We start from the raw sequence: 55,425 nt of genomic DNA, 5'->3' as shown, positions 1-55,425 counted from the left end.
TGGCCAAGATCCTGGTGCCGCCTGCCGCCGAAGAGCAGGACCATCATCAGGACGTGGTGATCCCGCGCGCCACCAACGTGATTGAAGCAGCCGCCGATGGCGCCATGTCCGGCCTCAACATCGCGGTTGCCGTGGGGGCCACCCTGCTGGCGTTCGTCGGGGTGATCGCCATGCTCAACGGCCTGCTGGGCTGGGCCGGCGACCTGGTGGGGCTGGAGCTGAGCTTCCAGATCATCCTGGGCTGGCTGTTTGCTCCCGTCTCCTGGCTGATCGGTATCCCCTGGGAACAGGCTCAGGCTGCCGGCGCCCTGATCGGGACCAAGATAGTGGTGAACGAGTTCGTCGCCTTCATCGCCCTGGTGCAGGATCAGACTCTGAGCGAGTCGAGCAAGGCCATCGTCACCTTTGCCCTGTGTGGTTTCGCCAACATCTCCTCCATGGCGATCCTGATCGGTGGCCTGGGCGCCATGGTGCCGGAGCGCAAATCCTTCATCGCCCGTTACGGCATGCGCGCCATCCTGGCGGGGGTGCTGGCGAACCTGATGAGTGCCTCGCTGGCAGGCTTGTTCCTCGCCCTCTGATTGACCCTGGAGCTAGCACCTTCCGGTCAGAGCCCGCTTCGGCGGGCTTTTTTGTGGTCGCTTGCCGGCAAAAAAAAGCGCCTCAGGGAGGCGCGGGGAAAAAGACAGATTGGAAGCGTCACATGGGTGCCACTTGAATGAGGGATGAGCCATGCCATCCAAGTGTGAAGCCATGATGCCTGATGCTGTCTGAAGCCCTTCTGAGGCGATTCTTCATACTATGTTCATTTTGCTAAACGCAATGGGACTGACTGGTTATAGGGTCAGGGGGCCAGTGCAAAGTTGTCGTCGGTCTGTTGTTCCAGCGCCAGCAACCAGCGTTTGATGGGGATGCCGCCGGCATAACCGGTCAGCTCGCCGCTGCGGCCGATCACCCGGTGACAGGGCACTATGATGCTGAGCGGATTGCGCCCGTTGGCCGCCCCCACCGCGCGAACCGCCTTGGGATTGCCGATGGCCTGGGCTATCTCGAGGTAGCTGACGGTCTCGCCATAGGGAATGTCGCCCAGGGCGCGCCACACCGATTGCTGAAAAGGGGTGCCCCGGGCGGCCAGCGGCAGATCGAAGCGGCGCAGGCGACCGGCGAAGTAGGCCGCGAACTGTTCGACGAAGGGGGCCAGCGCCTGATCGTCGCGCTGCCATTCGTCGGTCGGGGTCACCGGCTGCTCGCCTAGCACGAACTCCACATAGCGCAGCCCGTCCCGGTCGATGGCGATGAGCAGGGGGCCGTGGGCGCTGTCGCAAAAACTGAATTTCATTCTGTCATCCTCGGGCGTTGGGCAAGGGCCCGGCTAGTCCACTACCGGCTTGCCGCGGGTCGATTTTATCTCCCCCTTGCGCTTCTTGGCATCGACCCGCTTGCGCTGGGAGCTGCGGGTCGGCTTGGTGGCGTGGCGGACCTTGGGGCGCCAGGCCGCTTTCTTCAGCAGCTCCACCAGACGGTTCATCGCCTCCTTGCGGTTCATGTCCTGGCTGCGGTGGGTCTCGACCCGGATCATGATGAAGCCGTCGTGAACTCGGCTGTCGCTCAGCTTGTCGAGCCCCTCCTTGTAAAGTGGGGTGAGGCTGGGGGAGTTGCGGTAATCGAAGCGCAACCAGACGGCGGAGTCGGTCTTGTTGACGTGCTGGCCACCGTTGCCCTGTGCCCGCATGGTCTGGAATTGCAGTTCATGCCAGGGCAGGGTAACGCTGTTGGAGATGACTAACATACTGCGGTGCTCTTGTTTGGTGCATCGGCTGTGGCTGGCTCAGCTTGGTGCCTCATAATGGGGCGAGATGCGCTCCCTTGGTGATGCCGGGAGAGTCCTGCTCCAGGCCTAAATGCTATCTTTTTGAAATTAAACAATAAAAAGACTTGGCACAAGAATTGATTCCCCATTCATGACATACCATGGATTGGGAGCAACCAGATGAAGCTGATTACTGCGATTATCAAACCCTTCAAGTTAGACGACGTGCGCGAGGCCATCGCCAACCTGGGGGTCGAGGGTCTGACCGTGTCCGAGGTCAAAGGGTTTGGCCGCCAGAAGGGGCACACCGAATTATACCGGGGAGCCGAGTATCAGGTCGACTTCCTGCCCAAGGTAAAGCTGGAGATAGCGACGGCCGACGACAACGTCGAAGGGGTGATCGAGGCGATCTGCAAGGCTGCCTATACCGGCAAGATCGGTGACGGCAAGATCTTCGTCTACGACCTGCTGCAGGCCGTGCGCATTCGGACCGGTGAGAGCGACGACGAGGCGCTCTGATCGCGCTGGATGGGGCGAATGATCGGTACGTTGTCGCTGATTGACTCCATGGTGGGGCCGGATAGGATTCTATCCGGCCCCTTTGTTTGAACAGGGTTTAAATATGTGATCCCGCCACATCAGGATTTCTTGATCCGGCTGTCGAGCTCAATGCAAAATGCAAACAGCAATGGTTCTCACTCGATATAGCAACTCAAGGAATGGATGATGAAAATGAAGATGTTGGCACTGGCTTTCTCTGCGTTGGCGGCTCAGTCGGCATTGGCGGCAGGGGAGGTGAATGTCTACTCCAACCGGCAGGATGAGCTGATCAAGCCCATCATCCAGCAGTTCGAGAAAGAATCGGGCATCAAGGTCAACGTGGTGTTCGCCAAAGAGGGGCTGAACGAGCGTCTGGAGCGGGAAGGCAAGCTCTCCCCGGCGGATCTGATGCTGACCGTCGACATCAGCCGGCTGACCGATCTGGTGGACAAGGGGCTGGTGCAGCCGGTGGACAGCAAGATCCTGCAGGAGAACATCCCCGCCATCTATCGCGATCCGGACAACCGCTGGTTCGCGCTAACCACCCGGGTGCGCGCCATCTATTCCAGCAAGGATCGTCTCGGCAAGCTCGATACCATCAGCTACGAAGATCTGGCCAAGCCTGAATTCAAAGGAAAAATCTGCACCCGCAGCGGCAAGCATGAGTACAATGTGGCGCTGGTCTCCTCCATGATCGCTCATCACGGCATGACCGAGACCAAGAGCTGGCTGGAAGGGGTCAAGGCCAACCTGGCGCGCAAGCCGCAGGGCAACGACCGGGATCAGGTCAAAGCGATCAAGGATGGTATCTGTGACCTGTCGCTCGGCAATAGCTACTACCTGGGTGCCATGTTGAAGGATCCGGCGCAGAAGGCTTGGGCCGATGCCGTCTACATCAACTTCCCGAACCAGGCTGACCGCGGCGCCCACGTCAACGTGAGCGGCGTGGCCATGACCAAGTACGCCAAGAACAAGGTTGAGGCCCAGAAGCTGATGGAGTTCCTGGCCGGCGACACCGCCCAGCACATGTATGCGGACGTGAACGCCGAATATCCGGTCAAGGCCGGGGTCGAGCCTTCCGCTATGGTCAAGTCCTGGGGCAGCTTCAAGTCTGACGCGCTACCGGTCAGCGATTACGCCAAGCACCGCAAGGACGCCTTGCAGCTGCTGGATGAAGTGAAATTCGACTTGTAATTCAGATGGGGCCAAGGGCCCCATCAACCTCTGTGGTCTCATGAAAAATTTTGGATGGATTACCGGCAGCTGGGCCAGCGCCCTGCTGCTGGCTTTGCCGGTGCTTGCTCTGGTCTTCTCCGCCTTGTCGGCCGACGGAGATCTGTTTGGCCACCTCGCCGATACCGTGCTGTTCGACTATCTGGCCAATACCCTGGGGCTGGTGGTCGGCGTCGTGCTGCTCAGCCTGCTGTTCGGGGTGCCGACCGCCTGGCTGGTGGCCATGTGCCAGGTGCCGGGGCGGCGGGCCCTGCAGTGGGCGCTGATGCTGCCGATGGCCATGCCCTCCTATATCGTCGCCTATGTCTACACCGACCTGCTCGACTACTCGGGCCCGCTGCAGGCGGGGTTGCGGCAGCTGTTTGGCTGGGGCGGGCCGGCCGACTACTGGTTCCCGGCCATCCGCTCCCTCGGCGGCGCCGCCTGGGTGCTGGCACTGGTGCTGTTCCCCTACGTCTATCTGCTGACCCGCGCCTCCTTTCTGGAACAGTCGGTCAGCCTCATTCACTCCAGCCGCCTGCTCGGTTGCTCCCCCTGGCAGAGCTTTCGCCGCCTCAGCCTGCCGCTGGCACGCCCGGCCATCATGGTCGCTGTGTCGCTGGTGGCGATGGAGACGTTGGCCGATTTTGCCACCGTCCACTTCTTTGCCATCAATACCCTGACCACGGCGGTCTACGACACCTGGCTCGGCTATGGCAGTCTGGCTACCGCTGCCAAACTCTCCTGCCTGATGCTGCTGGCGGTGGTGCTGCTGATCGCGCTGGAGCGCCGCTCGCGCAGCCGGCAGCAGGTGTTCCAGAAGTCGATGGGTCATGAGCAGCCGCTGCGCTACCCGCTCAAGGGGATTCGCCGCGCTCTGGCCGGGCTCTGGTGCTGGGGGCTGGTGCTGGCCGGCTTCGGTCTGCCGTTCGTCATTTTGCTGGATTACGGCGTGCGCTACTTCGAATTGTCGTGGACGCCGGAGTTCGTCCGCTTTGCCGGCAACAGCTTGGCTATCTCGGCGCTGACCGCCCTGCTGGCCATGGGCATCGCCCTGTTGCTTGGCTTCTGTCGTCGTCTCGATGGCGGAGTCAAGAGCCTGCTGCCGCTGCGCATCGCCGCCATGGGTTACGCCATGCCGGGTACCGTGCTCGCCATCGGCGTGCTGGTACCGCTCACCGCCCTCGACTTTGCCATCAACGATCTGGCCGAGTTGCTGGGGCGTCAGGGGCCGGGGCTGCTGCTGACCGGTACCATCACCGCCATCGTGTTCGGCTATCTGGTGCGCTTCGTGGCCATCGCCATCGGCTCGGTGGAGAGCAGCATGGGCAAGATCTCCCCCAGCCTCGATATGGCGGCTCGCTCTCTGGGGCAGGGGGATGGCGCCATGCTGCGGCGGGTGCACCTGCCTCTGGTACGGCGCGGCCTGTTTGCCGGTGCCATGCTGGTGTTCATCGAATCCATGAAGGAGCTGCCTGCCGCCCTGCTGCTGCGGCCGTTCAACTTCGATACCCTGGCGACCCACGTCTACCAGTTCGTGTCGGACGAGATGCTGGAGCGCGGCGCGCTCGGCGCCATCGTCATCGTGCTGGTGGGGCTGTTGCCGCTGATCTGGGTCAACCGCAACCTGGATGGGGCGGGGCACTGAGCCCGCCAACCTTGAAATGTTGTCCGGCCGTCGGTCGGTCTGGTTCAAAAGAATATGAGGAAGTCAGCCTTGTCCTGTTTGCAGGTTGAAAATGTCAGTTGCCGTTACAACGGCCGCAATGTGCTGGAGCAGCTCTCCCTGACGGTGGCTGACAACGAGATCGTCTGCCTGCTGGGAGCGAGCGGCTGCGGCAAGACCACGCTGCTCAAGGCCATCGCTGGCCTGCTGCCGCTGGCGGAGGGCACGATCCGCCTCGGCGATACCCTGCTCGACGGGCCCGGTGCCAGCGTGCCGCCCGAGGCGCGCAACATCGGCATGATCTTTCAGGATTACGCCCTTTTTCCCCACCTGACGGTGGCCGACAACGTCGGCTTCGGTCTGACCAAATTCGATCGCCGTGCCCGTCAGCAGCAGGTGGACGAGGCGCTGGCGCTGGTCAATCTGCAGGGGCTGGGGGATCGCTATCCCCATCAACTCTCCGGTGGCCAGCAGCAGCGGGTGGCGATTGCCCGGGCGCTGGTGTGCAAGCCGCGGCTGATGCTGCTGGACGAACCCTTCTCCAACATCGACACCCAGGTACGGATGAAGTTGATCCTGGAGATCCGCGCCCTGCTCAAGCAGCAAGGGATCGGCGCCATCTTCGTCAGCCACAGCAAGGAGGAGGCCTTTGCCTTCGCCGATCGACTGGCGCTGTTTCGCGCGGGTCACATCGAGCAGGTGGGCCAGCCGGAGCAGCTCTATCGCCGCCCCCAGAACCGCTTCGTGGCGGAGTTTCTCGGCGGGGTCAATTACCTGGCGGCCGAGGTGGTGGACAGCCACTGCGTGCGCACGGCGCTCGGGGTCATCTGCGGCAGCGAGCCCCATGGCCGGGCCGTGGGTGAGCTGCTGCAACTGATGCTCAGGCCACAGCAACTGTTGCTGGAGAGCGCCGCAGATGGCGAGCTCAAGGTGGTGGAGCAGCAGTTCCTCGGCCATCACTGCCGGGTGCTGTTCGAGAGCGGCGAGCTGCGGCTGGAGGCGAGCATCGGCGAGCCGCTGGAGGGAGCGCGGGCGCGGGTCAGGGTGACGCCCCACGCGCTGGTGTTGTTTGACCCTTTACCCTGAACGCGTGATATCGTCGTGAAATCAATGAACTGGAACCGCGCTGGTTTATAATCGCGCAACGCTAATCGCCCATATCGCCAATGTCTGTTCAGGGGAGAGATATATGAAAGCCCAAGCCGGGATCTGTGCCGAGCCCAATCTGCACGCCCTCTATCTGATGTTCAACCGCACCGGTGACGCCGCCGAGCTGGTGGCCCGTCTGGCCAGGTTGCCGGCCCTGTGGGAGGCGGTAGCCGCCGATTTCCCCGCTGCCGGCTTCAGCGGTCTGGTCGCCGTCGGTGCCGATGCCTGGGATGGCCTCTATCCTGCCGCCCGTCCGCCCCAGTTCCGCGGCTTCATGGCACAATCCGCCAACGGCCAGGAGGCCCCCAACACCCCGTTCGATCTGTTCGTGCAACTGCGCGCCGATCGGGTCGATGTGCTGCATCACGCCGGTCAGCGCGTCATGGCCCTGCTGGCCGGGCTGGTGGAGCTAGCAGAAGAGGTGCGCGGTTTTCGCAACCTCGACTGCCGCGATCTGACCGGTTTCGTCGATGGCACCGAGAACCCGCAGGATGAGCACCGCGCCGAAGTGGCGCTGCTGGACGGCGGCGAGTTTGCCGGCGGCTCCTACATCCACGTGCAGCGCTGGGTCCATGCCATGAGCGACTGGGAGAAGCTGGCACTGAAGGAGCAGGAAGACATTATCGGTCGCACCAAGGTCGACAACATCGAGTACGAGTCGGCCGACAAGCCGCTGACCGCCCACATCAAGCGGGTCAACCTCAAGACGCCAAAGGGTGAGTCCATGGAGATACTGCGCCAGAGCATGCCCTGGGGCACCATGACAGAGCAGGGGCTCTACTTCATCTCCTGCTGCCGCACCCCGCAGCACTTCAACGCCATGCTGGCCAGCATGTACAAGGGGGAGGGCAGTCACTTCGATCACCTGCTGCGCTTCACCAGGGCGGTGACCGGCGCAGCCTTCTTCGCCCCTTCAGAAGATTTTCTGGTGGCACAGGGCAAATAAGGCTCGCCCACCCGCAGATAACAAAAATCCCGGCCTTGGCCGGGATTTTGCGTTTTGGCGGGACCGCGATGACGCGGCGGCAACCATTACGGCGTCTGTTCGAACAGCTCGAGGGCGGAGAGGTAGAGCTCTTCGATGTCGGTGTCGCTGGTCGGGGTGATGAAGATGGTGTCGTCACCAGCGATGGTGCCGAGGATCCCTTCGGCCTTGCCGAGGGAGTCGAGCAGGCGGGCGATCAGCTGGGCCGCACCCGGGCTGGTGTGGATCACCACCAGGGCACCGTTGTGGTCGACATCCAGCACCAGGTTCTTGAGCGGGCTGGAGGTGGTGGGCACGCCCAGTTCCACCGGCAGGCAGTAGACCATCTCCATCTTGGCATTGCGGGTGCGAACGGCGCCGAAGCGGCTCAGCATGCGCGATACCTTGGACTGGTTGATGTTTTCGAAGCCCATCTCTTGCAGGGCAGTCACTATCTCTGCCTGGGAGCCAAATCGTTCTTCTTTCAGCAAGGCTTTAAAGGCCTTGGCCAGTTTTTCTTGCTTGTCGTTATGCTTCATCTTGGACTCACGAATGAGGAGGTTTGGCTGCCTGTCACGCTCAGGCGGCAGATATGAACAGCGTGCCCATTTTGCATTCATATGCCTATTTTTGCAAGGAAGCGGCGCTTGTTCTGCATATTGATTCAAATATAGCTTGCATCCACCCATGCCAGCGTTAGAATCAGGACGAAATTTTGAAAACTTATTCAATTGGGCTGTATGGGTATTGAATTAATCGGTATCGAAAAATCCTGGCACAAGGTGCCGGTACTGCAACAGGTCAGCTTTCGGACCGCTCCCGGTGAGACCTTGGTGCTGCTGGGCCCGAGCGGTGCCGGCAAGAGTTCTCTGCTGCGCATGATGAACCTGCTGGACACCCCGGATGCCGGTATTCTGCGCATCGGTGAAAGTGAATTTTCTTTCCCGTCCAGCCTCTCCACCGCCGAGTTCAACCGCCAGACCCAGGCGCTGCGGCGCAAGGTGGGCATGGTGTTCCAGCAGTACAATCTGTGGCCCCATCTCACCGTGATGGAGAACCTCATCGAGGCCCCCGTCAAGCTGCTCGGCATGAGCAAGGCGGCGGCCATGGAGAAGGGGGGCTATCTGCTGGCCCAGCTGCAACTGGCCGACAAGCGCGACGCCTGGCCGGCGCGGCTGTCTGGCGGTCAGCAGCAGCGGGTGGCCATCGCCCGTACCCTGATGATGGACCCCCAGGTGCTGTTGTTTGACGAGCCGACGGCGGCCCTCGACCCCGAGATCACCAAGGAAGTGGCGGAGATCATCCGCAACCTGGGCCAGACCGGCATCACCCAGGTGGTGGTGACCCACGAGGTGGAGTTCGCCCGCAAGGTGGCCAGCCAGGTGATCTATCTGGAGAAGGGGCGGATCATCGAAGCCGGCTCCGCCGCCATTTTCCAAGCCCCGCAAACCAGCCGGTTTGCCGAATTCTTGATGCATTGATATTCAAATCGATAAGGAAGCTGTCATGAAAAAGAGTCTGTTGCTGGTCGCCGCCATGGGCCTGCTGAGCACCTCGGTGCTGGCCAAGGAGATCAAGTTCGCCACCGAGGCCACCTACGCGCCGTTCGAATACCTGGACGACAAGAACGAGTTCCAGGGTTTTGACATCGATCTTGCCCGCGCCATCTGTGAACAGGCCAAGCTGGAGTGCAGCTTCCACAACCAGGCTTTCGACAGCCTGATCCCCAGCCTGAAATTCCGTCGTTATGACGCCGCCATCGCCGCCATGGACGTGACCCCGGAGCGGGCCGCCCAGGTTGATTTCTCCGACATCTATTACCAGAACTCCGCCGTGTTCGTGACCAAGAAGGGCGCCTTCAAGGGGCCGGAAGAGCTGGTGGACAAGACCGTCGGCGTGCAGAACGGCACTTCCCATCAGTCCTATCTGGTGGACAACTGGGTGAGCAAGGGTCTGCTGACCGTGCCCTACGCCAGCTACCAGAGCGCCTTCCTCGACATGATGAACGGCCGCACCGACGGCGTGTTTGCCGATACCGCGGTCGCCGCCGACTGGCTCAAGCAGCACAAGGAGTATGCCGTGATCGGCACGCCGGTGACTGACGCCAAGTACTTCGGTACCGGCTTTGGCATCGCGGTGGCCAAGGGTAATCAGGAGCTGCTGACTCAGCTGAACAAGGGGCTGGCCGACATCAAGGCCAACGGCACCTATCAGAAGATCTACGACAAATATTTCGCGCACTAAGCCATGTTGAGCCTGTTGTTGGATGCAGCCTGGATGACCCTCGGGCTGGCCTTGGCATCCCTGGTCGGGGGCATGGTGCTGGCGCTGGCGTTCAGCGCCGCCGAACTGAGCAAGCAGCGCGCTCTGGTGTGGCCGGTGGCCACACTCACCACACTCATTCGTGGCCTGCCCGAGCTGCTGGTGGTGCTGTTCATCTACTTCGGCTCGACCCAGGTGCTGTTCCTCATCACCGGCGAGTACGTGGAGTTCAGCCCGTTCGCCTGCGGCGTGCTGGCGCTCTCCCTGCTGTTCGCCAGCTACGCCACCCAGACCCTGCGGGCTGCCCTCAATGCGGTGCCCGCCGGGCAGCGGTTGGCGGCGCTGGCGCTCGGTCTTGGCAAGGGGCACATCTTCTTTCGCATCGTGCTGCCCCAGGCGTGGCGGCACGCCCTGCCGGGGCTCGGCAATCAGTGGTTGGTGCTGCTCAAGGACACCGCACTGGTCTCCCTCATCGGGGTGAACGAGATGATGCGCCAGGCCCAGATGGCCTCGGCCAGCACCTATCAACCCTTCACCTGGTATGCCGCGGCGGCCCTCATCTACCTGGCCATCAGCCTGGTGAGTGAGTTTGGCTTGAAGCAGGCGTCCCGTTACACCCGTCGTTACGGAGGCTGATCATGCAGGATTACCTGATGACCCTGCTGGGTGGCCTGGCGATTACCCTGCAACTCACGGCATTCAGCCTGCTGCTCGGGGTGCTGATGGCGGCTGCCATGACCTGGGTGCTGGAGCGTCGCATTCCGGTGGCGACCCAGCTGGTGCAGCTGTGGGTGCTGATCTTCACCGGCACGCCGCTGCTGATCCAGATCTTCCTCATCTACTACGGGCCGGGCCAGTTTGCCTGGCTCAAAGAGGGGCCGCTCTGGCCGCTGCTCAAGCAGCCCTGGTTCTGCGCCGTGCTGGCGCTCGGCTTTAATACCGCCGCCTACTCCACCCGGTTGTTCAAGGGGGCGCTCGATGCCATCTCGGCCGGTGAGGTAGAGGCCTGCCGCGCACTCGGTTTCTCCGCTAGCCAGACTTTGTGGATGAAGGTGCGTCACGCCGCCCGGCGGCTGGTGCCCGCCTATTCCAACGAGGTGATCCTGGTGCTCAAGGGGAGTTCGCTCGCCAGTACCATCACCATCATGGATGTGATGGGGCTGGCTCAGCGCCTCAATGCCCAGACCTATGACACCCTGGCGGTGTTCACCGTGGCCGGTGCCCTCTACCTGACCATGAACGGATTGTTAACAATTGGTTTTCGTTGGTGTGAACGCAGGGCGTTGGCCTTCCAGGGCTGAAGTCGGTAGATCTACCTATTAATGGTGAGGGGAAGTGCAGGAAATCTGTGCTTCCCCTCCAATTTTTTGCATTTCCCCCCATTTTTATTCGCCGCCTGTTTATTGGCTCACAGAACCTGTGATTACAACTGTTATCAGATTGTTTTTTAGGGGGGGATCCTTTAAGGTTGGGCGCACAACAAGAAACAACCTTAAACCTACGCTTAAACATGGAGTTGATCATGAAAGTTGCCGTTCTGGGTGCCGCCGGTGGCATCGGCCAAGCCCTCGCTCTGCTGTTGAAAAACCGTCTGCCTGCTGGTTCCGAATTGAGCCTGTATGACATCGCTCCGGTGACCCCGGGCGTGGCGGTCGATCTGAGCCATATCCCGACTGACGTGAAAGTAAAAGGTTTCTGCGGTGAAGATCCGAGCCCGGCTCTGGTCGGCGCCGATGTCGTGCTGATCTCCGCCGGCGTGGCTCGCAAGCCCGGCATGGATCGTTCCGACCTGTTCAACATCAACGCCGGCATCGTCAAGAACCTGGTGGAAAAGTGCGCGGCCTCCTGCCCGAAAGCGCTGATCGGCATCATCACCAACCCGGTCAACACCACGGTCGCCATCGCGGCCGAAGTGCTGAAGAAAGCCGGTGTCTATGACAAGCGTCGCCTGTTTGGTGTCACCACCCTGGACGTGATCCGTGCCGAGACCTTCGTGGCCGAGGCCAAGGGTCTGAACGTCGACAAGGTGCGCGTCAACGTGATCGGTGGCCACAGTGGCGTGACCATTCTGCCGCTGCTCTCCCAGATCGACGGTGCCAGCTTCACCGCCGACGAAGTGGCCGCCATGACCAAGCGTATCCAGAACGCCGGTACCGAAGTGGTGGAAGCCAAGGCCGGTGGCGGTTCCGCTACTCTCTCCATGGGCCAGGCTGCCTGCCGTTTCGGCTTGTCGCTCATCAAGGGTCTGCAGGGTGAAGCCAACGTCATTGAGTGCGCCTACGTGGAAGGCGACGGCAAACACGCCACCTTCTTCGCGCAGCCCATCCTGCTTGGCAAGAACGGTGTCGAAACCGTGCTGGACTACGGCAAGCTGAGCGCCTTCGAACAAGAGGCGATGGATGGCATGCTGGCCACTCTGAAAGCCGATATCCAGCTGGGTGTCGACTTCGTCAAGTAAGGCGTCCGGATGGACAGCAAGGGGAGCTTCGGCTCCCCTTTGTCGTTATGGTGACGGATGCAGGCGGCGCCGGCCTAAGGGGATGCTGCCGGCTGCCGATAACAGGGTGCTGCAGGAGATCCTTATGATGAAACCCATTACCCTTGTCGGCCTTCTCTGTTTGCTGACGCCCCCATTGCTGACGAGCCAGGCGCAGGGGGCCGAGCCTTCCGCCTCTGCCGCCGCCGCGACGAGCGGGGCCGTGGCCGCCTCCGCACCGGCCAGTACGCCGGCGCAACCGGAGGCGGCGGTCCCATCTGCTGCAGCCGCGGTGCCGGCGGCCACGGATACCACGGCTGCGCCATCGACCAGCCCGGCGACGGCCGATGCGCCGGCAGCGGCCCCCATTCCTGCACCTGCCGCCACGGATAGCGGGCGCTCACCCAATAGCCGCCCCATGACCAGCACCCCGAGCAGCAGCAGCGGCCTGAATGTGGACAGTGGCACACTGCAGGCGGTGCCGCTCTATCGCCAGGACGAGCTGCTCAACTGGATTGAACAGGGGCGTCACCTGCAGCAGGTAAAGCAGGACAGGTGCCAGCTTACCCAGGATATCGAGGTGCGGGCCGAGGTGATGAAGGTGCCTGCCTATCAGTTTCTGTGGGGGGACATGCTGGCCTGGGGGGTCTGCATCAAGCCCAACGCGGAGCTGGGGGTCAAATTCATGTGGGAGGCGGCCAATCAGGGATTGGCGCCGGCGCTGGAACAACTGGGCCGTTACTACTGGAAAGGCACGCTGGTGCAAAAGGATCTGCTCAAGGCCGAGACCCTGATGCGGGAGGCCGCCAGCCTGGGCTTCCAGCGGGCACAGATAGAGTGGGTGGAGATGCTGCTGCAGGGAATGGGCAGCCCGCTCGACTATGAAGAGGCCTACCACTGGTTGCACAGCACGGTGATCGGCGACAAGGCGCTGCACCAGAAGGCGACCAGCCTGCTGAGCCGGCTCGGCAACCGGATGCCGGCCAATGCCATCGCCCGCGCCAAGGCGATGCACTGAGCCAAAAAAATGACCCACGGATCTGCATCCGTGGGCCGGGAGGTGCCGGCCGCCGTGCCGTGACAGGCTGGCCCCTCATCTGGTTATAGTGATTAGCCCGCCTTACAGATCTTGGTGGGGACCAAAAACTTCGTAATGGAGCTGGCCGGCCGGAATGTCTGCCGCGATCAGCTGCTGCTTGACTGCCTGCATGAAGCCGACGGGACCACAGAAGTAGTAGTGGGCCTGCGGCGTGATGCGCTCCTTCACTGCAGTCAGGTCCATGGTGCCGGCAAAGTCGTAATCTTCGCCCTGCACATCACTGGCCTGGGGCTCCCGATACCAGACCCGGCTCAGCAGGTTGGCGTTTTGGCGGGATTTTTGCTGAATATCCTCCCTGAAGGCATGTACGGCACCCTGTTCACAGGCGTGCAGCCAGGTGATGTCGGCCTGATGGCCGTTCGCCAGCAACTGGTTGAGCATGCTTATCATCGGCGTGACACCCACACCGGCCGAGAGCAGCACCACCGGGGTATGGCCATCGGCTTTCAGGTAGAAATCGCCGGTGGGGGGCATGACCTCAATCTTGTCACCCGCTTGCAGATGATCGTGCAGCAGGTTGGAAACCTGGCCCTGCGGCTCGCGTTTGACGCTGATGCGGTAGTGCTGGCCGTTGGGGGCATCGGAGAGGGAGTACTGGCGGATCTCCTGATATTCCAGCTCGGGGTGGACCAGCTTGATGCTGAGGTACTGGCCCGGCTTGAAGTCCAGTACCGGCTTGCCATCTACCGGCGCCAGCAGGAAGGAGGTGATGAGCTCGCTTTCGAGCCGCTTCTCCTTGATCAGGAAGGGGCGGGAACCCTGCCAGCCACCTGCCTGGCTCGCCTTCTCCTGATAAATCTCGCTCTCGCGGCCGATGAAGATGCTGGCGAGCACACCATACGCCTTGCCCCAGGCATCCAGCACCTCGTCGGTGACCGCACTTCCACCCAATTCTTTGAGCGTGGCCAAGAGATGACTACCTACAATGTGATATTGTTCTGGCTGGATCAGGAAACCCGTGTGCTTGTGGGCGATACGCTCCACGGCCCCGGCCAGTGCCCCCAGGTTGTCGATGTTCTTGGCATAGGCCGCCACCGCATTGAACAACGCCAGCGGCTGACCGCCGCTGCGCTGGTGCGCCAGGTTGAAAATGTCCTTCAGTTCCGGGTTATGGCTGAACATGCGCTGGTAGAAGTGCTGGGTGAGCGCGGGGCCCGCCGATTCGAGCAAAGGGATGGTGCTTTTGATGACGGCGATGGTGGCTTGGTCTAACATAGGGGGTCCTTGCTAATTGAACATCTAAAATGTCACTTAATAAGCTGCATCCTAGATGTTTATTTGATCTGAATCAATAATCAATTTCCGCGCGATGCGCCACAGGCACTATGAGACTAACTAGCTATACCGATTTTGGATTGAGAGCCCTGCTCTATCTGGCGACCCTGCCGGAGGGCGAATTGTCGAGCGTGGCCAAGGTCTCCGCCTTGTATGACGTCTCCCGCAATCACATGGTGAAGGTGGTGAACCAGCTGGTGAAACTGGGCTATCTGCAGTCCCAGCGCGGCAAGAATGGCGGGATCCGCATGGCTTGTGCGCCGGAGACCGTCAACATCGGTCAGGTGATCCGGGCGCTGGAAGGGAATCTGGACGGGATAGATTGCGGCTCGCCGGCCTGCCACATCGTCTCGGTCTGTCTGCTGAAGAATGCCCTGAAGGAGGCGATGAACGCCTTTCTGGCGGTGATGGACAGCTATACCCTGCAAGACCTGCTGGCCAATCGCGACGAGCTGCAGAAGGTATTTGGCGAATTGATCCCGACTCTGGTGCTGGAGCCGGACGAGGAGAGCGAGTGAGCAAGAAAAAAGGCTGCCAGTGGCAGCCTTTTTTTCAATCTTCAAAGCCAGACTCGTTACGGTATAAATCAGGCATGATCCGCGCCATCTTCACCATGTTGTTCTCCACTTCCAGGATCTCGATGGGGTAGCCGGCCAGCCGCAGACTGATGTTGGGCTGGGGGATCTCCTCCAGGTATTCCAGGATGGCACCATTGAGCGTTCTGGGCCCGTCGATGGGCAGTTGCCAGCTCATCTCCTTGTTCAGCTCGCGGATGCTGGCGGAGCCCTCCACCAGGAAGGTGCCGTCCGGCTGGGGGTGGATCTCGTCGCTGGGAGCGGGGGTCATGGAGGTAGTGAAGTCGCCCACTATTTCTTCCAGAATGTCGTCCAGAGTGATCAGTCCCTGAATGTCGCCGTACTCGTCAACGATGAGGCCGATCCGCTCCTTGTTGCGCTGGAACTTAGCCAGCTGGACGTTGAGCGGCGTTCCCTCCGGGATGAAGTAGATCTCGTCCACCTCCCGCAGCAGGCTCGACTTGTTGAACTGATCCCTGGCCATCAGCCGCAGTGCGTCGCGGGCGTGCAGAAAGCCCACCACGTCGTCGATGTTGTCGCGATAGAGCAGGATCTTGGTGTGGGCACAGTGGGCCAGCTGGCGCAGTATGGTTTTCCAGTCGTCGTTGATGTCGATGGCGTAGATCTCGCTGCGCGGCACCATGATGTGCTCCACCGTCATCTTGTCCAGATCCAGAATGCTGAGCAGCATCTCCTGATGGCGCTGGGGGATGAGGCTGCCGGCCTCGTTGACGATGGTGCGCAGCTCCTCGGTATTGAGGGCGTCATCCTTGCTGGGGTTGAGCCGCAGCAGCTTGAGCAGGCCGCTGGTGATGCCGTTGATCAGCCAGACCAGCGGCGAGAGCGGCACCATCAGCCCCTTGAGCACCCAGGAGGCCGGGTAGGCAATCTTCTCCGGGAACATGGCTGCCAGGGTCTTGGGGGTCACTTCACCAAACACCAGCACGATCAGGGTCAGGCCGAAGGTGGCGATGGCCACCCCGAGATCGCCGAAGACGCGGATACAGACGATGGTGGCGATGGCCGAGGCGAGGATGTTGACCAGGTTGTTGCCGATCAGGATCAGCCCCAGCAGGCGATCCGGGCGGGATAGCAGCTTTTCTACCCGGCGGGCGGCCTTGTGTTTGGTCTGGGCCAGATGTCGCAACTTGTAGCGGTTGAGGGACATCATGCCGGTTTCGGAACTGGAGAAAAAAGCAGACAAGAGGATCAAGATAACGAGAACAATCAGCAATGTACTCGTTGAGATACTGTCCAAGAAGGGCTCCTGTGGGAGTGGGTGATAAAAAGGGTGGCGGTCAGCTCAACAAGACTTCTTTGACGAAGCGGCTGCCAAAATAGGCCAGAGTCAGGATGAAGCTGCCGATCAGGCTCAGGGTGATCACCTTGCGACCGCGCCAGCCACGGGTATGGTGGCCCCACAGCAGCAGCACGTAGACGCACCAGGCCAGGATCGAGAGGATGGCCTTGTGGGACTTGCCCTGGGCGAACATGTCTTCGAGGAAGAACAGGCCGGAGGCAATGGAGAGAGTTAGCAGGAACAGACCCGCCGAGATGAGCTGGAACAGCCGCTTCTCCACCGTCATCAGGGGCGGCATGGCGGGCAGCTGGCTGATCTTGCGCGACTTCAGCTGCCGGTCCAGACAGGCTAGCTGCAGCGCAAACAGGCAGGCGATCATCAATACCGAGTAGGCCATCAGCGCCAGACCGATGTGCAGCAGCAGCTGGGGATGGGCCTCCAGATGGGTGATGTAGCGGCCGGGAATGAGGGCGCTGGCGGCCAGCAGCAGGGCCGAGAAGCTGTAGACCACCGGCAGCAGGATCCAGCCGTTGAAGCGGCGGGTGACGCAGGTCATGAAGCAGCTGATGATGAGACTGACCAGCGAGGCTACGTTGAGCATGCTCAGATTCTGGCCGGAGTGAGTCACCAGCACTTCGCCGGCCACGGCGGTGCCATGGGCGATCAGGGCCAGTCCGATGCAGGCAAACAGGGGGGCTTGTCCCACTGGTTTGGCACTGAGCAGCAGGTGCAGAGAGGCGATGATGGCCAGCAGATAGAACGCCAGGGCCAGAACAGAGATCACGATCATAACCGGGTCGTTGTCGAGCAAGCGATTGGGAATAGGAAGGGCAGTATACCTTGCACAAGATGTGCTCGCCAGTTGTGCTGCCGCCGATCCGCCCATATATAGGCAGCAGTCTGCCGCCGCGGCACGCACCAGAAGGCGCGCCGGCGCCGGCCGAAATACCAGCCTGGGTTCATTGTACCTGCCCTTTTGAGGGGCAGGTCACCGTCGTGTGCGGCGAATAATCGTCCTCATTGCGCCGGCTGAGGTATAATGCCCCCATTTGTTACGCCAAGAACCGGAATGCGTCATGTTTGAGAATTTGACTGAACGACTCTCGCGCACCCTGCGCAATGTCAGCGGCCGTGGTCGTCTGACCGAAGAGAACATCAAAGAGACCTTGCGCGAAGTTCGCATGGCGCTGCTCGAGGCGGACGTCGCCCTGCCGGTGGTGCGTGACTTCGTGGCTCGCGTCAAGGAGCGGGCGGTTGGCCAGGAAGTGGCCAAGTCCCTGAGCCCGGGCCAGGCCTTCATCAAGATTGTGCATGGCGAATTGGTCTCGGTGATGGGGGAGGCCAACGAGCAGCTCAATCTGGCTGCCCAGCCGCCAGCCATCATCCTGATGGCTGGTCTGCAGGGGGCCGGTAAAACTACCACGGTCGGCAAGCTGGCCAAGCTGCTCAAAGAGCGCAGCAAGAAAAAGGTGCTGGTAGTCAGTGCCGACGTCTATCGTCCGGCGGCGATCAAACAGCTGGAAACCCTGGCCAATGACATCGGTGTGGACTTCTTCCCGAGCGATGCCAGCCAGAAGCCGGTCGACATCGCCAATGCGGCCATCGATCAGGCACGCAAGAAGTTCTATGACGTGGTGATCGTCGATACCGCCGGCCGCCTGCACGTCGACAGCGACATGATGGACGAGATCAAGCATCTCCACGCCACCATCAAGCCGGTCGAGACCCTGTTCGTGGTGGATGCCATGACCGGTCAGGACGCCGCCAACACTGCCAAGGCCTTCAACGAGGCGCTGCCGCTCACCGGCGTGATCCTCACCAAGGCGGACGGCGATGCCCGCGGTGGTGCCGCTTTGTCGGTGCGCCACATCACCGGCAAACCGGTCAAGTTCATCGGTATGGGCGAGAAGACCGATGCGCTGGAGCCGTTCCACCCGGATCGTCTGGCTTCCCGCATCCTCGGCATGGGCGACGTGCTCTCTCTCATCGAAGAGGTGGAGCGCAACGTCGATAAAGAGAAGGCGGCCAAGCTGGCCAGCAAGGTCAAGAGCGGCAAGGGCTTCGATCTGGAAGATTTCCGCGAGCAGCTGGCCCAGATGCGCAACATGGGCGGCATGATGGGCATGCTCGACAAGCTGCCGGGCATGTCCGGCTTGCCGGACAACATCAAGGATCAGATGGATGACAAGCTCACCGTGCGGATGGAGGCCATCATCAGCTCCATGACGCCCAAGGAGCGTGCCCATCCCGACCTCATCAAGGGCTCTCGCAAGCGTCGTATCGCTGCAGGCTCGGGCATGCAGGTGCAGGACGTAAACAAGCTGCTCAAGCAGTTCACCGAGATGCAGCGGATGATGAAGAAGATGTCCGGCAAGGGTGGCATGCGCAAGATGATGGGGCAGATGAAGAACATGCTGCCACCGGGATTCGGTGGTGGCCGCGGCCCCTTCTGATTGCCGGTCGTCATGCACACGTCAAGGGCTCACCATGGGTGGGCCCTTTTCATGGGGCCGCTTGTGCAAAAAATGGCTGGCTTGGTTGCAATTATTACGAATCCAAGTAGAATTACGCGGCTTATTTTAAGCTAGGGTCCGCGTGTTTGCGGGCCTTGTTCATTAGATGTTAATGAGGACGATATGGTAACCATTCGTTTACAACGTGGTGGCGCGAAAAAGCGTCCGTTCTACCAGGTAGTAGTTGCTGACAGCCGTAACGCCCGTGACGGTCGTTTCATCGAGCGCGTTGGTTTCTTCAACCCGGTTGCTTCTGGTAACGCTGAAAAGCTGAACCTGGACCTGGCTCGTATCGAGCATTGGGTTGGTACTGGTGCCGCTGTTTCTGACCGCGTTGCCAAGCTGATCAAAGACGCTGCCAAAGCTGCTTAATCAGCCAAACGGTAAGGAGTTAAGGTGGAAAAACCTGTAGTTCTGGGCACCCTGGGTACCGTTTACGGCATCAAGGGCTGGCTTAAAGTGAACTCCTTCACCGATGTTGCCGAAGCGATTTTCGATTACAACCCCTGGCTGATCAATCAGAACGGGGTGTGGCGTGAAATTCAGGTTTCATCCTGGAAGCGTCACAACAAGGGTCTGATCTGCAAACTCGATGGTATCGACGTGCGCGAGGATGCCCTGGCATTGACCAATGTCGAGATTGGCGTAGCCGCCGATCTGTTGCCTGCGTTGCCTGAGGGCGAGTTCTACTGGCGTGACCTGATTGGTTGCTCGGTAGTGACCACCAAGGGATACGACCTGGGCAAGGTGACCGAATTGATGGAAACCGGCTCCAACGATGTGTTGGTGGTTGAGGCCAATGTAAAAGATGCCTTTGGTGCGAAGGAGCGGTTGATTCCGTTCCTGGAAGAGCAGGTGATCAAGAACATTGATCTGACTGCTCGAACAATCGAAGTTGATTGGGATCCTGGTTTCTAGTTTCCCGCGCTAACACGGGTGCCGGAGGTTTCTTATGTGGATTGGGGTGATTAGCCTCTTCCCTGAAATGTTCCGAGCCATTACCGAGCACGGGGTAACGGGTCGGGCCGTCAAGAGTGGCCTGCTGCAGATTGAGTGCTGGAACCCCCGGGACTTTACCCACGACAAACACCGTACGGTCGATGATCGTCCTTATGGTGGTGGGCCCGGCATGTTAATGATGGTTCAGCCGCTGCGTGACGCGATTCATGCAGCCAAGCAAGCGGCGGGAGACGGGGCGAAAGTCATCTATCTCTCTCCTCAGGGACGCAAGCTGACTCAAGCGGGCGTGACCGAGTTGGCGACGAATCAGAAACTGATTCTGGTCGCCGGTCGATACGAAGGTATCGATGAACGCGTGATACAAACCGAAGTCGACGAAGAGTGGTCTATCGGGGATTACGTGTTAAGTGGTGGCGAGTTGCCTGCCATGACCCTGATCGATGCGGTTTCGCGTCTGGTCCCTGGGGTTTTGGGCGATCAGGCCAGTGCCGAGCAGGACTCCTTCACGGATGGCCTGCTGGATCATCCCCACTACACTCGGCCGGAGTTGTTGGATGGATTGGCGGTGCCAGAGGCGCTGACAAGCGGCAATCACGAAGTGATTCGGCGCTGGCGGCTCAAGCAATCGCTCGGACGAACCTGGCAGAGAAGGCCGGAACTTATTAACAACCTAGCTCTGACTGACGAGCAAGAATCACTTCTTGCCGAGTATGTCCGCGAAGTGCGTGACAGCGTTAAGTAGAGTTTTCAGTTTATCCTAGGTAAGGAAAGACAATGAGCAAGATTATTCAGCAGCTTGAACAAGAGCAACTGCGTACCGACATCCCGGCTTTTGCCCAGGGCGACACCGTACGTGTTCAAGTTCGTGTTAAAGAAGGTGGTAAAGAGCGTCTGCAGGCTTTCGAAGGCATCGTTATTGCCAAGCGTAACCGCGGTCTGCACTCTGCTTTCACCGTTCGCAAGATCTCCAACGGCGAAGGTGTTGAGCGTGTATTCCAGACTCACTCTCCGCTGATCCACAGTGTAGAACTGAAGCGTCGTGGTGATGTTCGCCGCGCCAAACTGTACTACCTGCGCAACCTGTCCGGCAAAGCTGCTCGTATCAAAGAGAAGCTCAACTAATTCGATTCGAATTGGTGTCGGTATGTCGGCGAAAAGCTCGACAGGTAGTGAAAAGGCTCGCCAATGGCGAGCCTTTTTTGTATCCGCTTCCGGGTGTGCCGGCTCAACCTGGCTGGCTGACCCGCACCACCGAGTTGTCGCGTCCGAAGGGACCGGGCACGTAGTCATCCGCCGCCCAGTCATTGTCGTAGTGGGTCTCCCCGTTGGGTTGCACCAGCTGGTAGCAATACTCGAAATGAGCGGGACCGTCGGTCGGCAGATTGAGGGTGGTCTTGAACTCACCGCTCTTCATCCGCTTGAGCTCGATGGGTTGCCACTGGCTGAACTCCCCCAGCAACAGCACCTGCTCGGCCTCTCCTGCGGCCTCTTTTTCCACGGCAAAGGTCACCTTGACCTCGGGGCGAGACTTGAGAAATTGCTTGTTGATCGGCATGACGCCTCCTTGTCCTGATTGCGAAGAAATAGCTGCTGGCTATTTTTATATCACTTTATGACAAGGATGTTGATAACCGAGATCAAGCGGGCAGGGCAAAGTGGCGCTGCAGCAGCCCGTGGGTAAAGCCTATCTTGAGGTAAAAGCCGCGCGGCAGGGTCATGATCGGCTGGCCATTGCGGCCGATGGCCCGGGTCAGAGCCTTGTTGTTGGCCGCCTTGGGACGCAGTTGCAACACCTGGCCGTGGCGGGCGCTGATCTGCTCCACCTCTCCCAGCACTATCATGTCCATCAGCTCTTCCCAGTCCTGGCGCAGCAGCCGCTCCTCCTCTTCATTCGGACTCCACAACAGCGGCATACCGATGCGGCGCTCACCGATGGGGATCTCGCGGCTGCCCTCCACCGGGATCCAGAGCACGCGAGAGAGCTTGTTGCGCACATTGGATTGTTCCCACTGCTGGCCGCTGACACCGATCAGCGGTGCCACGCAGACGAAGGTCGTCTCCAGCGGTTTGCCCTGAGGATCGATGGGGATCGTCTTGAGTTCGATGCCAAGATCCGGGAAGTCCTGTTCGGGCTTGCTGCCAGCGCTGGCCCCTAGCTGCCACTCGATCAGCTGACCAACCCAGCCCTTGTCACGACGCAGATCCGCCGGCACGGCGATGTCGGCCGTGGCGGCCAGCTGGGCCAGCGTGAAGCCCGCCATGGCATAGGCGCGGGCCAGCAATTCCTGCTCGGACTGGGGGTTGGTGGGCATGGTTCACTCCTGCAAAGGGGAATTATTCTAGCAACTCTGATCCTCGCTGAGGATCGCTGTTTTTATAACCGATCCTGGCAGGGGTATGCACAGGGGGGGCTGTTTTGTGAGTAAGTACTTATCATAATGATTTTAAACAAATTTGTCTCTATACCCTCGGTCATTGACCAGCAGGATCCAGGCTCAAAATAGTTGTCCAAGGGTTTGCTCGCGCTGTTGCACACAGTTATCCACAGAAATCTTGGATAACTGCCGGCAAGTGCTAATAGTTGGCTCATTGTTACAAAAAAATGTGAAACAGCACCGATTTCAACGGCGATTCCAGAGCAGATAGTGTGCCACTCCTGTGGATAAAATAGCCATGGTGGATCTTTGAACAGTCGAACTTGTTCACAATCGAGATCCCGGATCGCTGGCCGTGAAAGACATGGATCTTGATCCAGCATTGATTGTTTAACATCATGTATTTAAATACATATTCTGTTTTTATCAACATGGGGTATGCTGTCGCCTGGTTTGGATCAGATAAATGAAACTACTGTATATACCTGCTTGCTCACAGGCTTATGCACAGTCTGGGTGGGCAACTTGGTCCAGTTGATCCTTGGATTTGTTTATAAGTCGGCTTGAAATTGAAAGTTATTCATGAGTGGGGGATCGCAGTCCCTGTTTGCTGCCACGAGGTGAATGTGGAACAATCCCCTTATAGATTCAGCCTTTATAAGGTGATCACGTGATAGATGGCGACGGGTTTCGTCCCAATGTCGGAATCGTGATCTGTAACCGTGACGGACAAGTATTGTGGGCTAAGCGCTATGGGCAGCACTCCTGGCAGTTTCCGCAGGGAGGGGTTGATGATGGTGAGACGCCGGAGCAGGCCATGTATCGTGAGCTGTATGAGGAGATAGGCCTCAAGCCCGAAGATGTGACCATCATGGCCACCAGTCGCAACTGGCTGAAGTACCGCTTGCCCAAACGCCTCGTTCGTTGGGACAGTTCACCGGTCTGTATTGGCCAAAAACAAAAATGGTTCTTGCTGCAGCTGGATCCGGGCAGGGAGTCCAGGATCCAGTTCGGCTGTCATGGTCATCCCGAGTTTGATGACTGGCGTTGGGTCAGCTTCTGGTATCCGGTCCGTCAGGTCGTCTCTTTCAAGCGGGAAGTCTATCGACGGGTAATGAAGGAGTTTGCCCCGCTGGCGATGCCGGTGCCGGCTGTTCAGGTCAACAAGAAGGATGGGCGGCGCAATCGCCCCCGTTAAGGAGCACAGATTAGTTGTTAACGGAACTCAGACGCATCGTCGAAAGCATGGCCGAGGCCAATACCCTCGAGCTGGCCTTGCAGGCACTGGTCAGCCAGACCCGGCTGGCCATGATGGTGGACTGCTGTTCCGTTTATGTCTCAGAACCCGAGATGCGCCGCTACCGGCTGGCCGCGACCGATGGTCTGGCCGAGTCGGCGGTGGGCAAGGCCACCCTGCCGTTCGAGCAGGGCATCGTCGGTCTGGTGGGTCAGCGGGAAGAGCTGATCAACCTGGCCGATGCCCCCTCCCATCCCAGCTTCAAGTTCCTGCCCGATGTGGCCGAAGAGGCGTTTCGCTCCTTCCTCGGCGCCCCCATCATGCATCAGCGTCAGGTGGTGGGCATTCTGGTGGTGCAGCAGAAGGAGAGCCGCCTCTTCGATGAGGGGGAAGAGTCCTTCATGGTGACCCTGGCGGCCCAGCTGGCGGCCCGGATCGCCCAGGCCCAGGCCAAGGGCTGGTTGCAGAAGACCGACTGGAGCAAGCCGCTGCGTGGCATTGCCGGTGCCAGCGGCATCGCCATGGCCAAGGCCTGGGTGTGGCGGCCGCGCAAGGAGCTCAACTCCATCACCCCGCGCAAGGATGAGGATCACGCCAGACAGCTGGAGCGGCTGAATGTGGCGGTGGAGGAGGTGCGCCACGATCTGGAGAGCCTGGCACTGCGGTTTCGCGAGAGCTACAGCCAGGACTCGGTCGCCATCTTCGACATCTACCTGCATCTGCTGAACGATCCGGGCTACATCAAGCCCATTCGCAACAAGGTGAGCAAGGAGCACTGGACGGCGGTATCGGCGGTCAAGCTCATCAGTGACCGGCTGATCGATCAGTTCAAGGGGATGAAGGATCCCTACCTGCAGGAGCGCTCCACCGATGTGAAGGACATTGCCCAGCGGCTCATCAGCCGGCTGGTGCAAAACGAGCCAGAGCATATCGCCATCGGCGAGCCGGTGGTACTGGTGGCCGACGAGGTGACGGCCACCATCCTGGCTGAAGTCCCCCGCGAGTTTCTGACCGGGGTGGTGTCGCTCAAGGGGGGCACCAACTCCCACGCCGCCATTCTGGCTCGTGCGATGGGGGTGGCGGCCATCATGGGGGTGGATCTGCCGCTTGGCGACATCGGCGGTCGTATGCTGGTGGTCGATGGCTACAGCGGCGATCTCTTCATCGAGCCCAATCAGGTGATCCTGACCGAGTACCGCCAGCTGCTGAGCGAAGAGCGGGCGCTCGATACCCTGGTGCGCAGCGTCGACAACCAGCCCTCCGAGACGGCCGACGGTGTGCCTGTCTCCCTGCTGCTCAACGCCGGGCTCAGTGCCGACACCGAAATATCCCTCAATCAGCTGGCGGACGGGGTCGGCCTCTATCGCACCGAAATTCCCTTCATGCTGCAGGACAGCTTCCCCTCCGAGTGGGAACAGACCGCCCGTTATCGCGGCATTCTGGAGACCTACCGCAACCGGCCGGTCTGCATGCGGACCCTGGATGTGGGTGGCGACAAGCAGCTGCCCTATTTCCCCATCGTCGAGGAAAATCCCTTCCTTGGCTGGCGGGGGATCCGGCTCACCCTGGATCACCCCGAACTGTTCCTGGTGCAGCTCAAGGCGATGCTGCGGGCCAGCGAAGGGCTGGACAATCTGGCCATCATGCTGCCGATGATCAGCAGCGTCAGCGAAATCAAGGCCTCCCGCCGCCTGCTGGATCAGGCCTGGCGAGAAGTGTCGGAAGAGGCGGCCAGCCGTGAGGCGGTGATCCGCTACCCGAGCCTGGGGGTGATGATCGAGGTGCCTTCCGCCCTCTACATCCTGCCCGAAATGGCGCCGCTCATCGATTTCTGGTCGGTGGGCAGCAACGATCTGACCCAGTACCTGCTGGCGGTGGATCGCAACAACGCCAGGGTCGCCAACATCTACGATGCCTTCCATCCGGCGGTGATCCGCGCCCTGCAGCTGCTGGTCGATGCCTCCCATCGTTACCAGAAGCCGGTGTCGGTGTGTGGCGAGCTGGCCGGTGATCCGGTCGGGGTGCTGTTGCTGCTGGCCATGGGCTATCGCCGCTTCAGCATGAACACGCACAACATCGCCCGCATCAAGTACGTGCTGCGTCAGTCCACCCTGAGCGAACTGACGGTGCTGCTGACGGATGGCCTCAAGCACGACAACCCGCACGTGCTGCGCGGCCTGTTTGCCCGCTATCTGGAAGAGCACGGCCTGGGCGGTTTGCTGCGCGCCGGTCACAAAACGAAACAGACTGATTGATAATCATGCCTTGTCCCTGCTGACGAATGATCGGAAAATGCGGCTTTTCTTATGACTGGGGCCGCATATGCAGCACGATGGATATTGGGTTTTCTCGCAGATTGATCCCGTAGCATTCAGTTTGGGACCACTATCGGTACGCTGGTATGGTCTCATGTACCTGTTTGGTTTCGCATTTGCCATGTGGCTGGCGGGGCGCCGCGCGGATGCGCCGAACAGTGGCTGGACCCGCAACGAGGTCTCGGACCTGCTGTTTTACGGCTTCCTCGGGGTGATCCTGGGTGGCCGGGTCGGTTACGTGCTGTTCTACAACTTCGACATGTTCCTGGCCGATCCCCTCTACCTGTTCAAGATCTGGACCGGTGGCATGTCGTTCCACGGCGGCCTGATCGGGGTCATCACCGCCATGGTCTGGTTTGCCCACAAGACCAACCGCCACTTCTTCACCGTGGCTGACTTCGTGGCACCGCTCATTCCGTTCGGCCTCGGCGTCGGTCGCATCGGCAACTTCCTCAACGGTGAGCTGTGGGGCCGGGTCACCGATGTGCCCTGGGCCATCATCTTCCCGGAGGCAGGTCCCGAGCCACGCCACCCATCCCAGCTCTATCAGTTCGCGCTGGAAGGGGTGGTGCTGTTCATCATCCTCAACCTGTTCTGGCGCAAGAACCCGCCCCGTGGCGCCATCTCCGGCATGTTCCTGCTGTTCTACGGCCTGTTCCGCTTCCTGGTGGAGTTCGTGCGCCAGCCGGACAGCCAGCTCGGTCTCTACTTCCAGGAGATCAGCATGGGCCAGATCCTCTCCACCCCGATGATCATCATCGGTGCCCTGATGATCTGGGTTGCCTACAAGCGGCCGCAGCTGTTCGGTAACAGCGTCAAGGAGGCAAAGTAATGCGAGCCTATCTCGGTCTGGTACAGAAGATCCTGCCGCAGCCTGCCTGTGTGGCTGTGAACCCGTTTGGTGAGACCTTGAAGGAGGCAAAGTAATGCGAGCCTATCTCGACCTGATGCAGAAGATCCTCGATGAAGGGACCGTCAAATCCGACCGTACCGGTACCGGCACCGTCTCCCTGTTCGGCCATCAGATGCGCTTCAATCTGGCGGAAGGCTTCCCGCTGGTCACCACCAAGAAGTGCCACCTGCGCTCCATCATTCACGAGCTGCTGTGGTTTCTCAACGGCGATACCAACACCGCCTACCTGAAAGAGCACGGCGTCAGCATCTGGGACGAGTGGGCCGACGAGAACGGCGATCTGGGGCCGGTTTACGGCGCCCAGTGGCGCTCCTGGCCGGCGGCTGACGGGTCTGTGATCGATCAGATCCAGAAGGCGGTGGACGACATCAAGCACAATCCGGATTCGCGCCGCATCATCGTCTCCGCCTGGAACGTGGGCGAACTGGACAAGATGGCGCTGGCTCCCTGCCACGCCTTCTTCCAGTTCTACGTGGCCGACGGCAAGCTCTCCTGCCAGCTCTACCAGCGCAGCTGTGACGTGTTCCTCGGCCTGCCGTTCAACATCGCCAGCTACGCCCTGCTGACCCACATGATGGCCCAGCAGTGTGACCTGGAAGTGGGCGACTTCGTCTGGACCGGTGGTGACGTGCACCTCTACTCCAACCACATGGAGCAGACCGCGCTGCAGCTCACCCGCGAGCCGCGCCCGCTGCCGACCCTGGTGATCAAGCGCAAGCCGGACTCCATCTTCGACTACCAATTCGAGGATTTCGAGATAGAGGGTTACGACCCCCATCCCGGCATCAAGGCGCCCGTCGCCATCTGATGTGAAAGGCGCCCATGAGGCGCCTTTTTTATGCATAAAAGCCACGGAATATTCACTCTGATGACTGGGCTTAGAGTGATATTCGTGTGGGAGAAAACCTGCTTATAGCAGGCATGTTTGATTTTGCCTTCGGTTTTCTCGTTGTATTTCGCAGTAAGAAACGATTTTCCATTAATTGTTATGGGATATAGACTCAAAACAAAGTAATACTGTGGATAATTTAACCATGAGCGACGTAATCAAAAAGTTCCTCAAGCTGGAGGCCGCCTCCGGAATAATTCTGATCATGGCGGCCATGCTGGCGATGATCCTGGCCAACAGCGGCCTGGCCGGCAGCTATCAGGCCTTCCTCGATACCCAGGTGCAGGTACGCATCGCCGCCCTCGACATCAACAAGCCGCTGCTGCTCTGGATCAACGATGGCTTCATGGCCGTCTTCTTCCTGCTGGTCGGCCTCGAGGTGAAGCGCGAGATGCTGGAAGGGGCCCTCTCTTCCCGGGTGCAGGCCACCTTCCCGGCCATCGCCGCGGTGGGCGGCATGCTGGCACCCGCGCTCATCTATGCCTTCTTCAACTACTCGGATGAAGTGGCGCGCGCCGGCTGGGCCATTCCCGCCGCCACCGACATCGCCTTCGCCCTCGGAGTGATGGCGCTGCTGGGCAAGCGGGTGCCGGTCAGCCTCAAGGTGTTCCTGCTGGCGCTGGCCATCATGGATGACTTGGGCGTGATCATCATCATCGCGCTGTTCTACACCCAGCAGCTGTCGCTGACGGCGCTGGCGATCGGCATCCTGGCGACCCTGACCCTGCTGTGGATGAACCGCCGCGGCGAGGATCGGATCAGCCTCTACATGCTGGTGGGGCTGGTGCTCTGGGTGGCGGTGCTGAAATCGGGCGTCCATGCGACCCTGGCCGGGGTCATAGTGGGCTTCATGATCCCGCTCAACGGCAAGCGCTATGTCTCGCCGCTCAAGCAGCTGGAGCATGCCCTGCACCCCTGGAGTGCCTACCTGATCCTGCCGCTGTTCGCCTTTGCCAATGCCGGGGTATCGCTGGAGGGGATTGGTCTCTCCGCCCTGCTGAGCCCGGTGCCGCTCGGCATCATGCTGGGGCTGTTCATCGGCAAGCCGCTCGGGGTGTTTACCATCAGCTGGCTGGCGGTGAAGCTCGGCATTGCCCAATTGCCCAACGGGGTCAATTTCAAACAGATCTTCGCGGTCAGCATCCTGTGCGGCATCGGCTTTACCATGTCGATGTTCATCGCCTCGCTGGCCTTCGAGCACGGCGGGTTGGATTACGGCAGCTATTCGCGCCTCGGGATCCTGGTGGGATCGACCCTGGCGGCGATCGTCGGTTATCTCGCCCTGCGCATGGCGCTCCCGAATCGGGAGGCCGACCAAAGCACGGAGGGGTTATGAAAAGACTAGGATGGCTGGCCTTGCTGGCGCTGAGCCAGACGGCCTGGGCCGGCAGTCTGCAGGATTGCCAGCAGGATGCGGCCTCGGCCGGCTGCTCGGCCTACCTCAACGGGGTGGTCGACAGCGCCCTGATGCTGGGGGACAGGCAGGCCAAGGCCCAGTTTGGCGAGACCTTCGCCGAGCGGGCGCTGAGCAGCCGGGCCGGCGAGCGGGTCAAACAGTCCAACAAGCGTTATTGCGGGGAGCGGATGCCGGATCCGGCCCGCCTCAAGGCCCATCTGCAGGCGCAGTTCGACGCGAACAAGGTTGACTCGATCAGCGACATGTATGACATTCTGGCGGCTGAACTCAGTTGCTACCGGAGTCCGCGCAGCGCGGGAACCCCATCGGATGTCACACCTTAACTACAACCATCTTTACTATTTTTGGATGACTCAGAAGAAGGGCTCCGTCACGCAAGCGGCGGAAGCCCTCTTCTTGACGCCGCAGACCGTCACCGGCCAGATCAAGCTGCTGGAGCAGCGCCTGGGCGGCAAGCTGCTGATGCGCAAAGGGCGTTCCCTCGAGGCGACCGAGCTGGGTCAGCTGGTGTTTCGCTATGCCGACAAGATGTTCAGCCTCTCCTACGAGATGCTGGATATCGTCAACTACCGCAAGGAGAGCCAGATCCTGTTCGACGTCGGCATCGCCGATGCGCTCTCCAAACGTCTTGCCAGCCGGGTACTGCTCTCCGTCATCCCCAACGACGGTTCCATCCACCTGCGTTGCTTCGAATCGACCCATGAGTTGCTGCTGGAACAGCTGAGCGAGCACAAGCTCGACATGATCCTGTCGGACTGCCCGGTGGACTCCAGCCAGCACGCCGGCCTGCTCTCCAAGCGGCTCGGTGGCTGCGGGGTCAGCTTCTTCTGCAAGGCGCCACTGCCGTCGCTGCCTTTTCCGGCCTGTCTGGAGGAACGCAAGCTGCTGATCCCGGGCCGGCGCACCGCCATGGGCCGCCAGCTGACCCAGTGGTTCGAGCAGCAGGGCGTATCGCCCAGCATCCTCGGCGAGTTTGACGATGCGGCCCTGATGAAGGCATTCGGCTTCTTCAACCAGGGCATCTTCATGGCTCCTACCATCTATCGGGAGGAGATCCTGGAAGGGGAGGAGGTGATGCTGCTGGGGGAGACCCAGGATCTGATGGAGGAGTACTACGTCATCTTCGCTGAACGGATGATCCAGCATCCGGCGGTAAAACGGGTATGCGAGAGCGATTTCTCCTTTCTGTTTGCCGGTCAGGAGGATTTCACCACGATTCAACCGGCAACCCTGTCATTTTAAATCGACGGGCCACAGAGTATGATTCTTGCCTCGAACGAGAGGGAATGAGATGCAACTGGAAGAGATGGAGGCAAATGCAAGCCGGGCGGTCGCTCTGCTCAAGGCGCTGGCCAACGAGCGGCGCTTGTTTATCCTGTGTCAGCTGCTGGAGCGGGAGCTGTCGGTGGGCGAGCTCAACGAGCGGCTGGGTTTGAGCCAGTCGGCGTTGTCACAGCATCTGGCTGTGTTGCGGCGGGATGAACTGGTGGAGACGCGCAAGGAGGCCCAGACGGTCTACTATTCGCTGCGCAGCCATGAGGTGCGCGAGATGATAGGATTGCTGCACAAGTTGTATTGCAGCGAACAGAAATAAAAAACCGGCACGAAGGCCGGTTTTTTTAGCTTTGTTCAGCAGATGCTGAATTAAGCCATAGCTTTGATCTGGGCAGACAGGCGGCTCTTGTGACGAGCAGCTTTGTTCTTGTGGATCAGGCCTTTGGTCGCCATACGATCCATGATCGGCTGAGCAACAGCGAAAGCGGCAGTCGCGGCAGCCTTGTCGCCAGAGGCGATGGCAGCGATGACTTTCTTCAGGTAGGTACGGGTCATGGAACGACGGCTGGCGTTGTGCTGACGACGTTTCTCTGACTGAAGAGCGCGCTTCTTAGCAGATTTGATGTTAGCCAAGGTAAAACTCCTAAAACTGTCTTAGCGAGTGTATTGAAAAGGCCCGGAAATATGCCTTCTCAACCACATATTGTCAAATGATTTGTGCAAATAAACACCGCCCCCCGGTGGTGTGTCAGATGGGAGACGGTTAAACTGTCGGCCGATTCTAACAGCATTCTTTTCTTTCCGACAGTTCCAGAGGCCTCGTCTTGAGTAAGAAATTGATCAAATCCGGCATGATAGTGTCCGGAATGACGTTGGCGTCCCGCGTGATGGGCTTGGTGCGCGATGTGGTCATCGCAAATCTGCTCGGTGCCGGGGTAGCCGCAGACGTCTTCTTCTTTGCCAACCGCATTCCCAACTTTCTGCGTCGCCTGTTCGCCGAAGGTGCCTTCAACCAGGCCTTTGTTCCCGTGATGACGGAGTACAAGAAGAAGGGCGACGAGAGCGAGGTGCGCGAGTTGCTGGCCGCAGTGGCGGGCACCCTCGGTGGGATCGTTACTGTGGTCACCCTGCTCGGGGTGTTGGGCTCCGGGGTGCTGACCGCCCTGTTCGGCTGGGGCTGGTTCTGGGACTGGTTGCACGGCGGGCCGGCGGCCGAGAAGTTCGAGATGGCGAGCCTGATGCTCAAGATCACCTTCCCCTATCTCTGGTTCATCACCTTTACCGCCATGGCGGGGGCCATCCTCAATACCTTCGGCCGCTTCGGGGTCTCCTCCTTCACGCCGATCTTTCTCAACATCACCATGATCGCCGCCGCCTGGTGGATCTCGCCCTGGTTGGACGACCCCGAACTGGCGCTGGCCATCGGTGTCTTCCTCGGCGGTCTGGTGCAGTTCCTGTTCCAGTTCCCGTTCCTGCGCCAGATCAACATGCTGGTGTGGCCCAAGTGGGGTTGGCACCATCCGGGGGTGGTGAAGATCCGCACCCTGATGATCCCGGCGCTGTTCGGGGTCTCGGTCAGCCAGATCAACCTGCTGGTCAACACCATGCTGGCCTCGTTCCTCGCGACCGGCGCCATCAGCTATCTCTATTACTCGGACCGACTGCTGGAGTTCCCGCTCGGCATGTTCGGTGTCGCCATCAGTACCGTCATCCTGCCGGCGCTGGCCAAGAAGCACGTGGATGCCGATCCGGCCGACTTCTCCCGCACCATGGACTGGGGGGTTCGGATGGTGATGCTGCTCGGCCTGCCCGCCATGGTGGGGATTGCCGTGCTGCGCGAACCCATTCTGCGGGTGCTGTTCATGCGCGGCGAGTTCGGCTTGCACGAGGTGAGCATGTCCAGCGCCAGCCTGCTGGCATCCACCACGGGCCTGCTGTCGCTGATGCTGATCAAGGTGCTGGCCCCCGGCTACTACGCCCGCCAGGATACCCGCACTCCGGTACGGATCGGGATGATGTCGATGGCGGCCAACATGGCCTGCAACCTCATCTTCATCTATCCGCTCGGTTACGTGGGGCTGGCGCTCTCGACTGCCTGCTCTGGCACGCTGAACGCGGCCCTGCTGTTCAAGGGACTCCATCAGCAGAACGTCTACCGGCCCTCCCGCCACACCGGGGTATTCTGCCTCAAGCTGCTGACCGCGAGTCTGCTGATGGGGGGCGTGCTCCTCTACCTCTCGCCGGATCTGGCCCAATGGGGCGCCTGGCACATGAGCAAGGCGAGCATGCAGCTGACCATGCTGCTGGTGCTGGGGGGCGCGATCTATGCTGGTGTCCTGCTGGCGCTGGGCATTCGGCCAAAAGATCTGAGAGCGGGGCGGGATGACTGAGTCGGCCCGCCATGGCGGAAGTCCCGCTTGAGCCAGCAATCAGGGCGGGATGGCTGAAATCGGGTCAGCAACAGGGCTGACCCAGAGTGCCGCCTGATATATAATCCGGCGATTTTCATAGCAGCGACGCACAAGGCATTGATGGAGCTTATCCGCGGTATTCACAATATCAAGCCCCGTCACCGGGGGTGTGTATTGACCATTGGCAACTTTGATGGGGTTCATCAGGGTCATCATGCCGTGCTGTCTCGCCTGCAGGAAAAAGCAGCCCATTTGGGGTTGCCCGCCTGCGTCATGCTGTTTGAACCGCAGCCGCTGGAACTGTTTGCCGGGGCTGCGGCGCCGGCCCGCCTCAGCCGCCTGCGGGAGAAGTATGAAGCGCTCAAGGGGATGCAGATCGATCGCATGCTCTGCGTGCGCTTCAACCATCGCTTCGCCGAGCAGTCCGCCACCACCTTCATCGAGCAACTGCTGGTGGAGAAACTCGGCGTGCACTATCTGGTGGTGGGCGACGATTTTCGTTTCGGCAAGGGGCGGGAAGGGGACTTCCACCTGCTGGAAGAGGCCGGTCGGCGCTTCGGTTTCGAGGTGATCAGCACCCAGAGCTTCCAGTTGTCCCGTCAGCGGGTCAGCAGCACGCTGGTGCGCGAGGCCCTCGCGGCCGGCCGCATGGCGGAGGTGGAGCTGATGCTCGGCCGCCCCTATACCATCAGCGGCCGGGTGGCTCACGGCGACAAGCTGGGCCGCACCATAGGTTTTCCCACCGCCAATCTGGCCCTCAAGCGCCAGGTGATCCCGGTCGGTGGCGTGTTCGCGGTGGAAGTGTTATGTTCCGGCAAGACCTTCCCCGGTGTCGCCAATGTGGGTGTACGGCCGACCTTGAGCGGTACACAAGCCAGATTGGAAGTACATCTATTTGATTTTTCTGGCGACCTATATGGTCAACAGGTCAAGGTGCTGCTTCGCCACAAGCTGCGCGAAGAGCAGAAGTTTGCCTCTTTCACCGCCTTGAAAGAGCAGATCGAACGAGATGCCCTGGCGGCCCGAGCCTGGTTCGGGCTGCCACTACTCCATTTACCCAGCACTCTTTTAGAAAAGAAGGGAACCCAGGACTGATGAGCGACTATAAACACACCCTGAATCTTCCGGAAACCGAGTTTCCGATGCGTGGCGATCTGGCCAAGCGCGAACCCAACATGCTGAAACGTTGGTACGATCAGGATCTTTACGGCGCCATTCGCCGCGCCAAAGCGGGCAAGCCTTCGTTCATTCTGCACGATGGCCCCCCCTATGCGAACGGCAGCATTCACATCGGTCACTCGGTCAACAAGATCCTCAAAGACATCATCATCAAGTCCAAGGGCCTCTCCGGTTTCGACTCCCCCTACGTGCCGGGCTGGGATTGCCACGGTCTGCCCATCGAACTGAAAGTAGAAGGCATGGTCGGCAAGCCGGGCGAGAAGGTCTCTGCTGCCGAGTTCCGCGCCGAGTGCCGCAAATACGCCAAGACCCAGATCGAAGCGCAGAAGACCGACTTCATCCGGTTGGGCGTGCTGGGTGACTGGGAACACCCCTACCTGACCATGGATTTTGGCACCGAAGCCAACATCATCCGTTCCATGGCCAAGATCGTTGAAAACGGCCACCTGCACAAAGGCTCCAAGCCGGTGCACTGGTGTACCGACTGTGGCTCCGCGCTGGCCGAAGCCGAAGTGGAGTACTACGACAAGAACTCCCCCTCCATCGACGTGCGCTTCAAGGCCGTCGACGAGGTGGGCGTTGCCGCCAAGTTTGACTGCGCCGAAGGCCATACCGGCAAGGGCCCGATCTCTGCCGTGATCTGGACCACCACCCCCTGGACCCTGCCCGCCAACCGCGGCATCGCCATGCACGCCGATCTGGACTATGCGCTGGTGCAGGTGGAAGGGGAGCATCCCGAGCGCCTGATCCTGGCCGCCGAGCTGGTCAAGGACGTGATGGACCGCGCCGGTATCGAGCAGTTCCACAACCTGGGCTACGCCAAGGGCGCCGCGCTCGAGCTGCTGCGCTTCAACCACCCCTTCTACAGCTTCGACGTGCCGGTGGTGCTGGGTGACCACGTTACCCTGGATGCCGGTACCGGCGCCGTGCACACCGCCCCTGGCCACGGTCAGGAAGACTTCGTGGTCGGTCAGAAGTACGGTCTGGAAGTGGCCAACCCGGTTGGCAGCAACGGCGTGTACCTGCCGGATACCGAACTGTTTGCCGGCCAGCACGTGTTCAAGGCCAACGCCTCCGTGGTCGAGGTGCTGACCGAGCGTGGCGCCCTGCTGCACCACAAGGTGTTCAACCACTCCTACCCGCACTGCTGGCGTCACAAGACCCCGATCATCTTCCGTGCCACCCCGCAGTGGTTCATCAGCATGGAGCAGAAGGGTCTGCGGCAGCGCGCGCTGGAAGAGATCGAGCGCATCGAGCAAGACGGCATCAAACAGCACGGCCAGAGCGGCTGGGTGCCGGCCTGGGGTAAAAACCGCATCCAGGCGATGGTCGAGAACCGTCCTGACTGGTGTATCTCCCGTCAGCGTACCTGGGGCGTGCCCATCTCCCTGTTCGTCCACAAGGAGACCCAGGAGCTGCACCCGGAATCCGTGCGCCTGATGCACGAAGTGGCCAAGCGGGTCGAGCAGTCCGGCATCCAGGCCTGGTGGGATCTGGACAAGGCCGAGCTGCTGGGCAGCGACGCCGACCTGTACGACAAGGTGCCTGACACCCTGGACGTCTGGTTTGACTCAGGTTCGACCCACTCCTCCGTGGTCGACGCCCGTCCCGAGTTCAACGGCAACCCGGCCGACATGTATCTGGAAGGCTCTGACCAGCACCGCGGCTGGTTCATGTCCTCCCTGATGATCGGCGTGGCGATGAAAGACAAGGCTCCCTACAACCAGGTGCTGACTCACGGCTTCACCGTGGATGGCCAGGGTCGCAAGATGTCCAAGTCCATCGGCAACGTGGTCAGCCCGCAGGACGTGATGAACAAGCTGGGTGCCGACATCCTGCGTCTGTGGGTCGCCAGCACCGACTACACCGGCGAGATGACCGTCTCCGACGAGATCCTCAAGCGCTCTGCCGACGCCTATCGCCGCATCCGCAACACTGCCCGCTTCCTGCTGGCCAACCTGAACGGCTTCAATCCGGCGACCGACATGGTGGCACCTGCCGACATGGTGGTGGTGGATCGCTGGGCCGTGGGCCGTGCCAAAGCGGTACAGGCCGAGATCATGGCGGCGTTCGACGAGTACAACTTCCACGGTGTGACCCAGAAGCTGATGCAGTTCTGCTCCATCGAGATGGGCTCCTTCTACCTGGACGTCATCAAGGACCGTCAGTACACCGCCAAGGCTGACAGCCTGGCCCGTCGCTCCTGCCAGACCGCCCTGTATCACATCGCCGAGGCCATGGTGCGCTGGATGGCGCCGATCATGAGCTTCACCGCCGACGAGATCTGGGCGCTGCTACCGGGTGAGCGCGGTGAGTTCGTGTTCACCGAGGAGTGGTACGACGGCCTGTTCGGGCTGGAAGCGGGTGAAACCCTCAACGACGATTTCTGGGCCGAGATCCTCACCGTGCGTGGTGAAGTGAACAAGGCGCTGGAAGTGGCTCGTGGCGAGAAGCGCATCGGCGGCTCCCTGCAGGCTGAGCTGACCCTGTTCGCCAAGCCGGCACTGGCTGCGCGTCTGAACGCCCTGGCCGATGAGCTGCGCTTCGTGCTGCTCACCTCCAAGGCCAAGGTGGTCAGCGTCGATGCCGCCCCGGCAGACGCCGTGGCGACCGAGCGCGACGACCTGTGGCTGAGTGTGGCCCAGTCTGCTGCCGCCAAGTGCGACCGCTGCTGGCACCATGTGGAAGACGTGGGCACCATCGCTGGTCACGAAGAGATCTGTGGCCGCTGCGTCACCAACGTCGAGGGTGACGGCGAAACTCGTCAATTTGCCTGATGAACATGACTCACCATAAAAGCGGCCTGCGTTGGCTGTGGCTGGCAGTGCTGGCCTTTGTACTGGACCAGGCGAGCAAGCTCGCCGTGGTCAAGCTGCTGCCATTTGGCTACCCGGGGGTGGAGATCACCCCCTTCTTCAACCTGGTCCATGTCTACAACAAGGGGGCAGCTTTCAGCTTCCTGGCCGATCAGGGCGGCTGGCAGCGCTGGTTCTTCGCGGTGCTGGCGTTTGCCATCTGCGGCTTGCTGATCCACTGGCTGCGCAAGCAGTCCGTCGCTCAGCGCTGGAGTGGCATCGCCTACTCGCTGATCATCGGCGGGGCGCTCGGCAACGTGTTTGACCGGCTGGTGCTGGGCCACGTGGTCGACTTCCTCGATTTCTACTGGCAGCGCGCCCACTGGCCTGCGTTCAACCTGGCGGACAGCTTCATCTTCATCGGTGCCGCCATGATAGTGCTGGACGGTTTTCGCAGTGAGAAGAAGAAGGACGTGACGCCATGAGCCAGCCGATTGCGGCAGACAGCAGCGTGCTGTTCCACTTCGCCATCAAGCTGGAAGATGGCTCGGTGGCCGACAGCACTGCGCTGCAAGGCAAGCCTGCCCGCCTGCGGATGGGCGATGGCAGCCTGACCTCCAGTTTCGAGCAGTGCCTGCTGGGGCTGCGCGAAGGGGAGAGCAAGAGCTTCACGCTGGCGCCGGAAGAGGCCTTCGGCCTCTCCAATCCCGACAACATCTATCATCTGGACCGCGCCAAGTTCGGTGCCGATGTAGAGCCCAAGGTCGGTACCATCATCCTGTTCGACCAGCCCAACGGCAGCGAGCTGCCGGGTATCATCCGGGCGGTGGCAGGCATGTCGGTGACGGTCGATTTCAACCATCCCCTGGCCGGTCACACCGTCACGTTCGAGGTGGAGATCCTGGGGGTTGATGACGAGGAAGCGGTTCACTGATGAATATTCTTCTGGCCAATCCCCGTGGTTTCTGTGCCGGTGTCGATCGGGCGATCAGCATCGTTGAGAGCGCGCTGGAGAAGTTCGGTGCCCCCATCTATGTCCGTCACGAGGTGGTGCACAACCGCTACGTGGTGAACAAGCTCAAGGAGGCGGGCGCCGTCTTCGTCGAAGAGCTGGATGAGGTGCCGGACGACAGCATCGTCATCTTCTCCGCCCACGGCGTCTCCAAAGCGGTGCGCGAGATGGCCAAGTCCCGTGCCCTCAAGGTGTTCGATGCCACTTGCCCGCTGGTGACCAAGGTGCACATGGAGGTCCATCGCGCCAGTCGCAAGGGCTCCGAGGCCGTGCTCATCGGTCATGCCGGTCATCCCGAGGTGATCGGCACCATGGGTCAGTACGAGAATCGCGAGGGGGGCATGTATCTGGTGGAGACGCCGGAAGACGTGGCCAAGCTCAAGGTGAAGAACCCGGACGACCTCTGCTTCGTCACCCAGACCACCTTGAGCGTGGACGAGACCTCGGATGTCATCGATGCCTTGCGTGTCCACTTCCCCAAGATCCAGGGGCCGCGTAAGGACGACATCTGCTACGCCACCCAGAACCGTCAGGATGCGGTGCGGGAGATGGCGGGGCTGGTGGACGCCATGCTGGTGGTGGGGTCGCGCAACTCCTCCAACTCCAACCGCTTGCGGGAGCTGGCCGAGAAGGTGGGCGCCAAAGCCTATCTCATCGACGACGCCTCCATGATCGAGGCCGACTGGCTGGCGGGAGTAGAGGCGATCGGTGTTACCGCCGGCGCTTCCGCCCCCGAGGTGCTGGTGCAGTCGGTCATCACGCGCCTGCGCGAGCTGGGCGGCAAGGTGGTGGCCGAGCATCCCGGTCGTGAAGAGAACGTGGTGTTTGAGGTGCCGCCGGAGCTGCGCATCCTGTGAGTCAGCCGTCCCGTGCGGGATAGAGCCATGAGTGCCTGAGCCACCTCCTGTGAGGTGGCTTTTTCATGGGCGATTCTTATGACTCTTGTTGCCCGGTTTGTGGCGAGATTGCAGCGAAATTTGATGATGTATGTCCAAGATCTGAGTAGATTGAATTGCAAGCGAAGGTCTGCGGTCTAGACTGCTGATGATCTTCTCATCTGGCTTGATGGCACATGGATATGCGAACGAGCCTCCCCGACAAAATCAGAGCGAAACAGGATGTTTTTGCGTTCAGGTTTTAGCCTCATCGAGCTGATGGTCACCGTTGCGCTCATCTCTATCCTGCTGACGTTGGGAGTTCCCTCCTTTAGCGCGATATTGCGCAACATGACGCTGACCAGCCAGGCCAACAACTTCGTGGCCGCCATCAACCTCGCCCGCTCCGAAGCCATTCGCCGCAATACTGCGGTCACGCTTTCCGCAACCGCCAGCAACCTGACCCAGAACCACTGGGAATCTGGCTGGCAGATCTGGGTCGATCGCAACGGCAATGGCACCCTGGACAACGGCGAACTGCTGCGGCTCTTTCCCGACATGGGCGCCGGCACTCTGGTCAGCAATACGTCGCTGGTGCGTTTCAGTGGCAATGGCTTTCTCGACGGGCGTCAGCAGGTGGCGCTGGTGTTCTCTCTGCAGCCGCCGGAGTGTGCCCAAGAGGCCTCGCGCGACATCACGATCACCCCGGCCGGGCGTCCATCCATCGTGGAGACCAGCTGCATATGAAACGACATCAGGGGGTATCTCTGTTTGAGATCATGATTGCCGTGCTGGTGCTGTCGATCGGCATTCTCGGCATGGCGACCCTGCAGTTGCAGGCGCTCAAGAGCAATCAATCGGCGCTCACCCGCACAGAAGCGACCCAGTTCGGCTACATGATCACCGACATGATGCGAGCCAATCGCAGCGCGGCCCTGCTCGGCCAATACAATGTCGGGCTGGGAGAGGTCGTCTCCGGCAGCTCGATGGCGGTACAGGATGTGCAGTACTGGAAACAGGCGCTGACCGGCCTGCCGGGCGGTGACGGGGCCATTGCCGTCAGCGCCGGGCAGGCGACCATCACCATCCAGTGGGATGCCAGCCGGCTGGCTACCGAGCCTGCGCTGCGCAGCATGACCCTGAGGACGGATCTGTGAGCGGGCGGCGCACCTTGTTGCGTCAGGCCGGTGTCGGTCTGGTGGAGGTGATGATCGCCCTGCTGCTGTCACTGCTGACGGTCGGGGTCATCATTCAGGTGCTGCTTGGCAACCACAAAACCTATCTGACCGGCGAGGCCATCGCCCGGGTTCAGGAGGACAGCCGGTTTGCCGTCAACCTGCTGCAGCAGGAGCTGCGGATGGTGGGCTATCAGGGTTGCCTCAGCAAGCAGGGGGTCAACATCACCAACACCCTTAACGGTGGTACGGCGCTGCCCTACAACTTCACCGTCTATCTGCGCGGCTATGACAATGTCACTGCGACGCTGCCCGCGGCGTTGTCGGCCCTGTTTACCGCTGCCGAGCCCAAACCCAAACCGGGAACCGACGTGCTGCTGGTGCAGGGGCCGACCGGCGCCGGGGTGCCGGTCACTCGCAACAACAGCGCCGCCCAGCTGTTCGTGCAGCAACTCTCCAGCAAGGCCAACTACTGCGGTACCGGCAAGCAGGGCTACAGCGACCTGTGCGAGGGGGACATCGTCATGGTGTCCGACTGTCAGAAGGCGCGGATCTTCCAGATCACCCAGACCCAGGTAGTGGGTGGCGGCAGTGAGGTCAACATCGGCCACTCCAACGACAACAAATACACCCCGGGCAATGCTGTCAGCTCCTGGGGCGGCGCCAGCAGCCCGGTCGAGGAGCGCTTCGGTGCCGGCTCGGTATTGAGCCGGATGGAGACCCGGATCTATTACGTCGCCCGCCCCTCTGCCAACGCACCCTATGCCCTTTATCGCAAGAGCGGTCTGGCCGCCGGCATGCTGCTGGTGGACGGGGCCACCGATGTTCAGCTGACCTTCGGCGAGGATCAGAACCGGGATCGGGCGGCGGATCGCTATGTGAGTGCCGCCAGCAACCCGAACTGGGACAACGTGCTGGGGATCGGCGTTCAACTGCTGATGCGCAGCGGTCAGGGCAATGTGGTATCGGATCCGCAGGCCATCAGCTTTGCTGGCGCCACCTTCCAGGCTGTCGACAATCACTGGTACTGGGTGGCCGAAACCACGGTCGCCCTGCGTAACCGGCTGCCATGAGGGGGGAGGCATGATGGCTCGACAAGGGGGAATGGCGTTGGTGATCAGCCTGATTTTTCTTGCGGTGGTGAGCCTGCTGGCGATGGCCAGCATGCAGAGCGCCCTGCTGCAGGAGAAGATGGCGGGCAACCAGAAGGAGTCACAGCAGGCGCTGCAGGCGGCGGAGATGGCGCTGCGTGCTGCCGAGCGTTATCTGGAGGCGGGTAGTTCAGGCCCCTACGACAACAGTGCCGGCCTCTATGAGTTCGTCAGCGTGGCGGTGGATCCCGCCTCTCCCTCCACTGCCTGGCGCACCTATGCCAATAGTGGCCTGAGCGGACGGGCCCCCGAATATTTTATCGAGCGGTTGCCCTATACCCAGGGCAGCAACGAGAGTCTGGCGGTTGACGAGCCCATCAGCGAGCGCCGCCTCTATCGCATCACGGCAAGGGGATTCGGACTCTCGGACGAGAGCCGGGTGCTGTTGCAATCGACCTACAGCCGCTAGGAGAACAACCCATGCGTGCATCTGGCTACGGACTCTCGGCCCTGCTGCTCTGCTCCCAGGCGCAGGCGGCCCTCGATATCGCCCAGGTTCCCCTCTATCTGGGTACCCGGGCCGAACCCAACATCATGTTCAGCCTCGATGACTCAGGTTCGATGCATTTCGAGTTGATGCCGGAGGGGTTGATCGAGAACAGTGCTCGCTACGTCTATCCCAGAGCCGACAACGTCTATGGCAGCGAGGATTATGACAACCGGACCGTGACCTTCACCAGCAGCAACGACCGCAACGCCTATACCCGCTCAAGCAACAACAACAAACTCTACTACAACCCGCAGCAGAGCTATCGGCCCTGGGCCAAGGCGGACGGCACCCTGATGGCGAATGCCAGCATCAGCTGCGCACCGCACAACCCCTTCAATACCGCCGCCGGCTGTCGTGATCTGACCAAGAACAACCGCTCCAAGTCCTTGCGTTACTACACCGGGTTCTCCTCCACCGATTACAACGACGATGAAACCTTCTGGCCTGCCGTCTACTTTGCCTACAAGGGCAGTGGCGACGTGAAGAAGGTGGGCAGCTATACCCGGGTCGAGATAAAGTCCGGCAGCACCTATGGCGGGCGCCCCAATCGCAGCGATTGCAAGAGCGCCCCCGTTTGTACCTATGACGAGGAGATCCAGAACTTCGCCAACTGGTACACCTACTACCGCTCCCGGATCCTGGCGGCTCGTGCCGGGGTCGGCCGTGCTTTTGCAAGCCAGGGGCAGGCCCTGCGGGTGGGTTTTGCCACCATCAATGCCAGCGGCAGCGTGATCCGCGGAGTTGCACCTTTTTCCGGCACGGATCGCAGTGCCTTTTTCAGCGACCTCTACAGCCGCGATATTCCGGCCGCCGGCACGCCGCTGCGTACCAGCCTGAAGGATGTGGGGGAGTACTTCTCCCGCACCGACAACAACGGCCCCTGGGCGGCCAGTGCCGGCAGCACCTTACCCCACCTCACCTGCCGGCAGAGCTACAACATCCTGATGACCGATGGCTACTGGAACGGGGATACCCCCTCGGTGGGGGATCTGGACAAGGATGGTTACAGCAATACCCTGGCCGACGTGGCCTACAAATACTGGAAAACCGACCTGCGTGCCGATCTGGCCGACAAGGTGCCGACCAGCACGGCAGATCCCGCCAACTGGCAGCATCTGGTCAACTTTACCGTTGGACTCGGGGTCAACGGGTCGCTCAATCCGGCCAACGGTATCCCGAACCGCTGGCCCAATCCCCATGATCCGGATGACAAGGAGTACAAGAATGCGACCTACATTCCGGAGTACAAGATCGATGACCTGTGGCACGCGGCACTCAACAGCAAGGGCAGCTTTTTCAGCGCGGGCGACCCCGACATCTTTGCCGCAGCCCTGAGCAGCACCTTGGCCCAGATCGCGGCCCGCAACAGCTCCGCCAGCTCGGTGACCGCCAACGCCACCCGGCTGGACAGCAATACCCATATCTACCAGGCCCGCTACAACAGCGGCGACTGGTCGGGGCAACTCATCTCCATCCCCCTCAACAGCGATGGGTCGCTGGGCAACATGGCCTGGGATGCCGCCACCCTGATCCCGGCACACACCTCCCGCAGCATCTTTACTCGACAAAACGGAGTCGGCATTCCCTTCACCTGGGCTGCTCTCAATGCCACCAACCGTGCCCTGTTCAACCTAGCCGGCGACAGCCAGGGGGAAAACCGGGTTGCCTATTTGCGCGGTGATCGCAGTCGCGAGCAGAGCAATGGCGGTCTGTTTCGCAGTCGCAGCGATCTGCTGGGGGACATCATCAACTCGGATCCCGTCTATGTCGGCAGCCGGGATTACGGCTACGGCAGCGCCACCGGTCTGACCCAGGCGGAGCGGGACGGTTATCTGAGTTTCCTCGGTTCTACGGCTATTCGCAGCCGTACACCCATGCTCTACGTGGGGGCCAATGACGGCATGCTGCATGGTTTCAGGGTCGCCAACGGGGTGGAGACCCTGGCCTACATTCCTGTCAGCCTGTTGGGGGATCTGAGCTTGCTGACCAAGCCGGATTACAGCCATCGTTACTATGTCGATGGCACGGCCAAGGTAGGCGATGCCTATCTTGGCAGCAGCTGGAAAACCGTGCTGCTGGGATCGACCGGTGCCGGTGGCAAGGCCGTGTTTGCCATCGACGTGACGGCGCCGGACAACTTCACCGCCGACAAGATGCTGTGGGAGTTTACCAATACCGAGATGGGAGTGGCGCTGGCGGCGCCGACCCTGGTTCGGGTTAAGTCCGGCAACAAATGGGTGGCGCTGGTGGCCAACGGTTACAACAGCACCAGCCAAACGGCGCGCCTGTTCGTGCTGGATCTGGCGACCGGTGCGGTGATCAAGGAGATAGACACCCAGGTGGGCTCGGCCAGCGAACCCAATGGTCTCTCATCCCCCTTGCCGGTAGACGAGGATGGTGACCGGGTGGCGGACTATGTCTACGCCGGCGATCTGCAGGGCAATCTGTGGAAATTCGATCTGACCGACAACAACAGTGCCCAGTGGGGGAGTGCCTTCAAGACTGGCAACAAGCCAAAACCGCTGTTTCAGGCGTGCAACGGGACCTGCTCCGCCAGCACGCGTCAACCCGTCACCATGCGCCCGCTGGCCATCCGTCATCCCAAGGGGGGCATCATGGTGCTGGTGGGGACGGGCAGCTATTTCACCAATGACGACAAGTTGCTGCCGGCGACCCCCAGGCTGGAGGCCGTCTACGGCATCTGGGATACGGGGGCTAGCGTACTCAGCAGCCAGCTGTTGCAGCAGAGCATCACCCACGAGTACTCCGCCAATGGCACCACCATCAAGTTCAACATCAGGGTGGTGTCCAACACGGCTGTCAACTACACCAGCCAGAAAGGGTGGTATCTGGTGCTCAAATCCCCTGCGCTGAGCAAGGGGGTAGGGGAGCGAGCCGTGTCAGAGATGCTTTATCGCAACAAGCGGCTGATCTTCAACACCCTGATCCCCTCGGCGGACGCCTGTGACTTCGGTGGGCGCTCCTGGTTGATGGAGCTGGATCCCGTTTCGGGGGCGCGTTTGACCTACTCGGTGTTCGACGTCAATGGCGATGGCGCGGTCAACGATGACGACTATGTGGGGATCAAGGACAGTGGTGGCAACGACATCAAGGTGCCGGTCAGCGGCAAGCAGTTTGACGAGCTCACCACGACGCCGAGCGTGGTGGAAGATGCCGACATGGAGCGCAAGTACATCAGTGGCTCCAGCGGCAACATTTCGGTCACGCTGGAAGAGGGGGCGGGTGATCTGGGTGGTCGCCAGTCCTGGTTGCAACTGGAGTAGAGGTGGAGATGGTGCGTGGATTTTCCCTGATGGAGCTGATGATTGCGGTAGCCGTGATGGCCATTCTGACCGTGATCGCCTATCCCAGTTACAACAGCTACATGGCCTCTGCCAAGCGGGCCGAAGCCAAGGCCGCCTTGCTGGAGGCGGCGCAATACATGGAGCGACAGTTTACCGCCGACGGCAACTATGATGGTGGCAACCTGGCCTCCGCCGGGCTGGCTACCTTGCCCAGGGATGGCGGGACTGCCTATTACAATCTGGCGCTCAACGCCAGCGGCGCCAGCTATACCCTGACGGCGATCCCGACCGGGGTGATGAACGGCGATCCTTGCGGCCTGCTGACCCTTGATCAGGGCGGACAGCAGGGGGTGTCGATGGCCAGCATGACGGCAGCCGAGTGCTGGTAGTTTGTCACCAGCAGGCAGCGGGAGTCTTGGCATCGGCCTTGTTGAGGGTCAGGGTATTGCAGATGGTGCTGCCGCTCTTGTCGCCTACCTGTGCTCCCTTGCTGGTGGCGATCAGGGTATAGCTGGTGGCGGTGGCACCTGAAATGGAGAAGTCATAGTAGCTGCTGGTGGGGTTGCCCACTTGGGATGGGGTGGCGCTGTAACTGGTATTGGAAACCCGGAACTCTTCCTGTTTCAGCTGCATGCTGAGCAAGCCCTTGAGCGCTTCGGCCCGGCGGGATTTGCGCAAACCATCGGTAAAGCTGGGATAGGCGACAGACGCTATGATGGCGACGATGGCGACCACGACGATCAGTTCAAGCAAGGTGATTCCGGACTGTTTGATTCTCATGGGGCGGCATGCTTCGTGAAACAGGTTGATACTATAGGATAGTACTGACAGTAGACCCTACTGGCACGTGCAAAAAGAAAGGAGTCTTGAGCTGATGGAAGGCAGAAAGGGCAGATCCGCCGGTTTTACCCTGATAGAGCTGATGGTTGCCCTGTCCTTGGTCGCCCTGTTGCTGACCGTGGCCATCCCCAGTTATCAATCCCTGCGCCAGGATCAGATGGTCAAGGCTGCCACTCAGGCGGTCTACACCGACATGATGCTACTCAAGTCCGAAGCACTCAAACGCAACCGAAATTTGCAAATGATCCTGTTCAACAGCGGCACCGGCAACTGGTGCTATCGCATCAGCATCGATGGCAGTTGCGCCAGTTGCAACGACACCTGTTCCAGCATCGAGGGGCGTAAAGGCGTTGATGCCAGTGAATTTCCCGGGATCATTCTGACGGGCACCTACACGGAATCCTCAAGCCAGATACGTCCCATCAGCTTCTCTCCCCGGCGCGGTACCCTGCCAAGCGGCAGCATCACGGTGAGCTCCTCGGCCGCCAGTATGAAGGTTGTCACCAACAACCTTGGACGTGTACGTACCTGTGCCGTCAGCAACCTGGTGGGAGAGGTAGCATGCAACTGAAAATACGGGGTTTCAACCTGGTCGAGTTGATGGTGGCTATGGTGGCGGGCTTGCTGCTGGTGGCCGCAGTCATTTCGCTGTTTGCCACCATTCTCAAGGCCAATTACACCGCCATGCAGACCAGCCGTCTGAATCAGGAAGTTCAGTTGCTGACGGACATGATGGCACGAGACATCCAGCGGGCCGGGTATGACGCTAACGCCACCCAGTTTCTTGCCGCTCCTTCTGGCAGCCGGTCCAGTTTCTATTTTGATACGGCCACGGATCTGATGGGGGAAACCGCGACGGGCTCCGGCCTGTATACCTGTATCAGGGTGCGCTATGACAACGATGAAAATGGAGTGTTGAGCAGCGATGACACCCTGGTTTACAGCTACAGCAGTAGTAGCAAGGGGATCAAGCAAGGGACCGGGACTACTACCTGTGGTAACGGAAGCCTGATCTCCAGCGACGATACCATAGAGATCACCGCCATGACCCTCAAGCTTTTAACAAGTAGCCAGACCAATGGCGCTAGGGCGTTGCAATTGGTGGTGAGTGGGCGGTTCAAGGCTACCCCTGCACTGACTTTGACGCTGCAGCGGGATATTAAACTGCGCAATGATGGGTACTGACATGAGCCGACAAGCCGGTTTTACCACCTTCACCATCACTTTGTTGCTGGTGCTGATCCTGCTGGGCATTTCACTGCTGGTGGGCAAGATGCTGGTGGCAGATCGGCGAGTGACCCTCAACGAGGTGCTCTATCGTCAGGCCATGGCAATGGCGGAAGTGGGTCTGGCCGATGGACTGGGGCGGTTGACGCTGGACCCGAGCTGGAGGACCAGCGGGGCCACGACTACCTTGACCACGGGCAGCTATACCCTGTCATCTTCTGACGATACAGCGATCACAGTGGGGTCGGTGGTCGTGACGCCGATAAGGGTTCGTTCCCAGGCGACTCTTAGTAACAGTCAGGCCCAGGCGGCAGTCGAAACCAAGGTTGTACGTTTCAGCGTATTGGCCGGCTCTCCTGCCGCGCCTCTGACCGTGGCTGGCGGCATGGCGGTCGGCGGCAACTTCACCATAGTGGCCAATCCCAATGGTGGCGGGCTGGGGGTACCACTGTCGGTCTGGACCAGCGGCAATGTCGATCTGATAACGGGGACCGGACAGACTTGTCATCAGGGGGACTACAACGGCGGCTGTTCGGCCAACATCAGCCAGAAGGGGGACAAGCAGCCGGATATCAAGGACAACGATACTGCCTTCCCGACCGATCTGGTTTGGTATCTGTTCAATGAAAAGGATGATGCCAACGGTTGGGCCAATCTGGAGGCCAGGGCGACCCAGAAGCTGACAAACTGCAGTTCGCTAGGTCCTGCCTCAACTGGACTCATCATTGTGGATGGGGACTGCAAACCCTCTTCCAACGTCGGCTCCGCAACGGCGCCTGTGATTCTCATCGTGCGCAATGGCAATCTGGCGGTCAACGGCAATACGGTGCTGTATGGCTTGGTGTTTGCCTACTCATCCAACCCCGCAGCAGCCGGGACGGATGTGAAGCTGACCGGTGGGGCCATCGTGTATGGCGCCATGGTTTCCAACTATCAACTGGGCAACGCCAACGGTACCTACGATGCCAAGTATGATGCCAGTGTCCTGAGCAACATCTCGAATGGTGCCGCATTCCAGATCGTCAATCAGGTGCCCGGCAGCTGGCGAGACTGGTAAGGGGATATGGAGATGAAAGGGCAAAAAGGATTTGGCCTGCTGGAGATCCTGATCACGCTGGTGGTGCTGGGAGTGGGTATTGTTGGCCTGGTCGCCATGTCCAAGTCGGCGCTGACGGTTTCGCAGGATGGCCGGCGTTATGAGACGGCGATGCGACTGGCAGAGTCAAAACTGGATGAGTTTCGCAACTTCAATAGCGTAGTGAACGCGACGGCCCCACTGACCGCCTACAACCAGATTGCCTCCGCCAACTCGACAGTAACCTTGTCGGGTGAGGCCTACTCGGTGGGATGGACGGTGACCAATCAGTATCTGAATGGCTCAACCTGGCAGAACGTGGCGCCGGCGGGCTATCGCCTGAGTTACCCGGGCCGCAAGGCGATCACGGTCAACGTAGGGTGGACAGACAGCGAAGGGCAGGCTCAGGCGCTGCAACTGGCCGGCAATGTTTCACCCATCGAATCCTTGAGCTCCGATCAGCTGGATGGCGGTTTGAATACGGCGAGGCAAGGCCCCAAGGTCAACTACACCCCCGGCGTGGCGCCTGACGTCATCTCGGTGGAGCTGGGCGATGGCAACAAACAGGAGACCAGCAAGCCACTGCCGACCGTCACATCCAAAGATGGTCTGGTGGGCAAGCTGGTCCAGTTCGAAACAGTGACTTACAAACCCGCAGCGGGTGGCAACACCCAGCAGGTGCTGCAGGACATGGCATCCGTCTCCTGTTCTTGCAGTTATGGCTCCAGCCTGAGCGCCTACTTGCCGGGTCAGGCCTACAGTTCAGCCAGCAACCAGCTCTATTGGAAATCAGGCTCGCTGCAGACCAAGACCACGGGGACGCTCGACAGCAGCGTCAATGGCCAGCCCACGCTCTGTACCAGCTGCTGCAAGGATCACTTCGATGGCAGTGGTTCCAGCTTCACCAACTTCTATGCTCCGCTCAACACCAGCCGGGTACGCTACAGCAGCAGCCTCAGCACGGCGAACAGCGGCAAGTACGTGGATGCCTGCCGTTTCGTCCGGCTGGATGGCTATTATCGCCCGCTGCCTGACTGGAACCTGGTCAAGGTAGTGGTGACCACGGCCGATTTCCTAGCCAAACCAGCGAACCAGGCCAGTTATCAGAAATACATCAAGTATGTGGTCAAGACCTACATCGACTGGCAGAAGTCGACCCTGAACTGGACCCAGGGGGCCTCCGCCACCTTGCCGACCATCACCGATTTTTCAGCCTGGCTGGCTACCAACGCGGAAGCCGGGGGCGATACCACGACCGGGATCACCGTCAATACGGGCACGGCGCAGCTCATCGCCCGCGGCATCTATGTGGATGTGCTCGACCCTGTCTATCTGGTGGGGATTGATACCAGCGCGGTGGACTATCTGACCAAGGTGCCGTTTCAGGACATCAACCTGACCATGCTGGCGGAGTGGGCCATGGCTCCGCAGAGCTTGTTGACGGGCAATGCCACCGACTATGCCGCCGTCACCAACGAGACGGTCAAGACGGTGGTGGATCTCAACAACTACTATTTCGGCAGTTACAGCCGCGGCTACATGACGGCGAAGAAATCGACCAAGGACAGCAACCAGGTGCTGCAGAGCGTCACCGTGCGTGTCACTGCCTATCAGGGGAATTCCGGTATCACGGCTTCGCTCATCTCGCCACGGGACCAGTCGCTGGCGCAGACGGCGGACATGCTGGTCAAGGTGGATACAGGATCGCAGACGGTACCGACCGTCAGTGTCAGTGGCTGGATCCAGTGTCTGACCCGAGGGACGGGTGGCAAGAATCCCCCACCGGTAGCGTGCAGCAAGAATACGTTCAACAGGCTGAGCATCACGACCCCCAACTCCGGGGCGACCTGCCGCATCGACTATCCACAGGCCAACAACCAGCCTGCAGCTTATCTGTGTACAGCCCCGGCGAACTCGACGTTGGCTATCAACCTTGCCTATTCCAACCAGGGCAGCACCACCTATATGTTGCAGCCACCCTCCTTCAGCGTGCAGATGACGCAACAGTCCAATAATCAGGTGCTGAGCGGCCCCTGTTCACTGCTGGTGGACAACGGAGTGACCAACGCGACCAGCCTGACTTGCACCCCTTGAGCCTTGGGCGCTGGCACAGCCAGCGCCTTTTCTTTATCATTCCCCATCATTTTCGAATTCAAGATGCATCGCCATGGCAAAAGCCCTCTCTCTGATGCTTGCCCAGTTGAATCTGACGGTAGGCGCCATCGAAGATAACTGTGACAAGGTGCTGGCGGCAGCCGCTGAGGCCGACCGGCAAGGCGCCGATCTGCTGGTCTGCTCCGAACTGGCCCTGACCGGCTATCCGCCGGAAGATCTGCTGCTGCGCGCTGATCTGATGATCCGGGTGGAGGCCGCCCTGGCCCGCATCGCGGCATGGCAGGGGGCTTGCGCCATTCTGGTGGGTCACCCCTGGCGCGACGGGGAGGCACTCTACAACGCCGCCTCCCTCTACGAGCAAGGCAAGCTGGTCGCACGCTACTTCAAGCAGGATCTGCCCAACTACGGGGTATTCGACGAGAAGCGCTACTTCACTGCGGCAACCGAGACCTGTGTGGTCCCCTTCCGTGGTCATCAGCTGGGGCTGCTCATCTGTGAAGACCTCTGGCAGCCGGGTCCGGCGCTGGCCGCCAAGGCGGCGGGAGCCGAGCTGCTGCTTACCATCAATGCCTCACCCTATGATCAGGAGAAACCCTGGATCCGCCGCGAGCTGATGGCCGAGCGCTGCGATCAGACCGGTCTGCCGCTGATCTACCTCAATCAGGTATGTGGTCAGGACGAGCTGATCTTCGACGGCTGCTCCAAGGTGTTCAACAGCCAAGGCGAGCTGACCCACAAGCTGGCTCCGTTTGCCGAAGAGCTGGCGCTGGTGCGCTTTGCCGATGGGCAGCCGGTAAAAGAGCGGGAGCCCGCCGCGCCGCTGGCGCCATTAGCCGAGACCTATCAGGCACTGGTACTGGCGGTGCGCGACTACGTCACCAAGAACGGTTTCCACGGCGCCGTGCTGGGCCTCTCCGGCGGCATCGACTCGGCATTGACCCTGGCCATCGCGGCCGATGCCATCGGCGCCGACAAGGTGCAGGCGGTGATGATGCCGTTCCGCTACACCGCCCAGATGAGCGTGGAAGATGCCAAGGAGCAGGCCGAGCGGATGGGGGTGGAGTTCAACATCATCTCCATCGAGCCCATGTTCGAGGGGTTTATGGCCCAGCTGGCACCGCTGTTTGAGGGCACAGCCCGCGACACCACCGAAGAGAACCTGCAGGCCCGCTGCCGTGGCGTGCTGTTGATGGCGCTCTCCAACAAGCGTCGCCGCATCGTGCTGACCACTGGCAACAAGAGCGAGATGGCGGTGGGCTATGCCACCCTGTACGGTGACATGGCCGGCGGTTTCGACGTGCTCAAGGACGTCCCCAAGACGCTGGTCTTCAAGCTGTGCGAATACCGCAATTCCGTCGATTATGTGATCCCGCAGCGGGTCATCGACCGTCCTCCTTCGGCAGAATTGGCACCGGACCAAGTGGATCAGGACAGCCTGCCCCCCTATGACATCCTGGATGCCATCCTCAAGCGCTATGTGGAAGAAGATGCCTCCGTGGCTGACATGGTGGCGGAAGGCTTCGAGGAGGCGGTGGTGCGCAAGGTGATCCGCCTCGTGGATCTCAACGAATACAAGCGCCGTCAGGCGGCGGTCGGGCCCCGCATCACGGCCCGCAACTTTGGTAAGGATCGCCGTTACCCCATCACGTCCGGGTTTGGCAAACAGAACTGGTAAGGAGTCACCATGAAGAAGATTGAAGCCATCATCAAACCGTTCAAGCTGGACGATGTGCGCGAGGCCCTGGCCGAGATCGGCATCAACGGCATGACAGTGTCCGAGGTCAAGGGCTTCGGCCGTCAGAAGGGCCACACCGAGCTCTATCGCGGTGCCGAGTACATGGTCGATTTCCTGCCCAAGGTGAAGGTGGAACTGGTGGTGCAGGACGAGGATCTCGATGCCTGCCTGGAAGCGATCCAGAACACCGCCCGCACCGGCAAGATTGGTGACGGCAAAATCTTCGTCTGCGAGGTGGAGCGCGTCATTCGTATCCGTACCGGCGAAGAGAACGAAGACGCCATCTGATGAGATGGCAGAGCCTCGTGATGAGCCAACGAATGGAGACTCGATCCCGCTGATGTCCTGGATGCGCCTCGTTACGGTGGCCGGCCTGCTGGCCGGTCTGACCGCCTGTAGTACCCGGCCGCCGGCCCAGCCGGAAAACCTGTGCCAGATCTTTCGCGAAAAACCGGACTGGCACAAGGCGGCGCTCAAGATGAACGAGAAGTGGGGAACCCCGATCCAGGTGGTGATGGCCATGATGTATCAGGAGTCCTCCTTCGTGCACGATGCCCAGCCGCCGATGCAGTATTTCCTCTTCATCCCGACCGGGCGGGCCAGCTCTGCCTACGGCTATGCCCAGGTCAAAGATGAAACCTGGGCTGACTACCAGCGGGAAACCGGCAACGGCTGGAGCGATCGCGACGACTTTGCCGACGCCATCGACTTCATGGGCTGGTACACTCACAAGGCCCAGCGGCTGAACGGCACCTCCAAGTGGGATGCGTATGGCCAGTATCTCAACTATCACGAAGGGTGGGGTGGCTATCGGCGTGGCAGCTACCGCAGCAAGGGATGGCTGATGAAGACATCCCGCAAGGTGGAGGCTCGCGCCCAGCGCTACGGCGCCCAGTATCGACAATGCAAGGATCAGCTCTCCAGCGGGGGCTGGTTCTGGTAACCAAATCAGGAGTCAGAAATGCCGTTATTGGACAGTTTTACCGTTGACCACACCCGCATGGCTGCGCCGGCGGTGCGTGTGGCCAAGACCATGCAGACCCCGAACAAGGACACCATTACCGTGTTCGACCTGCGTTTCTGCGTGCCGAACCAGGAGATCCTCTCCGAGCGTGGCATTCACACCCTCGAGCACCTGTTTGCCGGCTTCATGCGTGATCACCTGAACGGCAACGGGGTGGAGATCATCGACATCTCCCCCATGGGCTGCCGGACCGGCTTCTACATGAGCCTGATCGGTGCACCGGACGAAGCCCGGGTTGGTGCCGCCTGGCAGGCCGCCATGAGCGACGTGCTGACCGTGCAGGAGCAGGGCAAGATCCCCGAGCTGAACGAATACCAGTGCGGTACCTACAGCATGCACTCGCTGGAAGAGGCCCATGCCATCGCCCGCCACGTGCTGGAGCGCGGCATCGGCGTCAACCGCAATGACGAGCTGGCCCTGCCGGAAGAGAAGCTGAAAAGCCTCTGATCCCGGAATGGCAAACATGAAAAAGGCCGGTCAATGACCGGCCTTTTCGCATGCTGACGGAATCAGGATGGCAGCGGCATAACCCGGTTGCGACCCAGCTCCTTGGCCTTGTAGAGCAGCTTGTCGGTGCGCTCGACCAGGCTGTCGCCCGTCTCCTGACCGCTGTACTCACCCACCCCGAACGAGGCGGTGATGTGGTCGATGCGCCGGCCCGACTTGCGATCCAGGATCGACATCTTTTCGATGGCCCGGCGCAGGCTCTCCGCCATCTGGCGGCTCAGCGCCAGACTGCGCATGGGGACCAGCAGGGCAAACTCTTCGCCGCCGAGGCGGTAGGCTGTGACGCCCTCCTTGCAAGTTTCCCGCAGCCGCTTGCTGAAGGCGCGCAGCACCTGGTCCCCCAGCAGGTGGCCATATTCGTCGTTGAAGTTCTTGAAGCGGTCTATGTCCGACAGGATCAGGGAGAAGGGCTGCTTGCTGCGGATCAGGCTCTCTATCTCCAGATCGAAGGCGCGCCGGTTGAGCAGGCTGGTGAGGGCATCCTCGTTGGCCAGCTTGCGAGTCTCGTTGAGCGCCTCGCGCAGCTCCTTGATCTCCTTCTCGGCGCTGCTGAGCTGGTTGCGAAAGTGCATGGTGGACATGCGCACGTCCCGCGACTCGCGCACCAGATCCCGCAGGATCCCCATGGTATCTTCCAGGCTTAGCCCCTCGTCGTCGATGAGGCTCAGCCGATCGAAGCTCTTGTCGAGCATGTCCTGAAACATGCCGGTGTCGGAGAGGGCATCCTGCATGGTGTGACCAAGCTCGTTGGCCATGGCGGCCAGGTTGAGCTTCATGGTTTCCATCTGCTGCTCATCTTGCGCGGCGAGGTGCTGGTGATAGAGGCGTTCACAGGTGGTGAGAGAGCAGGTTCCCTGCAGCTTGATGGCCTGATCGATGGCCTGATTGAGCTCGGGCATGCTGGCCGCCACGTAGTTATACCAAAGGGTGTAATTATCCGGCGTGGTGGGGATTTGATACTTGATCATCAGGGGAACCGCCTGCTTGAGATAGGCGGCGGATTGGGCGAACGAGTCCTTGCTCATGAGTTCCATGTCTCATCATGCCTGCAAACTGTGCATAGTATGACAGAGAGATTGGCCAAAAGGCAGTCGATGGATGCCATTCGCCCCCCCCTCCGATATAATGGCACCGTTACCACCTACCCTAAGGCCTGCTTATGTCTCAAAAAGATCCTTTCCTCGAACGCGAGGCCGAAAAATACGAGAACCCCATCGCCAGTCGCGAGATGATCCTCGACCTCATCAAGGGCCATGAAAAGCCCATGTCCCGTGAAGAGCTGGCAAAGGTCCTCAAGCTGACCGAAGAAGAGCCGCTGGAAGCCCTGCGCCGTCGTCTGCGCGCCATGGAGCGTGATGGTCAGCTGGTATTCACTCGCAACCAGTGTTACGCCCTGCCGGATCGCCTGAATCTGGTGAAAGGCTACGTGCTCGGCCACAAAGATGGCTTCGGTTTTCTGCGCCCCGAGGGTGGTGGCCCGGATCTGTTCCTGAACAACCGCGAGATGCAGCGCCTGATGCACGGCGACTACGCCCTGGTGCAGCCTACCGAGATCGACCGCAAGGGGCGCCAGGAGGCGCGTCTGGTACGCCTGCTCAAGTCCCGTGAAGCAGACATTGTCGGTCGCTACTTCGTCGAGAACGGCGTCGGCTTCGTGGTGCCGGATGACAGCCGCATCGGCCAGGACATCATCATCCCGGAAGGGGAGAACAAGGGGGCTCGCCAGAGCCAGGTCGTGGTCGTGCGCATCAATCAGCGCGCCACCGCCCGCTTCAATGCGGTCGGCACCGTCTTGGAAGTGTTGGGTGAAAACATGGCGCCCGGCATGGAGATCGAGATCGCCCTGCGTACCCACGGCATTCCGCACACTTGGCCGGAAGAGGTGACCAAGGAGGTTGCCGGTCTGGGCGAACAGGTACCGGAGAAGGCCAAAGAGGGTCGCATCGACCTGCGTGCCCTGCCGTTGGTCACCATCGACGGGGAAGATGCCCGTGACTTCGATGACGCCGTCTTCTGTGAAGCCAAGCGCGGCGGCGGCTGGCGCCTGTGGGTCGCTATTGCCGACGTCTCTGCCTACGTGAAGCCGGGCACGGCCCTCGACACCGAAGCCTACCAGCGCGGCAACTCGGTCTACTTCCCCGAATTCGTGGTACCCATGCTGCCGGAGGTGCTCTCCAACGGCCTCTGCTCGCTCAACCCGCAGGTTGACCGTCTCTGCATGGTGTGCGAGATGACCATCTCCGCCGCCGGCCGCATGTCCGGCTACAAGTTCTACGAAGCGGTGATG

59 protein-coding genes (2 of these 59 only partly in view) are annotated in these 55,425 nt (G+C 60.6%); 47 read left to right on the top strand and 12 right to left on the bottom strand.

The features are described 5' to 3' along the window. Positions 1 to 581 carry the 3' portion of a NupC/NupG family nucleoside CNT transporter gene (locus PG899_RS06010; protein WP_011704612.1) on the top strand. The gene continues 616 nt to the left of window position 1, outside the view, so only the last 581 of its 1,197 coding nucleotides appear in the window; its start codon lies beyond the left edge, outside the window; its stop codon occupies positions 579 to 581. Positions 582 to 844: 263 nt separating this feature from the next. Here the strand turns inward: PG899_RS06010 and PG899_RS06005 are convergent, their stop codons facing one another. Both PG899_RS06005 and arfB read right to left on the bottom strand, forming a co-directional pair. Further along, positions 845 to 1,339: a methylated-DNA--[protein]-cysteine S-methyltransferase gene (locus PG899_RS06005; protein WP_077095882.1), complete on the bottom strand. Its 495-nt coding sequence runs from the start codon at positions 1,337 to 1,339 to the stop codon at positions 845 to 847. A 33-nt stretch (positions 1,340 to 1,372) separates the two neighbouring features. Next, complete coding sequence (arfB, locus tag PG899_RS06000) at positions 1,373 to 1,789, bottom strand: alternative ribosome rescue aminoacyl-tRNA hydrolase ArfB (protein WP_077095883.1); 417 nt, start codon at positions 1,787 to 1,789, stop codon at positions 1,373 to 1,375. Between the two features lie 201 nt (positions 1,790 to 1,990). Between arfB and glnK the strand changes: the two genes are divergently transcribed. From glnK to PG899_RS05975, 5 genes are all read left to right on the top strand, one after another. Continuing rightward, positions 1,991 to 2,329, top strand: coding sequence for a P-II family nitrogen regulator (glnK, locus tag PG899_RS05995; RefSeq protein WP_011704615.1), 339 nt, complete (start codon positions 1,991 to 1,993; stop codon positions 2,327 to 2,329). 207 nt (positions 2,330 to 2,536) lie between these two features. Further along, positions 2,537 to 3,544 carry a Fe(3+) ABC transporter substrate-binding protein gene (locus PG899_RS05990; protein ID WP_077095884.1) on the top strand — a complete coding sequence of 336 codons (1,008 nt, stop codon included), beginning with the start codon at positions 2,537 to 2,539 and terminating at the stop codon, positions 3,542 to 3,544. A gap of 40 nt (positions 3,545 to 3,584) precedes the next feature. After that, positions 3,585 to 5,210: an ABC transporter permease gene (locus PG899_RS05985; protein ID WP_077095885.1), complete on the top strand. Its 1,626-nt coding sequence runs from the start codon at positions 3,585 to 3,587 to the stop codon at positions 5,208 to 5,210. 69 nt (positions 5,211 to 5,279) lie between these two features. Beyond that, positions 5,280 to 6,314: an ABC transporter ATP-binding protein gene (locus PG899_RS05980; RefSeq protein WP_077095886.1), complete on the top strand. Its 1,035-nt coding sequence runs from the start codon at positions 5,280 to 5,282 to the stop codon at positions 6,312 to 6,314. Between the two features lie 103 nt (positions 6,315 to 6,417). Beyond that, positions 6,418 to 7,323 carry a Dyp-type peroxidase gene (locus tag PG899_RS05975; protein WP_077095887.1) on the top strand — a complete coding sequence of 302 codons (906 nt, stop codon included), beginning with the start codon at positions 6,418 to 6,420 and terminating at the stop codon, positions 7,321 to 7,323. An 86-nt stretch (positions 7,324 to 7,409) separates the two neighbouring features. Here the strand turns inward: PG899_RS05975 and argR are convergent, their stop codons facing one another. Beyond that, a complete protein-coding gene (gene argR / locus PG899_RS05970; RefSeq protein WP_005308670.1) occupies positions 7,410 to 7,880 on the bottom strand; it encodes a transcriptional regulator ArgR in 471 nt (156 codons plus the stop codon). Between the two features lie 201 nt (positions 7,881 to 8,081). Between argR and PG899_RS05965 the strand changes: the two genes are divergently transcribed. The 6 genes from PG899_RS05965 (at position 8,082) to PG899_RS05940 (ending at position 13,097) form a co-directional block, all read left to right on the top strand. After that, positions 8,082 to 8,822 carry an ATP-binding cassette domain-containing protein gene (locus PG899_RS05965; RefSeq protein WP_077095888.1) on the top strand — a complete coding sequence of 247 codons (741 nt, stop codon included), beginning with the start codon at positions 8,082 to 8,084 and terminating at the stop codon, positions 8,820 to 8,822. Between the two features lie 25 nt (positions 8,823 to 8,847). Continuing rightward, complete coding sequence (locus PG899_RS05960) at positions 8,848 to 9,585, top strand: transporter substrate-binding domain-containing protein (RefSeq protein WP_011704620.1); 738 nt, start codon at positions 8,848 to 8,850, stop codon at positions 9,583 to 9,585. A gap of 3 nt (positions 9,586 to 9,588) precedes the next feature. Beyond that, positions 9,589 to 10,239: an arginine ABC transporter permease ArtQ gene (gene artQ, locus PG899_RS05955; RefSeq protein ID WP_017409015.1), complete on the top strand. Its 651-nt coding sequence runs from the start codon at positions 9,589 to 9,591 to the stop codon at positions 10,237 to 10,239. A gap of 2 nt (positions 10,240 to 10,241) precedes the next feature. Continuing rightward, entirely contained in the window at positions 10,242 to 10,904 is a 663-nt protein-coding gene (gene artM / locus PG899_RS05950) for an arginine ABC transporter permease ArtM (RefSeq protein WP_077095889.1), read from the top strand. 221 nt (positions 10,905 to 11,125) lie between these two features. Continuing rightward, positions 11,126 to 12,061 (top strand): malate dehydrogenase, encoded by a 936-nt coding sequence (mdh, locus tag PG899_RS05945; RefSeq protein WP_077095890.1) that lies wholly within the window; start codon positions 11,126 to 11,128, stop codon positions 12,059 to 12,061. Between the two features lie 436 nt (positions 12,062 to 12,497). Beyond that, on the top strand, positions 12,498 to 13,097 hold the full coding sequence (locus PG899_RS05940) for a tetratricopeptide repeat protein (protein ID WP_016349413.1): 600 nt from the start codon (positions 12,498 to 12,500) through the stop codon (positions 13,095 to 13,097). A gap of 102 nt (positions 13,098 to 13,199) precedes the next feature. On the opposite strand, the gene hmpA is transcribed toward PG899_RS05940, so the two are convergent. After that, positions 13,200 to 14,393, bottom strand: coding sequence for an NO-inducible flavohemoprotein (gene hmpA, locus PG899_RS05935; protein WP_077095892.1), 1,194 nt, complete (start codon positions 14,391 to 14,393; stop codon positions 13,200 to 13,202). 110 nt (positions 14,394 to 14,503) lie between these two features. Between hmpA and PG899_RS05930 the strand changes: the two genes are divergently transcribed. Then, the gene (locus PG899_RS05930) at positions 14,504 to 14,971 is read left to right on the top strand and encodes an Rrf2 family transcriptional regulator (RefSeq protein ID WP_011704626.1); all 468 of its coding nucleotides are present in this window, start codon (positions 14,504 to 14,506) and stop codon (positions 14,969 to 14,971) included. Between the two features lie 34 nt (positions 14,972 to 15,005). On the opposite strand, the gene PG899_RS05925 is transcribed toward PG899_RS05930, so the two are convergent. Both PG899_RS05925 and PG899_RS05920 read right to left on the bottom strand, forming a co-directional pair. Beyond that, positions 15,006 to 16,286, bottom strand: coding sequence for an HlyC/CorC family transporter (locus tag PG899_RS05925; protein ID WP_024944580.1), 1,281 nt, complete (start codon positions 16,284 to 16,286; stop codon positions 15,006 to 15,008). 40 nt (positions 16,287 to 16,326) lie between these two features. After that, positions 16,327 to 17,118, bottom strand: a complete 792-nt coding sequence (locus tag PG899_RS05920) for a cytochrome C assembly family protein (RefSeq protein WP_011704628.1) — start codon at positions 17,116 to 17,118, stop codon at positions 16,327 to 16,329. Between the two features lie 286 nt (positions 17,119 to 17,404). Here PG899_RS05920 and ffh point away from each other — a divergent pair, with 286 nt between their 5' ends. From ffh to rplS, 5 genes are all read left to right on the top strand, one after another. Beyond that, complete coding sequence (gene ffh / locus PG899_RS05915; RefSeq protein ID WP_011704629.1) at positions 17,405 to 18,781, top strand: signal recognition particle protein; 1,377 nt, start codon at positions 17,405 to 17,407, stop codon at positions 18,779 to 18,781. 183 nt (positions 18,782 to 18,964) lie between these two features. After that, positions 18,965 to 19,213, top strand: coding sequence for a 30S ribosomal protein S16 (rpsP, locus tag PG899_RS05910; RefSeq protein WP_005341383.1), 249 nt, complete (start codon positions 18,965 to 18,967; stop codon positions 19,211 to 19,213). Between the two features lie 24 nt (positions 19,214 to 19,237). Continuing rightward, positions 19,238 to 19,759 carry a ribosome maturation factor RimM gene (rimM, locus tag PG899_RS05905; RefSeq protein WP_011704630.1) on the top strand — a complete coding sequence of 174 codons (522 nt, stop codon included), beginning with the start codon at positions 19,238 to 19,240 and terminating at the stop codon, positions 19,757 to 19,759. A gap of 34 nt (positions 19,760 to 19,793) precedes the next feature. After that, positions 19,794 to 20,543, top strand: a complete 750-nt coding sequence (gene trmD / locus PG899_RS05900) for a tRNA (guanosine(37)-N1)-methyltransferase TrmD (protein ID WP_011704631.1) — start codon at positions 19,794 to 19,796, stop codon at positions 20,541 to 20,543. Between the two features lie 32 nt (positions 20,544 to 20,575). Further along, entirely contained in the window at positions 20,576 to 20,923 is a 348-nt protein-coding gene (gene rplS / locus PG899_RS05895) for a 50S ribosomal protein L19 (RefSeq protein ID WP_005313505.1), read from the top strand. Between the two features lie 103 nt (positions 20,924 to 21,026). On the opposite strand, the gene PG899_RS05890 is transcribed toward rplS, so the two are convergent. After that, entirely contained in the window at positions 21,027 to 21,356 is a 330-nt protein-coding gene (locus PG899_RS05890) for an isoamylase early set domain-containing protein (protein WP_011704632.1), read from the bottom strand. Between the two features lie 82 nt (positions 21,357 to 21,438). Next, positions 21,439 to 22,113 carry a DNA mismatch repair endonuclease MutH gene (mutH, locus tag PG899_RS05885; RefSeq protein WP_039214258.1) on the bottom strand — a complete coding sequence of 225 codons (675 nt, stop codon included), beginning with the start codon at positions 22,111 to 22,113 and terminating at the stop codon, positions 21,439 to 21,441. Between the two features lie 733 nt (positions 22,114 to 22,846). Between mutH and rppH the strand changes: the two genes are divergently transcribed. The 8 genes from rppH (at position 22,847) to PG899_RS05845 (ending at position 30,541) form a co-directional block, all read left to right on the top strand. Beyond that, positions 22,847 to 23,374, top strand: coding sequence for an RNA pyrophosphohydrolase (rppH, locus tag PG899_RS05880; RefSeq protein ID WP_011704634.1), 528 nt, complete (start codon positions 22,847 to 22,849; stop codon positions 23,372 to 23,374). A gap of 14 nt (positions 23,375 to 23,388) precedes the next feature. Further along, entirely contained in the window at positions 23,389 to 25,668 is a 2,280-nt protein-coding gene (gene ptsP / locus PG899_RS05875) for a phosphoenolpyruvate--protein phosphotransferase (protein WP_024944576.1), read from the top strand. Positions 25,669 to 25,735: 67 nt separating this feature from the next. Further along, on the top strand, positions 25,736 to 26,560 hold the full coding sequence (gene lgt, locus PG899_RS05870) for a prolipoprotein diacylglyceryl transferase (RefSeq protein ID WP_011704636.1): 825 nt from the start codon (positions 25,736 to 25,738) through the stop codon (positions 26,558 to 26,560). Positions 26,561 to 26,654: 94 nt separating this feature from the next. Beyond that, the gene (gene thyA, locus PG899_RS05865) at positions 26,655 to 27,449 is read left to right on the top strand and encodes a thymidylate synthase (protein WP_077095895.1); all 795 of its coding nucleotides are present in this window, start codon (positions 26,655 to 26,657) and stop codon (positions 27,447 to 27,449) included. 226 nt (positions 27,450 to 27,675) lie between these two features. Further along, on the top strand, positions 27,676 to 28,866 hold the full coding sequence (nhaA, locus tag PG899_RS05860; protein ID WP_077095896.1) for a Na+/H+ antiporter NhaA: 1,191 nt from the start codon (positions 27,676 to 27,678) through the stop codon (positions 28,864 to 28,866). After that, positions 28,863 to 29,270: a hypothetical protein gene (locus PG899_RS05855; RefSeq protein ID WP_045529143.1), complete on the top strand. Its 408-nt coding sequence runs from the start codon at positions 28,863 to 28,865 to the stop codon at positions 29,268 to 29,270. Before nhaA ends, PG899_RS05855 begins: the two co-directional genes overlap by 4 nt. Further along, positions 29,257 to 30,189: a transcriptional activator NhaR gene (gene nhaR / locus PG899_RS05850; protein ID WP_017409027.1), complete on the top strand. Its 933-nt coding sequence runs from the start codon at positions 29,257 to 29,259 to the stop codon at positions 30,187 to 30,189. Before PG899_RS05855 ends, nhaR begins: the two co-directional genes overlap by 14 nt. A gap of 49 nt (positions 30,190 to 30,238) precedes the next feature. Next, complete coding sequence (locus PG899_RS05845) at positions 30,239 to 30,541, top strand: ArsR/SmtB family transcription factor (RefSeq protein ID WP_016349423.1); 303 nt, start codon at positions 30,239 to 30,241, stop codon at positions 30,539 to 30,541. Positions 30,542 to 30,591: 50 nt separating this feature from the next. Here the strand turns inward: PG899_RS05845 and rpsT are convergent, their stop codons facing one another. Then, positions 30,592 to 30,855: a 30S ribosomal protein S20 gene (rpsT, locus tag PG899_RS05840; RefSeq protein ID WP_005308808.1), complete on the bottom strand. Its 264-nt coding sequence runs from the start codon at positions 30,853 to 30,855 to the stop codon at positions 30,592 to 30,594. Positions 30,856 to 31,046: 191 nt separating this feature from the next. Between rpsT and murJ the strand changes: the two genes are divergently transcribed. Then, entirely contained in the window at positions 31,047 to 32,612 is a 1,566-nt protein-coding gene (gene murJ, locus PG899_RS05835) for a murein biosynthesis integral membrane protein MurJ (RefSeq protein ID WP_016349424.1), read from the top strand. Positions 32,613 to 32,651: 39 nt separating this feature from the next. On the opposite strand, the gene PG899_RS05830 is transcribed toward murJ, so the two are convergent. Continuing rightward, positions 32,652 to 32,849 (bottom strand): hypothetical protein, encoded by a 198-nt coding sequence (locus tag PG899_RS05830; RefSeq protein ID WP_162183721.1) that lies wholly within the window; start codon positions 32,847 to 32,849, stop codon positions 32,652 to 32,654. Between PG899_RS05830 and ribF the strand changes: the two genes are divergently transcribed. The 11 genes from ribF (at position 32,754) to tppA (ending at position 45,004) form a co-directional block, all read left to right on the top strand. Further along, positions 32,754 to 33,728, top strand: a complete 975-nt coding sequence (gene ribF / locus PG899_RS05825; protein ID WP_077095897.1) for a bifunctional riboflavin kinase/FAD synthetase — start codon at positions 32,754 to 32,756, stop codon at positions 33,726 to 33,728. The two genes, PG899_RS05830 and ribF, sit on opposite strands and share 96 nt — an antisense overlap. Further along, positions 33,728 to 36,589 carry an isoleucine--tRNA ligase gene (gene ileS / locus PG899_RS05820; RefSeq protein WP_017409029.1) on the top strand — a complete coding sequence of 954 codons (2,862 nt, stop codon included), beginning with the start codon at positions 33,728 to 33,730 and terminating at the stop codon, positions 36,587 to 36,589. Before ribF ends, ileS begins: the two co-directional genes overlap by 1 nt. Beyond that, complete coding sequence (lspA, locus tag PG899_RS05815; RefSeq protein ID WP_011704644.1) at positions 36,589 to 37,092, top strand: signal peptidase II; 504 nt, start codon at positions 36,589 to 36,591, stop codon at positions 37,090 to 37,092. Before ileS ends, lspA begins: the two co-directional genes overlap by 1 nt. After that, positions 37,089 to 37,541: an FKBP-type peptidyl-prolyl cis-trans isomerase gene (gene fkpB, locus PG899_RS05810; RefSeq protein ID WP_011704645.1), complete on the top strand. Its 453-nt coding sequence runs from the start codon at positions 37,089 to 37,091 to the stop codon at positions 37,539 to 37,541. The genes lspA and fkpB overlap by 4 nt, the downstream gene beginning before the upstream one ends. Beyond that, complete coding sequence (ispH, locus tag PG899_RS05805) at positions 37,541 to 38,476, top strand: 4-hydroxy-3-methylbut-2-enyl diphosphate reductase (RefSeq protein ID WP_029301961.1); 936 nt, start codon at positions 37,541 to 37,543, stop codon at positions 38,474 to 38,476. Before fkpB ends, ispH begins: the two co-directional genes overlap by 1 nt. Positions 38,477 to 38,737: 261 nt before the next feature. Further along, a complete protein-coding gene (gene tppE / locus PG899_RS05800; protein WP_011704647.1) occupies positions 38,738 to 39,241 on the top strand; it encodes a type IVa pilus pseudopilin TppE in 504 nt (167 codons plus the stop codon). Further along, on the top strand, positions 39,238 to 39,651 hold the full coding sequence (gene tppB, locus PG899_RS05795) for a type IVa pilus pseudopilin TppB (RefSeq protein WP_077095898.1): 414 nt from the start codon (positions 39,238 to 39,240) through the stop codon (positions 39,649 to 39,651). The genes tppE and tppB overlap by 4 nt, the downstream gene beginning before the upstream one ends. After that, complete coding sequence (locus PG899_RS05790; RefSeq protein WP_077095899.1) at positions 39,648 to 40,742, top strand: PilW family protein; 1,095 nt, start codon at positions 39,648 to 39,650, stop codon at positions 40,740 to 40,742. The genes tppB and PG899_RS05790 overlap by 4 nt, the downstream gene beginning before the upstream one ends. A gap of 10 nt (positions 40,743 to 40,752) precedes the next feature. Further along, the gene (locus PG899_RS05785; protein ID WP_077095900.1) at positions 40,753 to 41,229 is read left to right on the top strand and encodes a pilus assembly PilX family protein; all 477 of its coding nucleotides are present in this window, start codon (positions 40,753 to 40,755) and stop codon (positions 41,227 to 41,229) included. Positions 41,230 to 41,240: 11 nt separating this feature from the next. Further along, positions 41,241 to 44,594 (top strand): pilus assembly protein, encoded by a 3,354-nt coding sequence (locus tag PG899_RS05780; RefSeq protein WP_077095901.1) that lies wholly within the window; start codon positions 41,241 to 41,243, stop codon positions 44,592 to 44,594. 8 nt (positions 44,595 to 44,602) lie between these two features. Then, positions 44,603 to 45,004, top strand: coding sequence for a type IVa pilus pseudopilin TppA (gene tppA, locus PG899_RS05775; RefSeq protein ID WP_016349433.1), 402 nt, complete (start codon positions 44,603 to 44,605; stop codon positions 45,002 to 45,004). Positions 45,005 to 45,008: 4 nt separating this feature from the next. Here tppA and PG899_RS05770 read toward each other — a convergent pair whose 3' ends face one another. After that, the gene (locus PG899_RS05770; protein ID WP_077095902.1) at positions 45,009 to 45,395 is read right to left on the bottom strand and encodes a type IV pilin protein; all 387 of its coding nucleotides are present in this window, start codon (positions 45,393 to 45,395) and stop codon (positions 45,009 to 45,011) included. Between the two features lie 94 nt (positions 45,396 to 45,489). Here PG899_RS05770 and PG899_RS05765 point away from each other — a divergent pair, with 94 nt between their 5' ends. The 8 genes from PG899_RS05765 (at position 45,490) to luxS (ending at position 53,078) form a co-directional block, all read left to right on the top strand. Continuing rightward, positions 45,490 to 46,026 (top strand): GspH/FimT family pseudopilin, encoded by a 537-nt coding sequence (locus PG899_RS05765; RefSeq protein WP_011704654.1) that lies wholly within the window; start codon positions 45,490 to 45,492, stop codon positions 46,024 to 46,026. Further along, complete coding sequence (locus tag PG899_RS05760) at positions 46,017 to 46,640, top strand: PilW family protein (protein ID WP_077095903.1); 624 nt, start codon at positions 46,017 to 46,019, stop codon at positions 46,638 to 46,640. The genes PG899_RS05765 and PG899_RS05760 overlap by 10 nt, the downstream gene beginning before the upstream one ends. A gap of 1 nt (position 46,641) precedes the next feature. Continuing rightward, entirely contained in the window at positions 46,642 to 47,739 is a 1,098-nt protein-coding gene (locus PG899_RS05755; protein WP_077095904.1) for a PilX N-terminal domain-containing pilus assembly protein, read from the top strand. Positions 47,740 to 47,751: 12 nt separating this feature from the next. Then, entirely contained in the window at positions 47,752 to 49,851 is a 2,100-nt protein-coding gene (locus PG899_RS05750) for a type IV pilus modification PilV family protein (RefSeq protein ID WP_077095920.1), read from the top strand. A 73-nt stretch (positions 49,852 to 49,924) separates the two neighbouring features. Further along, entirely contained in the window at positions 49,925 to 51,547 is a 1,623-nt protein-coding gene (locus tag PG899_RS05745) for an NAD+ synthase (RefSeq protein ID WP_077095905.1), read from the top strand. 9 nt (positions 51,548 to 51,556) lie between these two features. Beyond that, positions 51,557 to 51,895 carry a nitrogen regulatory protein P-II gene (glnB, locus tag PG899_RS05740; protein WP_005308848.1) on the top strand — a complete coding sequence of 113 codons (339 nt, stop codon included), beginning with the start codon at positions 51,557 to 51,559 and terminating at the stop codon, positions 51,893 to 51,895. Positions 51,896 to 51,956: 61 nt separating this feature from the next. Further along, entirely contained in the window at positions 51,957 to 52,550 is a 594-nt protein-coding gene (locus PG899_RS05735; RefSeq protein ID WP_274461005.1) for a transglycosylase SLT domain-containing protein, read from the top strand. 18 nt (positions 52,551 to 52,568) lie between these two features. After that, complete coding sequence (gene luxS / locus PG899_RS05730; RefSeq protein WP_011704660.1) at positions 52,569 to 53,078, top strand: S-ribosylhomocysteine lyase; 510 nt, start codon at positions 52,569 to 52,571, stop codon at positions 53,076 to 53,078. 62 nt (positions 53,079 to 53,140) lie between these two features. Here the strand turns inward: luxS and PG899_RS05725 are convergent, their stop codons facing one another. Continuing rightward, positions 53,141 to 54,163: a GGDEF domain-containing protein gene (locus PG899_RS05725; protein WP_029304632.1), complete on the bottom strand. Its 1,023-nt coding sequence runs from the start codon at positions 54,161 to 54,163 to the stop codon at positions 53,141 to 53,143. A 134-nt stretch (positions 54,164 to 54,297) separates the two neighbouring features. Here PG899_RS05725 and rnr point away from each other — a divergent pair, with 134 nt between their 5' ends. Next, positions 54,298 to 55,425, top strand: the 5' end (the start) of a protein-coding gene (gene rnr, locus PG899_RS05720; protein ID WP_016349442.1) for a ribonuclease R. Its footprint extends 1,266 nt past the window's final position; 1,128 of the gene's 2,394 nt are visible here — the first part of the coding sequence; its start codon is at positions 54,298 to 54,300; its stop codon lies beyond the right edge, outside the window.

This window comes from Aeromonas sp. QDB39, from assembly GCF_027707585.1.
In the GTDB taxonomy this organism is placed as follows: Bacteria; Pseudomonadota; Gammaproteobacteria; order Enterobacterales; family Aeromonadaceae; genus Aeromonas; species Aeromonas hydrophila.
Note: the sequence above shows the minus strand (reverse complement) of the source record. Positions and strands in the feature narration are given on the sequence as shown.

Excerpts from the sequence above, each read along its gene's own strand:
- PG899_RS05760 (WP_077095903.1), top strand. The coding sequence starts at position 46,017 with ATGCAACTGAAAATACGGGGTTTCAACCTGGTCGAGTTGATGGTGGCT.
- PG899_RS06005 (WP_077095882.1), bottom strand. The coding sequence starts at position 1,339 with ATGAAATTCAGTTTTTGCGACAGCGCCCACGGCCCCCTGCTCATCGCC.
- PG899_RS05890 (WP_011704632.1), bottom strand. The coding sequence starts at position 21,356 with ATGCCGATCAACAAGCAATTTCTCAAGTCTCGCCCCGAGGTCAAGGTG.
- hmpA (WP_077095892.1), bottom strand. The coding sequence starts at position 14,393 with ATGTTAGACCAAGCCACCATCGCCGTCATCAAAAGCACCATCCCTTTG.
- PG899_RS05735 (WP_274461005.1), top strand. The coding sequence starts at position 51,957 with ATGCGCCTCGTTACGGTGGCCGGCCTGCTGGCCGGTCTGACCGCCTGT.
- ribF (WP_077095897.1), top strand. The coding sequence starts at position 32,754 with ATGGAGCTTATCCGCGGTATTCACAATATCAAGCCCCGTCACCGGGGG.
- artQ (WP_017409015.1), top strand. The coding sequence starts at position 9,589 with ATGTTGAGCCTGTTGTTGGATGCAGCCTGGATGACCCTCGGGCTGGCC.
- rpsP (WP_005341383.1), top strand. The coding sequence starts at position 18,965 with ATGGTAACCATTCGTTTACAACGTGGTGGCGCGAAAAAGCGTCCGTTC.
- PG899_RS05845 (WP_016349423.1), top strand. The coding sequence starts at position 30,239 with ATGCAACTGGAAGAGATGGAGGCAAATGCAAGCCGGGCGGTCGCTCTG.
- PG899_RS05755 (WP_077095904.1), top strand. The coding sequence starts at position 46,642 with ATGAGCCGACAAGCCGGTTTTACCACCTTCACCATCACTTTGTTGCTG.
- glnB (WP_005308848.1), top strand. The coding sequence starts at position 51,557 with ATGAAGAAGATTGAAGCCATCATCAAACCGTTCAAGCTGGACGATGTG.
- PG899_RS05855 (WP_045529143.1), top strand. The coding sequence starts at position 28,863 with ATGAAAAGACTAGGATGGCTGGCCTTGCTGGCGCTGAGCCAGACGGCC.
- glnK (WP_011704615.1), top strand. The coding sequence starts at position 1,991 with ATGAAGCTGATTACTGCGATTATCAAACCCTTCAAGTTAGACGACGTG.
- PG899_RS05975 (WP_077095887.1), top strand. The coding sequence starts at position 6,418 with ATGAAAGCCCAAGCCGGGATCTGTGCCGAGCCCAATCTGCACGCCCTC.
- ileS (WP_017409029.1), top strand. The coding sequence starts at position 33,728 with ATGAGCGACTATAAACACACCCTGAATCTTCCGGAAACCGAGTTTCCG.
- nhaA (WP_077095896.1), top strand. The coding sequence starts at position 27,676 with ATGAGCGACGTAATCAAAAAGTTCCTCAAGCTGGAGGCCGCCTCCGGA.
- PG899_RS05765 (WP_011704654.1), top strand. The coding sequence starts at position 45,490 with ATGGAAGGCAGAAAGGGCAGATCCGCCGGTTTTACCCTGATAGAGCTG.
- trmD (WP_011704631.1), top strand. The coding sequence starts at position 19,794 with ATGTGGATTGGGGTGATTAGCCTCTTCCCTGAAATGTTCCGAGCCATT.
- artM (WP_077095889.1), top strand. The coding sequence starts at position 10,242 with ATGCAGGATTACCTGATGACCCTGCTGGGTGGCCTGGCGATTACCCTG.
- PG899_RS05940 (WP_016349413.1), top strand. The coding sequence starts at position 12,498 with ATGACCAGCACCCCGAGCAGCAGCAGCGGCCTGAATGTGGACAGTGGC.
- PG899_RS05750 (WP_077095920.1), top strand. The coding sequence starts at position 47,752 with ATGAAAGGGCAAAAAGGATTTGGCCTGCTGGAGATCCTGATCACGCTG.
- PG899_RS05985 (WP_077095885.1), top strand. The coding sequence starts at position 3,585 with ATGAAAAATTTTGGATGGATTACCGGCAGCTGGGCCAGCGCCCTGCTG.
- mutH (WP_039214258.1), bottom strand. The coding sequence starts at position 22,113 with ATGCCCACCAACCCCCAGTCCGAGCAGGAATTGCTGGCCCGCGCCTAT.
- nhaR (WP_017409027.1), top strand. The coding sequence starts at position 29,257 with ATGTCACACCTTAACTACAACCATCTTTACTATTTTTGGATGACTCAG.
- PG899_RS05920 (WP_011704628.1), bottom strand. The coding sequence starts at position 17,118 with ATGATCGTGATCTCTGTTCTGGCCCTGGCGTTCTATCTGCTGGCCATC.
- tppE (WP_011704647.1), top strand. The coding sequence starts at position 38,738 with ATGTTTTTGCGTTCAGGTTTTAGCCTCATCGAGCTGATGGTCACCGTT.
- PG899_RS05780 (WP_077095901.1), top strand. The coding sequence starts at position 41,241 with ATGCGTGCATCTGGCTACGGACTCTCGGCCCTGCTGCTCTGCTCCCAG.
- lgt (WP_011704636.1), top strand. The coding sequence starts at position 25,736 with ATGCAGCACGATGGATATTGGGTTTTCTCGCAGATTGATCCCGTAGCA.
- tppA (WP_016349433.1), top strand. The coding sequence starts at position 44,603 with ATGGTGCGTGGATTTTCCCTGATGGAGCTGATGATTGCGGTAGCCGTG.
- PG899_RS05990 (WP_077095884.1), top strand. The coding sequence starts at position 2,537 with ATGAAAATGAAGATGTTGGCACTGGCTTTCTCTGCGTTGGCGGCTCAG.
- luxS (WP_011704660.1), top strand. The coding sequence starts at position 52,569 with ATGCCGTTATTGGACAGTTTTACCGTTGACCACACCCGCATGGCTGCG.
- lspA (WP_011704644.1), top strand. The coding sequence starts at position 36,589 with ATGAACATGACTCACCATAAAAGCGGCCTGCGTTGGCTGTGGCTGGCA.
- PG899_RS05965 (WP_077095888.1), top strand. The coding sequence starts at position 8,082 with ATGGGTATTGAATTAATCGGTATCGAAAAATCCTGGCACAAGGTGCCG.
- tppB (WP_077095898.1), top strand. The coding sequence starts at position 39,238 with ATGAAACGACATCAGGGGGTATCTCTGTTTGAGATCATGATTGCCGTG.
- thyA (WP_077095895.1), top strand. The coding sequence starts at position 26,655 with ATGCGAGCCTATCTCGACCTGATGCAGAAGATCCTCGATGAAGGGACC.
- PG899_RS05745 (WP_077095905.1), top strand. The coding sequence starts at position 49,925 with ATGGCAAAAGCCCTCTCTCTGATGCTTGCCCAGTTGAATCTGACGGTA.
- PG899_RS05930 (WP_011704626.1), top strand. The coding sequence starts at position 14,504 with ATGAGACTAACTAGCTATACCGATTTTGGATTGAGAGCCCTGCTCTAT.
- PG899_RS05830 (WP_162183721.1), bottom strand. The coding sequence starts at position 32,849 with ATGATGACCCTGATGAACCCCATCAAAGTTGCCAATGGTCAATACACA.
- ffh (WP_011704629.1), top strand. The coding sequence starts at position 17,405 with ATGTTTGAGAATTTGACTGAACGACTCTCGCGCACCCTGCGCAATGTC.
- ispH (WP_029301961.1), top strand. The coding sequence starts at position 37,541 with ATGAATATTCTTCTGGCCAATCCCCGTGGTTTCTGTGCCGGTGTCGAT.
- PG899_RS05960 (WP_011704620.1), top strand. The coding sequence starts at position 8,848 with ATGAAAAAGAGTCTGTTGCTGGTCGCCGCCATGGGCCTGCTGAGCACC.
- argR (WP_005308670.1), bottom strand. The coding sequence starts at position 7,880 with ATGAAGCATAACGACAAGCAAGAAAAACTGGCCAAGGCCTTTAAAGCC.
- PG899_RS05785 (WP_077095900.1), top strand. The coding sequence starts at position 40,753 with ATGATGGCTCGACAAGGGGGAATGGCGTTGGTGATCAGCCTGATTTTT.
- mdh (WP_077095890.1), top strand. The coding sequence starts at position 11,126 with ATGAAAGTTGCCGTTCTGGGTGCCGCCGGTGGCATCGGCCAAGCCCTC.
- fkpB (WP_011704645.1), top strand. The coding sequence starts at position 37,089 with ATGAGCCAGCCGATTGCGGCAGACAGCAGCGTGCTGTTCCACTTCGCC.
- arfB (WP_077095883.1), bottom strand. The coding sequence starts at position 1,789 with ATGTTAGTCATCTCCAACAGCGTTACCCTGCCCTGGCATGAACTGCAA.
- PG899_RS05725 (WP_029304632.1), bottom strand. The coding sequence starts at position 54,163 with ATGAGCAAGGACTCGTTCGCCCAATCCGCCGCCTATCTCAAGCAGGCG.
- PG899_RS05770 (WP_077095902.1), bottom strand. The coding sequence starts at position 45,395 with ATGAGAATCAAACAGTCCGGAATCACCTTGCTTGAACTGATCGTCGTG.
- rplS (WP_005313505.1), top strand. The coding sequence starts at position 20,576 with ATGAGCAAGATTATTCAGCAGCTTGAACAAGAGCAACTGCGTACCGAC.